This is a genomic window from Paenibacillus sp. J22R56 (genome assembly GCF_056269375.1).
The window spans coordinates 403,700-461,370 of sequence record NZ_JBWDNV010000003.1 but is presented as its reverse complement, the minus strand read 5'-3'; the positions used below and the strand labels follow the sequence as shown (position 1 = coordinate 461,370).

Sequence of the window (57,671 nt, the reverse complement as noted above, 5' to 3'; positions counted from 1 at the left end):
ATGAGACCTCCGAGCTTGCCTTATCTTTCGAGAAGGTTGTGAAGCTGGTACAGAATAAAGAATCGCTGTTTCATAAAGAATGGCTGCTCCGCGAACAATTGTGGCGGACGGCGGCGGAGACGTCCCCTGACTGGCTGCTTGCCGTGGATGCAGATGAATTTTACGAGGATTATACAAAGGCGGCCATGCGGGAGCTGATCAATCAGGATGAATACGACACCGTCTCCTTTCGGATGTACGATTTCTGGGATTCGGTCACCCATTATCGCGAGGATGAGTGGTGGAATCTTCATCAGCGGCAGACGATGACGCTTGTCCGGTACTTGCCCGGGTATCATTATGCATATCCGAAGCGGGCACATCATGCACCACGGCTTCCTTTTACGTACAGCGCACTTCCCGGGCTCGATACCGACCTTCGAATCAAGCATTATGGCTGGGCGGGCAGCAGCGAAGAACGTCAGGCGAAATATGATCGTTATATGAAGCTCGACCCGCTAGGCCAATGGGGAAGTCTCGCGCATTATGCCTCTATCCTTGATCCAAATCCTAAGCTGATCTGCTGGCAGGAAAGGGAGCGGCAGGATGAATAAGTCCAAAGCGCAGACTGTTACGATATTAACTCACAGTTATTTGAACTGGTACGGCCATGAGTACTCGCGTATATTCGGAGGTGGTCTGGAGCGATATGTACATTTGTTATGTCAGGCTGTTAAGGAGCTTGGCCTTATTCCCATTGTTCATCAATTAACGTATTACAGCCCTTTTGACACGGTGCATGAAGGCGTCCGGGTACGCGGCTGGTCATTCGAATCAAATCAAATTACGGAGGCATTCGAGCAGATGGCTGTTGCAGCCGACGGCCTTCTAATCTATGCCAGCTGCATCTGGCATCCGATTCGCTACCGTCCTGGCAGCATCGGTATTTGTCACGGCATCAATTGGGATACTCCCTTTCTTGCAGCGGAGTCAAAAGCCGCGATCGGACGGCATATTAATCAGGCACTGAGGCAATTGGACAAAGTTGTCTCGGTCGATTCGCATTTCCAGACCTTCTGCCGAGCAGTATGCGAGTATGATGATCCTGCCAAAATCACGCTGCTGCCCAATCCGGTAGATACCGTTTGGTTTAAACCTAGAGCTGCTTCCCATTCGAGTGAGATTAGGGTGCTTTATCCAAGAAGGCTGAGCTATGAGCGCGGCCTAGTTACGATGATGCTATCGGCAGATGAGTTACTCAGCCGTTATAAGCATGTAATTGTAGAATTCGCAGGAGAGCTTATTGACGGCACGATGATGGATACGATGTTTCATTTATGGTTTGAGGCACATCCGCACCGGGGCCGTATCCAGCATCAAACCTACACCTTTGAGACGATTCGGGATGCCTATCATAAGGCAGATATAGCCGTCATTCCCACCTTGTTCTCGGAAGGAACCTCCCTCTCCTGTCTCGAGGCTATGAGCTGCGGCCTTCCTGTCGTCGCCACCAATGTTGGCGGCTTGAATGACCTTATCATTGACGGCTTTAATGGTCGTCTGACCCCACCATCGGCTGCTGCCATTACTCCTGCTGTAAGCGAGCTGATCGAGCAGCCCCGGCTTCGCCGCAGGATAGGCACGGCCGCGCGGCGGGCTGCGCTCGCATCCGATCAGGAGCGGTGGATCGCCAAGTGGAAGGCGATCTTAACGGCGCAGCTGGCGAAGCGGGAAGGGCGTTGATCACTCGACTCGATGACCCCCTCTGCCCCGTACGTTGTATTTTGTGTAACATACGAGGGTGAATTGGCAGAGTAACTAGACTCAGACTGCACTTTTACTCTGGCATAACGTGGGGCCACGTTGGAGTTCATCCAACGTAAGTTAGTTTGGTCGCAGGCTGCTGCCAGCTTGGTTGGATTCGATACAGTAACTTTCGCCAAAACGAGGTCCTGCTGCCCATTTTGAGTTCATTCTGCTGGACAATTCCAATGTAGCTTCAGTTAATCGGTCTGGATGCACCATTATACTGTACGGAATCCAACGTAGGTGGGCGGTGCTGTTTCAAGTAACTAGGTTGGATTGGCAGCAGCTGGCCTCCATTTTAACGGATTATAGTGTATAGAGTGCAATCAGGATAGGCTGGTGAGTTGGTTGGTTTATAAGTATGAGCAGGTACGAGATAGGCTTTGCTAATCGAGGATAGCGCGAGCAGCGCTATAGGCTGTGCAGCGCGGATGTCACGCGCAGCATCAGCTCCTGCTCGCAGAGCAGCGGTTCTGCGAGCGTTGCCTGCGGCGCGGCGCGGCGAGCTCGCGCCGCAAAAGCAGCCGCGAGCCCCGAGGCGGCGGCTCGCATTGCCCATGGCTGCGCCGCCGCTTCGCGCGCAGCCGCAAAATGCTCCGCCGCGGCGGCCGGGTCGGCCGCGGCGATCGCGAGCGCGCCCGCGGCCAGCCGCGCGGGCGCCTCATGCTGCGCTGCCGAGCGCAGCAGCAGCTGTGCCGCGGCTAGCGCGGGCACAGGCTGCGCGGCGCCTAGCAGCGCGCACCACTGCAGCGGCGCGAGCACCGGCGCCGCCGCAGGCTCTGGCGTGGCGGCATAGAGCCGCAGCCACGCGGGCCAAGCGCGCACGCGAACAAGCGCGTGCGCAAGCCTTGCGGCGGGCGGAGGCGAAGCCCACCCGCCATCCACCCAGGCAAGGGCGGCGAGATACTCGCCCTTGCCTGGGTAGTCATCCGGCAGCTGCTCCCAGCGCTGCCGTCCAACGACCACTTCCCCCTGCTGCACCGCCAGCAGGCCGCTCCAAAAATTTCCGCCAATCGAGAGTCTCGCAATCAGCTGCCTGCTTAACGCCGGCTCAAGCTGCAGTCCGGCGTCTGCGAGCAGCTCCAGCACAGAGCGGCAGAGCGTATGTCTGCCATCCGTGACCACACGTTCAACAGCAGCCGGCCAACGCCCCCTTAAACTCGCGTCCAATGTACCGAGCATCAGCAGCCTCTCCCATGCCGGCCTATAATCAATCTTGATCGCCAGCGCAGCTGCATAATAGTCGGCCGCCCTCAGCCAATCATACCTTCGTTCGGAGACATAACCTTCCATAAACAATGTTCGGAAGCTGCCTGAGCCAAAAGCCGAGGAATAGTGCATGGGTGCACTTCCCACTGCTAATGCAAGATGCAATGCTTCTTCCGCCTCTGCTGCGCGGTCCATTTGGAGCAGCACAGCCGCATAAGCTTCATGCAGATCTGGAAAATCATCAAACTTTTCCAACCCGCTGACCGCCCAGTGCTCTGCCTCCTCCAGTCTGCCGAGCGCGCGCAAAGCATGGATCAGCTTAAGATATACATCAGAGATATACCCCTCATCCGAATCCTCATCCACTCCGCGTAATAATGGCTCAAACCACAACACCGCCCGCTCCCAGTTACCATAAGTAAAATATTCCGTTCCCATCGCATAACGCAGCACCATATTATCTGGATCATGGCTTAATGCCGCAAGTAATATGCGTTCATTCCGTTCTTTTTTCCTGCGCTGCATCATAACCGCATTCCGATACCCTTCATGGAGCAGTTGAACAGGAGCTTCCCGCAGCGCTTCTGCCCCGCAGGCGGCGACCGCCGATGCAGCTTCTTCATGCAAAGCGCCCGTAAATCGAATACGCGAATCATTCCGAAACAACCGGCATACCGCATCCGAGATCTCCTCATCCCCGCTCCGCCCGTCTACTCTGCTTCTTATTTGAACCAGATAGCCATAACAGCTTTCTTCAGAGAGCAGCTGCTCCCATGTGGTGAGTGGATGCGGGACAAGCCGTTCATCCGCATCAAGGACCAATATCCAGGGCTGGGATGCTTGTTCGAGTGCAGTATTACGTGCATCAGCAAAATGATCCTGCCAGCAGATGGACAGCACCTTGGCGCCGTACGCTTCTGCAATCGCAACTGTTTGATCTGTAGATCCAGTGTCTACGATAATGATCTCCGAGCAATAAGGAGCCGCCGATGCCAGGCATTGCGGCAGGAACAGTTCCTCATTCCGAACGATCATGCAGAGCGACACAGGCAGCGTACCGTAAGATGCTGCTTCCACTCCCGTCCCTCCTTACCAGCCCTCAAAGCCGGGTAGTAATAAACGGACGGCTTGAATCGACTGCTTCTCAATTGTCTTACCTTTCATACGCTGAACCTGCTCCAAATAATGCTCCGCGCGCACCCGCCAGTGGATCGAAGGCGACAATATATCTTCCGCCTCCTCCTTGCCACGGTAACCTGCAAACGGCAGTCCGCTGTAATCACCATCTCGCAGAGCATTTGCATGTGCAGTGAGGGAGCGGCTGAGGGCTGGTTCCTTATAAAGCTCGGCCTGCCATTCCAAATAGGCGATAGCACTGTCCGGACAACCGCTTGCGACCATAACGCCCGCCAGCTTTAGCATCGCAGCTTCATCCGGGCAGGATATCCGCCTTGCCATTAATGCTGCGAGCTGACCCTCACGCCCTGCCGTACGCATATATTTGCAAATCCGGAACAGCGGCGGGAGAAGACTAGGCTTATGCCGCAAAGTCGTAATATAGGATTGAATAAGACCTTGCTCATCATGCAGCGCCTCATAGATTCGCCCCTGCAAATAGGCCGTCCGGTAAGTCCCCATCCCGTCTTCCGTATGGTACCTTGCAGGCGCAGCCCCCATCTCCAGCGCCTTCTCTACTGCTTCCATCGCCGCTTTGTATTGCCCCGTACAAGCGGAGCAAAACGCCATATAATGCCGTAAATCCGTATAATCAGGAAAAATAGCGGCACCTTCCCGAGCTGCAGCGCCCGCTTCTCCCCATCTGCCTAACAGCTTCAGACTTAGCGATTCATATTTGAAAACAAGATGAGCATAGGACAGCTGTTCGAACCCCGCGGATCGCTTCGCTATTCGAAACGCTTCGAGTGCATCTGCCGCCCGATTGTTGCGCAAATACTCTACGCCGATATTGTAACGGTGAAATGTATTATCCGGCTCCTCCGCTAGTGCAAGCTCAAGCAGCTCCATATTGCGCTGCAGCTTGTTTTTCTCCACTACGACCTGCGTCCGGTATCCGTAATGATGGATGATGACATCCGTCAGATGAAAGCGGGCCGATGGATTTTTCCGCAAAATCGAGAACGAAATCTGTTCATGAATCCGCCCCTCAAAACGATGACCAGGGTCATTACGGAACATCCGCAGCACCGGGTGAATCGTTGAGCCCTGATCATTCTCCGGTCCAATCTGGTTGCGGATCTGAAGAAGCAAAGCAGACAGATCTTCATGGCGGACATATTCAAGTAATTGAGGCTTTGTTGCCTCATCAAGCTGCTCATCGGCATCGAGGAACAAGATCCACTCTCCGGAAGCACGCTCTACACCACGATTGCGGGCTTTTGCAAAATCATGCTCCCATTCGCTCCGGATCACAATGGCTCCGTACCGCTCAGCAATGGCGATCGTCTCATCCGTTGATCCGGTGTCGACAATAATGATTTCGTCGGCAATGCCCTGCACGCTGTCCAGACAGCCAGGCAAGTACTTTTCCTCGTTCTTAACGATCATGCATAAGGAAATCCGCTTCTGCTGCTCCGCCACTCACGCGCCTCCTTTGCCGTCCGTTCCAATCCGTTTGCCAACCCATCCATTCCACCCGCAGCAAAGCTTCTTGCAGTTTCATCTTGTCAGGCTCAGACCAGCTGCCATCCCAGTTACGGCTCCCGCTATATTCATCCGGCTGCAAAGCTTCAATCGCCAATTGCAAACAGGCCGCCGATGCGCCAAGCTTTGCTCTCTCCGTATATTCACTGGTATCATCGCCTTCCGCCGCACTTTCGAACAACGCCAGCGCCTCGCTGCGGAGCTTCTTCAGATAGAGCAATTCCCCTAGGCGAAAAGACTGCTCTCCCGTCAGCCGGCCGTCCTTCTCGAATCGGTCCAGCATCAGCTCTGCCGCTGCATCCACGTACCCATGATCATATAGCCTTGTTTCAAAATGCTTCCGCAGGCCGTATAATCCGCCTGCCAGTTTATGCGCCAGGCGCAGCATGCCGCGGCTGACAGCCGTGTCCAGCCAACGGATGGCAGAAGAAAGCTCCTGCTCCTTTGCGATTTTGTTCAACACCTCTTGGGTCATCGGAAGCCAACTATTTAGTTGCTCGGCCTCTCTGGCAAGCTGACTATCCTCTCCCAAAATACTGTCCAGCTCTTCCTTGCCGATACGCTGCCCTTCATTCCAGCGGCATAACGCCCAATCTATTCCTAGCTCTTCTGTTGACTCCGATTGAATGGCGCTCGTGTGCATCCAGCTTCGAATCTGCTCAGCCGCCTCCGCATACTGACCTGTGCCTATCAAACAGTCCGCAAACAATCGAATATCTGATAAAGACAACCGTGCTTTTTCCGCCTCATTTGTCGAAGACTGAATCGTTTCTCTCCATAGCGGTAATGCCGTGCTGTAAGCACCGATCCGGCTGAGCACTCGGGCCAACAGAGTATGCTGCTCGACTTCTACTTCCCCCGCATAGGCAGTCAGCTTTTGCCGGATTTCTTGATCGGATAATCCGATCTGATGAAGATAAGCTGCCAATGCGGATAAGGCCTCTTCCCATCCAGGCATTGCCCGCAGCATGGTCTCATACTGGTGCTGCACAGCTTCAACCTCACCCATACGCTGCAAAACATCCGCAAGACGGAGCTGCGCGTAATAGCTGACTGCCCCTTTTTCCGAGATATAAGAATGTGCCCGCGCTCCCGCTTCAATAGCAGTCTCATAGGCGGCTTTTGCTTCAATCAATAAACCTAATGCATTTAGACAATTACCCTGCAGGAAGAAAAGGTCGGGGTAATCTGGATAACGAAGCGTCTCGCCGCGCAGCAGTTCAGCAGCCTCAGCTTCCCGCGATAGTGCCAGTAAGGCCGTCGCATAATCTTTAACCAGCGTTGGCCGAAAAGGTGCGGATAAAGAAGTGTAATTAATGGCTTTTCCGAAGGCTTCTGCCGCCTCCTCAGGTTTTCCCTGCTGGCATAGCGTAACGCCGTAATTATAAAGACAAAAAGGGTCATTTGGCCGCTGGGACAGCTGCCTAGAAATGACCCGTAAATTCCGTTCTGCTTTGGACTTGCGCTTAAGGACTGCCGGCATATAACCGACATGAGCAATGTGAAGATTCCCGTTGTACAACGGTCCGTCGATATCCGCAATAACCTCATTGTCTCGGGAACGGACAAGCTGCTCATGGATTTCTCCATAATAACGATAACTACGATCGCCTCGGAAAAGCCTAACAGCTTCACTGCTGATCATGCTCTTCGTATTGGATTCATCCAGCAGATGCTCCATTCGAACCCGGTAAGCCGATGAAGCGGCCTTTCGCAGCTCACGCCGCAAAGACCGCACATCACCGGATAACCTTTCGTCTGCATCAAGTACAAGAACCCAAATCGTGCGCGCATGCTCTAATGCCAGATTGCGGGCGGAAGAGAAATCATCCTTCCACTCCGTCTTAATCACTCTTGCTCCATACCGCAATGCAATGTCCACCGTTCCGTCCGTCGACCCTGTATCGACAACGATGAGCTCATCGGCTATATCCCGAATGCTGTCCAAGCATTCCGAGAGCATATCCTCTTCATTGCGTACGATAATGTGAACACCGAGCAGCATTTTATAACCCTCCTAAAAAGAATTAGCGCGTTCTTTGCGGTAATTCTTACTTCGTAAGCATACGCCTAAGAATTAGCGCGTTCTTTGCGATAATTCTTATTTAGTAAGCAACGCTTACGTGCCTTGGCCATTGAAGTATACGTCAACGGTGGTTGGGTTGCCGGTCGTTGTCGACCGATACGCCAGCCTCGTATATTTCAGAAAACGCTGCGGCACAAGTACATCGACCGAGCCTACTGCGATTCCCGTTACACTTTCCACATCGGTATACCAGTTCGATCCATTGGCGCTGATCTCAACACGTGCAGTCGCTGCATTCGTTCCCGGACCTTTGTTATAGACGAAGTAAGAATAAGTCCCAAATACGCTGGTCGTGATGGTCGGTACAGCCGTATATGCATCTGCTGTTAGGTTATTCAAGTTAGCTGTTTCTTGGAAGCTCTTTTGCGAAATGGATGTAACGCTATTTAAAGTACCTGCCGTGATCGTTGCGCCGAGCAGCGCAGTAACCGTACCGGCGGTAATTGTTGTGCCGAGTACAGCATTAAGCGTTCCGCCAGTTATGGTAGCACCAGATACCGCAACTGTACCTGCTGTGATTGTTGTACCAAGTACTGCTGTAATCGTTCCAGCTGTGATCGTTGCTCCTAGTAACGCATTAAGCGTTCCACTCGTAATTGTTGCTCCGGACACTGCGACAGTACCTGCCGTAATCGTAGTACCCAGTACTGCTGTTAACGTTCCGGCTGTGATTGTTGCTCCTAGCAATGCATTGAGAGTTCCGGCTGTGATTGTTGCTCCTAGCAATGCATTGAGAGTTCCAGCTGTAATTGTCGCGCCTAATACCGCATCCAGGGTTCCCGCCGTTATCGTTGCCCCCGATACTGCCACCGTACCGCCAGATAGCGCCACTGTTCCTCCAGAAATAGCTACCGTACCGGCCGTAATTGTTGTACCTAGCACTGCGGTAATGGTTCCCGCTGTGATTGTTGCTCCGAGCAATGCATTGAGCGTTCCGGCTGTGATTGTCGCTCCCAGCAACGCATCAAGGGTTCCAGCAGTGATTGTTGCTCCAGACACCGCCACTGTACCACCAGATAGAGCTACGGTTCCTCCGGAAATCGCTACCGTACCGGCTGTAATCGTCGTACCCAGTACTGCTGTAATTGTTCCCGCTGTGATTGTCGCACCAAGCACCGCATCCAGGGTTCCTGCTGTGATTGTTGCTCCGGACACCGCCACCGTACCACCAGAGAGATCTACTGTTCCTCCGGAAATCGCTACCGTACCGGCTGTAATCGTCGTACCAAGCACTGCGGTAATGGTCCCCGCGGTGATCGTTGCTCCGAGCAATGCATCCAGGGTTCCAGCAGTGATCGTGGCTCCAGACACCGCCACTGTACCACCAGATAGAGCTACGGTTCCTCCGGAAATCGCTACCGTACCGGCTGTAATCGTCGTACCAAGCACTGCGGTAATGGTTCCGGCTGTGATTGTTGCTCCAAGAACTGCATCAAGGGTTCCTGCCGTAATCGTTGCTCCAAGCACAGCATCCAGCGTTCCTGCCGTTATCGTTGCTCCCAGCACCGCATCCAACGTTCCGCCTGTGACTGTCGCTCCGGATACCGCTACCGTTCCACCGGAGATTTCAAAAGTACCGCCCGATACCGCTACCGTACCGCCCGAGATCGCCACCGTACCTGCTGTGATTGTCGTACCAAGCACCGCCGTAATTGTTCCGGCTGTGATCGTTGCTCCTAATACAGCATCCAGCGTTCCGCTTGTTACCGTTGCACCAGATACCGCCACTGTTCCTCCAGATAGAGCAACCGTACCGCCCGACACTGCGACCGTACCTTCCGAAATCGCCACTGTACCTGCTGTGATCGTTGTACCTAGTACAGCGCTAATTGTTCCGCCTGTAATAGTAGCGCCAAGTACTGCACTTAGTGTTCCACCTGTTAGAACAGCATCTATCGTTCCACCGGACACAGCTACTGTCCCCGTAACCCCAACTGTTCCGCCTGAAATGGCTACCGTTCCGCTTGAGATTGCAACCGTACCAGCCGTAATCGTTACCCCTAAAATGCTGCTAATCGTCCCGTCGAGTAATACGGTAACCAGATTCCCGGAGGAGTCCGTTGCCAGCGGCCTTGCTGTATCTGTACTGTCTTTACCAAAGATCAGAGTACGTAAGTTATCAGGATTCGGATTAAAAGTCGAAAAGTTTGGCATTTATTCCCATCACCTATTTTCTCTTAGAAAATGAAATTCATGAACAGAAGTCATCTTGGCTTGCTGTGCTTGGAAATACACTTGAATCACGGTTGTTCTATCAGGCTGCTGCGAGCGCACCGAGACTCTTGTAAAGTGCATAAATTTAGAAGGAGTCATGATGTTCATACCACCCGGTTCTACAACAACCTCATAGTCATGAGCGAAATCGAACCCATTAGGTCCAACCTCCAAACGCACAACAGCAGCATATTTCCCCCGATTAATAACTGCATATGAAAATACCAAATCCGAAGCTGTATCCTGCGTTGGCATTGGAACGAATTCTTCCGAGGTTATAGCCTGTTCATACTCGATTGATCGAAAAATCTGACAGGAGCAGCCGTCCTTGGATCTACAGCAGCCACGTCCACGTCTTCTGGGAATACGGCGTTTTTTGCGCTTACACGGCTTTCTGCGACAACGAAGCGGTCTTCTATGTTTGCATCGTGCTGCTTTTCCCATTGCTCCTCTTCTCCTCAATGTCCATGCTTCCAATACTTTATGTGTAAATGAATTTATACGAGGCGGCGATTGACAGCGGTAGAATGACCTATCTTCCACAGCATCCGTATATCCCCATACGAATTCTGCTTTTTCGCCATATAATGAGGCAAGCATTTCGAGATAAGAGGTGATAGAATTGACCAACTCCTCAGTCTTTAATAGTGAAAACAGTCCGTTATATATTCTGCTGAACAACCGTTACAGCAGTCCTGCCATCGTGGCTCCGCCTGAGGAAGACGCGGCTGCCAGCGGACGGTTTTTTATGGTCACTTCGGCGAGTACAGCCGTAGGCGGGGGTTCCAACTTATTGATTCAAATCACCAATCCTAACGGCAGTGGAAGAACGCTGTATATTTCAAAAGTAAGCGGGGGGATTAGCGCAGCTGCCACGCTTAACCTTTATTCTGCAGGGACGGTATCTGGGGGGACGACGCCTACGCCTTTTAACATGCAGCTAGGCAATGCAACAACAAGCATTGCTACGGCACGTGTAGCAACCGGCAGTGTAACGGGCAGCCCTACATTGTTTTACACCGCTCTACTAGCGGCAGGAATGTTCGAGGTCGTCTTTACCGGCGGACTAATTGTTCCGCCTAACCGCTCCGTTGCTATTTCCGTAGGTACCGGTGCAATTACAGCGGCTGCTAATATTTCATGGTGGGAGGTCTAATGCCGAATAACTCGATTTTCGACCCTTCGAACCGGCCCCTCTATGGCAATTCCGCCAATTCATACAGCCAGCCCGGATCGGAGATTCCCGTTCAGTCCGGTACCTCCAAGCAGGCATCCGGTTCCTTCACCATAAGCGCATCCAACAGCTTGTCCTTAGGGCTTTTAGGCGGCGATGTGAATAGCTCCATTCGGATTGTCAATCCATCTGGCAGCGGCAAAACGATTTATCTGGGACAAATCGTAGGCTACACCAACATATCCCTCAGCCTGTTGTCCAGTTTTTCTGCACAAGTTACGGTCTACAGCGGGGGTACCGTTGCTTCTCCAACTACGGTAACACCCGTTAACCTCAATCTCGGAAGCGGGACAGCTAGTGCTGCCACCGTCACCTCTTCAACAAACGCAGTTACGGGAGGCACTTCCTTTATCCTGTATCCGCTTCAGCCAGGCCCTTTTGCTTTCTCGGTGGGCGGTGGTGTCGCAGTTCCGGCAGGGCAGACTTTAACGGTGAACATAGTAGGTTCTTTGAGTGTACTTGGCTTGTTAGGGGTAGGAATCGAGGTCATATGGTGGGAGATTTAGTTTGGAAGCCATACAACAAAAAGACAGCTCACGCTGCCTGATGAAGGCTTACGTGAGCTGTCTATTTACGCTGCGATTACAGCAGTTTCTCGATATCTTCTTTCATATTAAGCGGTTCGTCCGTGGATTCAAAACGTTTAACAACATTGCCTTCACGGTCGATAAGGAATTTAGTGAAATTCCATTTCACATCATTCCCCTCCAAGTAATGAGGCAGTTTCTCCGACAGGAAGGAGTGCAGCATTTTACCACTTGGCTCAGAGGTATTAAAACCATGGAATGGTGCCTGCTCGCTCAAATAACCAAACAGCGGATGTGCCGTTTCTTCACGAACATCAGTCTTAGCAAAGAGCGGGAAAGTTACACCGTAATTGATCTGGCAAAACTCCTGTACATCCGAGTTCGAACCAGGCTCTTGCTCAGCAAATTGATTACTTGGGAAGCCCAAAATTTCAAGCCCTTGATCCTTATACTGCTCATATACCTTCTGCAGGTCAGAGTATTGTGGCGTAAAACCACATTTGCTTGCTGTATTTACAATAACAAGAACCTTACCTTTATAATCCTCTAGGCTCTTTTGTTCTCCTCTGATTGTTTCTGCTTCAAATGAATATACCGACATGTTGACGTCCTCCTCGAAAATGATTGATTTGATTAAATTAAATTGTACACAATTTATATCATATTTCGCTGCCTCGTGTCAAACGAGTTACATAACTGTACTGCTAGGCAAGGGGATGATCACAGTTCCGTTAGTCGCGATTAAGTCGGTTTTTCCGTACTATAGCGCGTCGAGTGTTTTCCAGCAGCAACCGGTGGCGCATCCGACACGCCACCACAAACAAAAAAGAAGCTTGCCGCTGGCAAGCCTCTTTTCACTCTTACATTTCTACCTTTTGCAAACGCATGTAGTCGCTGACCATGGCGAGGCGCCATGGGAGAATCATCCCAAATGCCAGCAGATAAAATAACGCGCCGGTCTGTGGAATCGACATGTATTGCTCAACCACGCTATGCATGGCAAGCCGAATGGCCAGCAGCGTAAGCATAATAAAGATAAAAGCCTTCGATCGGCGGACGAAAATATCTGATTCGACCCTTTCAAGACGAGTCGTGACGATCAGCGGGAACGAGAAGATTAACATCCCCGTGCCGAAAGCAGATACTCCCCATAACCAGTGGATATGCATAATTGGAAAAGCAAACATCACAAAGCCGGTGGACATGCCAAGCGGCGGTATGATGATTTTGCGCAGATTCGTCGGCTGCTTACCGGCCCGCATGCGGAGCACAATAAGCGCCAGCCCGGCGCAAAGCGTAAAGACGATGGACGCAGTCTGAATGAGATGTGTATGTGCAGATAGCATTATGATCTATCCTCATTTCAACAATTGTTGGCTACTCCCATCGTACTGCAAAATAAAAAACTGTGCAAACCGACACTAGCAATCGCTCTGTCAACAAATAACGGTACTAGTACGACCCGCGAATAAATGGATGAACTTGCTCCTGATAAAATGCATGAAGACGCTCGCGTTCCGCCTCCGTGAACGATGGCACTTCAAGTGCAGCAAGGTTGTCCTCCACCTGGCGTACGTTGCGGAAGCCCGGAATCACACAAGTTACCGCCTCATGATCCAGCAGCCAGCGAAGCGAGGCACGAGTCATATTGCCGCGGCCTTCCGCGATCCAACGAAGCTGGTCAGCCAGCTCAACCCCTTTGGCAAAGCCAAGTCCGGCGAAGGTTTCACCTACGTTAAAAGATTCGCCATTTTCATTAAAGCGGCGATGATCGTCAGCCTCGAAAGTGGAAGCAGCCGTGAATTTACCTGTAAGCAGACCGCTGGCAAGCGGCAGACGAACAAGAATCCCTACGCCTCGGCGATGAGCCTCGTTCAACAGCTCAAGTGGTTTTTGACGGAAAATATTATAAATAACCTGCAGCGCACGGACATTAGACTGCTCCAGACAGAACATGCCCTCCTCCACCGACTCTACGCTTACTCCGTAATGACGGATCTTGCCTTCCTGCTGCAGCTTGTCCAATACGCTAAACACACTGCCGTCCTTCAGAATCGACATCGGCGGACAATGAATCTGGTACAGATCAATACGCTCACGATCAAGACGCTTCAAGCTTGCTTCACAATAAGCGCGAACCGAAGCTTCCGAATAAGTAGCGGGATCATGAATATCTCCTGCCCGGCAGAACTTGGTCGCGATATGGATTTCATCCTCACGTCCTTTGGTCGCTTGTGCTAGCAGACGTTCGCTATGACCGTCGCCGTACACGTCAGCCGTATCAAAGAAGTTGACGCCTTTATCCATGGCCGCTTCAAGTGCCAGCAGCGATTCCTTATCATTCACATTACCCCAAGCGCCTCCGATTGCCCAAGTACCAAAGCTAATCTCACTTACCTTCAGCTCAGATGAACCTAATCCACGATATTGCATCCTTCTCACCTCGTTATGTAATCGGTTACGAAACTGAATACAGTATAACAAAAATTTAAACTTTCTTATATTTCAAAAATGGCCGAAGCCCAATCGCCAACGCGATCGGCTCCAGCCGTTGGTACCAAGGTTGAACTACTCCATCATTTCTTGCTGCTGCATATATGCGCTAATATCTACGCCAAGCCCTTTCGAGAGGCGGATACCAAACTCCACGTTAGCACGGAAGAAGTTGCAAACAGCTCGCATTTGAATATCTTGGTTGGTGTGCTTCAGGTCATTCACGAGATTGCTGACGAGATTATTCCGCTGCTCTGGTGACAGCGATAAGTAGCGTTCACCTGCTTGCGTAAAGTCATCCGTCTTCTCAATTCTCTGGCGTCCAGCCGAGCCATTTAGATGTACATAGCTGTCCTTATACCCCGGAGCTTCCTGTGAACTTTCCGATGAGCTGTTCGGCTCAAAGTTGACCGCACTAGGATCCGCCTTCATCGTCATCGCACCGTCGCGCTGATGATTACGGACCGGCGCATATGGGCAGTTAACCGGAATGTTCAAGTAGTTAGCGCCAAGACGGTAACGCTGTGTGTCTGGATACGAGAACAGACGTCCCTGCAGCAGCTTATCTTCCGAAGGCTCAATCCCAGGCACAAGAGCGCTAGGCGAAAAAGCAGACTGCTCCACCTCTGCAAAATAATTGTCCGGATTTCGGTTCAGCTCCATCGTGCCAACAAGCTGCAGCGGATACATATCTTCTGGCCATACCTTCGTTGGATCCAGCGGATCAAACGAAAAACGGTCCAAATGCCCAGCCGGCATCAGCTGTACATGCAGATCCCACTTCGGATAGCTGCCAAGTTCGATTGCATCGTATAAGTCGCGAGTCGCGTGATTGAAATCCTGACCTTGCATCGCAGAAGCTTCTTCAGCTGTGAAATTACGAACACCTTGCTTCGACTTCCAATGATACTTCACATAAGTAACCTTACCCTGCTCATTTACCCATTTAAACGAATGAACACCAAAGCCGTCCATCTCGCGATAAGAAGCAGGTGTTCCATCATCCGAGAATAGCCATGTGAGCATATGCGTCGATTCCGGAGACAACGTCATGAAGTCCCAATAACGGCCCGGCTCCTGAATATTCGTGCGTGGTGATGGCTTAAGGGAATGAACCATATCCGGGAATTTGATGGCGTCACGGATGAAGAAGACCGGCAGATGGTTACCGACAATATCCAGGTTGCCTTCTTCGGTATAAAATTTCACCGCAAAGCCGCGTGGATCCCGTGCCGTTTCCGGTGATCCTGTACCATGAATCACGGTGGAGAAACGAACAAATACATCCGTCTCTTTGCCGGCCTCTTGTATGAAAGCAGCTTTCGTATGTGCCTTCATGCTGTTAGCGACGCGGAATACGCCGTAAGCACCTGCTCCACGTGCATGTACGACACGCTCAGGGATACGCTCCCGGTCGAAATGAGCTATTTTCTCGAGCAGATGATAGTCTTCAAGCAAAGTCGGACCGCGCTGACCCGCGGTTCTGGAATTTTGATTATCGCCAACTGGCGTGCCTTGATTCGTTGTTAAATGATTGACCATATAGAGTACCTCCGGATTATTTATATTTAGACTTAATCTAAATCTTATAATCCTATATTAAGGTTATGGCTCAATCCTGTCATGAACGTTAGATGAAATCATGATGAAGAGTAAATGAAATGAAGTTACCGTTCAGTTACTCCGTTCCTCCACAAGCCGGTATCCAGCTCCACGTACAGTCGCAATGTAACTCGGTGTAACCGCGCTGTCCTTCAGTTTGCGGCGGAGTGTTTTGATATGCACATCAACGACATTACTGCCGCCAAAATACTGGCTTCCCCATACGGCATCAAACATCGCCTCGCGTGTTAATACAGCTCCATCGGATGTAAGGAACATAAGCAGAAGATCATATTCCGTCTTCGTCAGTTCGATGCGTTCATTGCCGCGGTAAACGGCCATTTTCTTCAGATCAACGGATAAATCCTTGAAGTGGTAGGCGGATTGATCTGGTGCCTTCCATTCACCGAGCATCCGGTTCACCTGATGCAGTGCATCCTGTGGACTTGAAGGCCATACAAGCAATTCCGCATGACGCGGAATAGATGATGCCATAACCCGAGCGTCCTCATGGACAAGGAACAACAGGGAAGCACCGTTAATATGCGATGTTTGCGTCATCGCGGCATGCAGCGCATCAACAGCATCCGGAGTAAGTGGATTTGGCGTTGCATCATAAATGATAAGCTCCGGCTGCAGACTGCTGACGAACGCTTTGTTCAGATCATGAAGAGAGAACAAGTCGAAGCATTCGGCTGTAAGTAGATGCAGCAGACTGTTCATTCGTTCTGGGAATGGACTGACGGTCATAATTCGTTTCGTTAAAGAACAAGCTTTACCCTCCATTATTACCTCCCCTGCTGGCATGCCGCCTTGCTCGATAACAGCACCAGCTTCCATTCGATTCTCTTCTACCGGCTGGCGCATAACTCGCATACCCCCTCTAATACAACATGAGCATCCTCAACAGCAAATTTTGTTTCCGCTGCAATTTTCTTAAGCCATTCCTCTGGCAGTTCGGTCAGCACTTCCTCTACCCGCCCGCACTTCTTGCACATAATATGGTGATGATCGTCCATTCGCGCATCATAACGGCTGACTGCCTCGCCAAGCTTCAGTTCCCGAATAAGGCCTGCGTCACTCAAATACCGAAGAGAGTTATATACCGTTCCATAAGCAAAGCTAACGCCTTTGTCGCGCAGCCGTTCAATAATATCTGCCGCTGTTGGGTGGTCATGAGACTCTTGGATCGCCTCAAGAATCGTTTTTCGCTGTATCGTTAAATTGATCTTTGTCATGGCTAGTTCAGTCCTTCAATCGAATTAATTTAGACTAAGTATAAATCTAAATGAAGAGGAGATCAACCCAAATTCTGTTCCTTTATGATGCCTCATTACACTTTAGAAGAGCGGGCAAACTATGCGAAAAAATAATTATCAGAATATTTACAAAATTGAAATAATAGTTTATGATAGACCTACACCAAACGAGAGGGGATAGACCATTGAAGTAGGTTAGCGAAGCATGTCTCTACTATTTCCGGGAAGGAGATCCTCTAAGGTTAACCAGACATGCGGGAATCCAAACGACACTCGTCACTTAAGCCGACATAAATACTTACCTGATATTAAAGCAACGCAAGTTGTAGAATGGAGCGTTACGAAATTGAATAATAGTGATTCAGAAAGGTAAAGGGATTCCGGTTATCATTGATAAGCGGAATCCCTTTTTGCGTGCGTATTTTATAAGATTGGCGACAGTAAACGTGCGATTGATTCTTTGAATTTGTCCATTAGCGGCCGTTTGAGATACTTGTCATAGGTAAGCTCTGTGCACTCCTCCAGATCGATTCCAAACAATCGTTCCAGTTCGCTGGCTGTTGCACTGTCATAAATAAAGGCATTCATCTCGAAATTAAGTTTAAAACTGCGGTTATCGATGTTAGCTGTCCCCACAGAAGCAACCTGGCCATCAATAACAAGCGTCTTCGCATGAAGGAAACCACGTTCATAAATGTAACATTTGCCGCCAGCGGCGAGAAGCTCATTAAGATAAGAATGGGTTGCCCAATAAACGAAGAAGTGATCCGGCTTGCTTGGCAGCATGACCTTCACCTCAACACCCGACATAGCAGCAATCTTGAGAGCGGTCATGAGACTTTCATCCGGCACAAAATACGGCGTTTGCAGGCAGATACTCCTTTTGGCGGAGTAGATCATCTTGATATATGCATCTTTAATTTGCTGATAATCCGAATCCGGTCCACTCGCCACAACCTGCATGCCAATCGTGCCAACTGCCTGGAAGTGCCGCGGAAAATAATGATAATCCAGCGCGACCATCCCCGAGGAAGCAAGATTCCAGTCCATTAGAAACTGTGCTTGAATCTGCAGAACAGCCCTTCCCTCCAGCCGCAGATGGGTATCCCGCCATTCGCCGAAATATTTGTCTCGGCCCAAATACTCATCACCGATATTGAAGCCCCCGATGTAGCCAATACGGCCATCCACAATGACAAGCTTCCGATGATTCCGGAAATTGATCTTCAGGTTCAGATAAGGAATCCGTGATGGGAAAAATGCCGCAGCCTGCCCGCCTGCCTCCCTCAGCTCCTTGAAGAACTTTCTTGGAAGTCCTTTGCTGCCAATATGATCATACAGGAATCGGACCTGCACCCCTTGTTTCGCCTTTTCGACCAGAGCCTGAATAAGACGATTACCAAGCTTATCATTACGCACAATGTAATAGACAAGGTGAATATGATGTTGTGCAGACTCAATATCTTGCAGCAGGGTATCAAACTTACTTTTTCCGGTTGTGAAGATCTGTACAGCATTGTTCTGCGTATACAGGGAATAGCTGCCCACCAGATTCATATGGATCATGGTCTGATAGTTGATGGTAGCGGGATCATTAAATGCGATGTGCCGCTCCTCTAATTGAAGCTTCTGCGCTTCAATGGAATCTTCAATAATACGCTGGCTTTCCACTAGCATCTTATTCAGCTTCCGCTTGCGAAGCCGCTGTCCGATGATGAGATATAAGACGAACCCAACACCCGGCAGAAAATAAAGCACCATCAGCCAAGCCCAAGTCGCTCTTGCATCCTTTCTTTCCAGAAAGATGACCGCAAGGGCCAGCAATATATTCAAGATAATAAAGATCGAAGAAATATCCTGTAAGACATTCATACTACAGCTGCACCTCAATATATGGATAAAAACGTTAATGCAAGCATACCTCATGCACGAAAGATGTTCAAACCTTACACAAACATTCTTATTGCCGATGAAATATGCTACAATTTTCAGAAAATATAAAGTGCGAGCGGCATAGGAGGCAGGACCATGGACTTACGAAAATACCGATTAGACGAACCCGCGCTCAGCACATTCAGCGAGGAACGCGACGAATATGAACGGGATTATGCACGGCTGATTCAATCCCCGGCTTTCCGGCGGCTGCAAGGCAAATCACAAGTATTTGGTGCCGGATCAGGCGATTATTACCGGACAAGGTTAACCCATTCCCTCGAAGTATCGCAAATCTCCCGCGAAGTGGCGAAGCGCTTAGGGAAACAATACGCTTTTCTTTCCAAAAAAGAACATCCGGGTCTTATTCTGGATCCGTCTGTTGTTGAAATTGCGGCACTTGCCCATGATTTGGGACATCCGCCATTTGGCCACAAAGGCGAAGAAGTACTGAACCGCCTATTAATGGAGGAACACGGTCTCGCTTATGAGGGCAACGCCCAAAACTTCCGTATCCTCATGTTCCTTGAGAAGCGTGCCGGCAGCGGCAGCGGCCTTGATCTGACAGCAGCTGTTCTGCTCGCAACCAATAAATACCCCTACTCGATTGATGAACCGGGAAGGCTGAAAGGGCTGTACAGCTCAGAGTGGCATGCCATTGATCATATCCGCCAATCTTGGGCGATGCCAACGGGCTGCTCCACGCTTGAAGCACAGCTGATGGACCTATGCGATGATATCGCTTATTCCACCCATGACATAGAAGACGGTATCCGTGCCGGCAAAATTCAAATGAACCGGACTTTCTTTGAGGATCAACGACTGATCGATAACCTCGTACAAGAAATTGTAGAGGATCAAGGCAATATGGATGTGGGTTGGGATCAAGTAGACATACCAGCGATGGTGAAGCGAGTGCTGGCGGCTTATTTGCAGCAGTGGGAGGAGCTTTACGCTCTGTATGATCATGAATCATCCCGTACTCGCAGAGAGATGAAAGCACGCTGGGTCAGCGTATTTGCTGGCCGGGTTGGCATTATTGACGATCAGACAAAGGGCTGGAAGAAGGTAACCTTCGTGCTGGATGGACAGCAGGATATCGACCTGCTGCGCACGATGGAAATTTTGAAGAAATTAGCTTGGGTAACGCTGATTAAGGATTTCCGCGTACAGCGGCTGCAGATGCGCAGCGAAATTATGATCCGCCGCCTGTGGGACAGCTTCAAGGTACCTGAGCAAGGACGTCTGATTCTGCCGACAGACTGGGTAGCAAGCTTCGAGCAGCACAAACATAATTGGAGCTGGGCCCGCTTCATTGCGGATTATATTTCCGGCATGACCGATGCTTATGCAGAGAAGGTCTACGCCGAACTGTACGCGAGCAAATCCGGTTCAATCTATGAAATGGACTGACCCTTAAGCAGGGTTCAGTTCCGCGTTCTGCGACAGCATAGTAATATAGTCGAAGAATTTTTCTGGTTCTACATCGTAGACAAGGCTTATTGGACGGCCGCCATCCGTCTCAACCGTACGCCCTTGGCTTGGGCCGTGAGGAATAACCGTGCCATATACCGTCTTCATTTGAACGAGACTTGGATCTCCGACTACTGCTGTCGTAAGAACATCCCATAAATAATACGTCGAGTTTGTCTCCATAAAGACAAGCGGCGGACAAGCCGCGTAGCATTGACCTACAAAATCAAGCCCTGCATGTCTGCGAAGCGATGCCCAGCGGTTCCTGATGGGAACGGTAAGCGGTACTTTATTTGTACTCTCCAGCGCAACAAGCTCGATCTTGATACCGCTGTTCCACACCGTCTCCACTGCTTCCGGATCCCAGAAGGCATTCCATTCCGCTGTGCCGTCATGCTCCGGCTCCTGAACGTTGCCTTTCTCATTAAAGGTACCGCCCATCCAGACAAGCTTCTCGATCTTCTCCTCGATACTCGGTGCTTCTTCCAGTGCCCTCGCCAAATCAGTAAGTGGACCTGTGAAGAGTAACGTCACCGGTTCATTGGCATTTTGCAGCTGCTGAATCATATGCTGGTGAGCAGGCAAATCAGCCTCACGTGTATGTATAGTTCCCGGTTCATTCAAGATTGGCAGCGCATCTACAAAAAACGTGTGCATCCGCCATTCCGCTGGAAATGGATTTTGCCCTCTGGAATTTGAACGTGCCACCTCCACCTTGTCACTCATGCCCGGCGCTCCGAAGCGGTCAATAATTTTACGGCTTGCAGCCATCCCCGGCTCCAAATATCCATCGGCCGGAATAACAGATACCCCGATCAATTCAACATCCTTCATTTGCAAAACAAGGAACAACGATACAAGATCGTCTACTCCCGCATCGTGATTGAAATATAGCTTATTTCCCATTTCCGCTTCCATCCCTTCATAAGTATAAAATATGATCGCGTTTGCCCATCCTATAGCTATAGCCCAAGCTTACGAAGTATAAATTTTCATGTATGGCCTGAGAATGGCCACTTGGGTGAATATTCATTAAGCATAGGCTTACGATGCAAGAATCACCACGAACAGCCTAATTTATGCTGTTTGTGTGATCATTCTTTTCAGGAGGTGAAAACACCATGGCTAAAGATGTACTTTGTGAAGTAAACTCGTGTAAGTATTGGGCAGCAGGCAATCACTGCGCCGCGTCTTCCATTTATGTTGTAAACAACCGTTCGAAACAAGCAAGCAACTCCGATGAAACGGATTGCAAAACGTTTGAGCCAAAGATCTAAAGGAATGGGCAACGGCGCGCATCCCCTCTGCATGTATTGCACACGCATCGGAAGCTGAGCGCCGTCCCATTCGACTTCATTATTTTGTTACTGGAACCGCGTTATAATACTCCTCTAGGGTCAATCCTTTATCTTCAAGCTCCTGCGATAACTCTTTACCTACATAACGGATATGCCAAGGCTCATATTTGTAGCCTGTAATGGCGTCCTTGCCATCAGGATAACGGATTATGAACCCGTACTCTGGTGCATGAGCTGCCAGCCATTCCGCTTCAGGTGTTCCACCGAAGCAATCTTCTGCTGCACATTTGCCGTCACTGCCTGATACGTCGATAGAGAGGCCGGTTTGATGCTCGCTTGTGCCAGGGAATGCACTGTAAGTCAACGCTTTTTCCATTCCGTCTTTCTCCACATAACGGTTAAACAGCGCTTTTTGCGTTGCTTGCGAACGGTAAGCCGATACACCAGCTAAGTAAATCCCGTCTTTTTCAGCTCCAGCGAACAGATCTTCCAGCGCGCCCGCTGCTTCTTTGCGCATTTTACGTTTGTCGATTTTGTCATTAAACGTAAATCGGACATCTGGATATACCAGATCCGTAGGTTCATAACCATCCGGCAGCTTGTATTGCTTATCTACCAGTACGGTTACACTCTCAGGCTGGGCAACAACCGGAATTCCGTCCTCTTCGCCAGCTGTTGCAACTGCTGCCTTTGAAGGCTCCTCCGTCTTTGATGGCTCATCAGAAGGCTTGTCCGATGGTTCATTAGATGGCTCATTAGATGGTTCCTCTGAAGGAGCATCCGATGGCGAGTTGGTTGGCTCGTCCGATGTTATAGGTTCATCCGTTCCGGCAGGATCTGTAGGTTGCGAAGTCTGGCTATTAGCCGTCGTCTCTTCTGGAGCTTGGGCTGTTAAATTTTCATAGCGAATAAAAAGAATGACTGCAATAGCAACCACACATACCGCTACAAATGCTAATCCACGTCTTCTGCGTTTCCTTATATTTCTTCTCATGTTGTCTCCTTACTGCTGCTTTATTGTAGATCCTTCTGTCCTCTCTACTATAAACGAATAGACGAGATAATGTCTTAAAAAGTTGTAACAATTGTTTGAGCCATTTTGCCATGATTGGCATACTTGTATTGCCTTTGACATTCCTCTTCCAGCCAAGCATAATGAAGACAATAACATCATAAATGTAAGGACAAGACATGACAGGCAGCTTAAGGGAGGCCTGTTTTTATTGTGAGAGGCAGGCGAAAATCGTGTCAAATCTAGCACCAAAACGGTTGTTCAGCAAACGACCCATTCTCGCATTCTCGCTAATTGTACTTCTAAAGAGCTTCCTTACCTGGATGGTCGTCTTTGGTGGCCCGAACTGGACAACCCTGCTCAAGGAATTACCTTTTGCGTTAATTGTGTTCTGCTTTATTGAATGGTTTGCAACAAAACGAAAGCTGGTCTATTATTTGAGCGCCAATCTGCTCATGACCGCTATCCTATTTGCCGTACTCATGTATTACAAATATTATGGCGTTATTGTCACGTATGTAGCCCTTCATCAAGTGAATCAGGTTACGGCAGTCAGCAACAGCGTCTTCTCCCTGATGGACCCTTATTACTTGCTAGTGTTTATTGATATTGTCGTCATGAGCTATTATTTAATGCGCCGTAAAAAGGGACAATATTGGAAGATAGCTAGTCAGAAGCAGGTCAGCCGGCGTGTTCTAGCCACCTTGTTTGGTATTTCACTTGCGCTTTGCTTATTTAATATTGTACCAAACCGCGCCAGTATGAACGAGATTGTCAAAGCTGAACAAATGGGGATACTCAACTACGAAGCCTATACGATCTTTTCTAATAAGGATCAGCAGCTTGTTAAGCCTTCCGAAATTACGCAGGCGAAGATTGATGAACTGAAGCAGATTAACAAGCCGGCATCACCACAGCAGTGGAATGCAGCTTCCGGTAAAAATCTGATCATCATCCAAATGGAGTCGTTCCAGAACTTCCTCATGAATCTGACAATCGACGGCAAAGAAATTACACCTAATATGAACAAACTAGCGAAAGAAAGCTATTATTTCAATAACTTCTATCAAGGCGTTGGCCAAGGTAATACTTCCGATGCCGAGTTTATCGTCAATACGTCTTTCTATATTCCGCCAAATGGAGCGGCAACGCAGGTCTATCCGAAGAAAGAACTGCCAAGCCTGCCCAAACTGATGCAAGAGCACGGCTACGACACCGCAACGTTCCATACGAATGTCGTGGATTTCTGGAACCGCGGCGAGCTGTATAAGGCGCTTGGGTTCAATCGTTACTATGATAAGAAGTTTTTTGGTGAAGAGGATTCCGTCTTCTTTGCAGCTTCCGATGAAGTGCTCTATGCCAAGACAGCAGCCGAGCTGGAACAGATGGATCAAGGCGATAAACCGTTTTATGCACATGTGATTTCAATGACTGCCCATCATCCATTTACCATTCCGGAGCGCAAATATAAGATGGAGCTCCCAGCGCGATATGAGGACACCTTCGTTGGTGATTATATCCGAGCCCAGAATTATGCTGACTACGCACTTGGACTATTTATAGACGATTTGAAGCAGCGCGGCATATGGGACAACAGCGTTATTATGCTGTACGGCGACCATCTTGGCCTGCCGATCTATTCCCTCGATCGCGATGACAAAGATCTAATGAAAGAAATATACGGTCATGAGTACGGCTCAGCCGATATGATCAACATCCCGCTTATTATTACAGCACCTGGTATTACGAAGCCAGCCGTATTCAACCAGCTTGGCGGTCAGGTAGATATCTTGCCTACTGTAGCGAATCTGTTCGGCTTCCCGCTGGACAATCATATTCACTTCGGACAGGATATTCTAAATAACACATCGGTTAACTTGCTGCCGCAGCGTTACTACTTGCCAACCGGCTCGTTCCTCAGCAGTGAAGAGCTGTTCCTGTCCGGCAGTGGTTATGCGGACGGCACGCATCTCCCGCTCTCGGGTGCCAGCACAACATCGCTTGATTCAGAAGATGAATTTAACCGCGCGCTGGAGCTGCTGCGACTATCCGACAGCTACGTCAGCCAGCTTCCAGAATGGAAATAACGAATGTTCGCCCGCCTAAAATTTAGGCGGGCGTTTTTTTTATAGGATGCCTCGATTAAATTCACCACATTCGCCTTCTCCTAAAGATTGGATTCCATATAGTTCCAAAGATTTATTTTGCTAATCTTGGCACTAAATCTACTAATTCTCTATAGTACTAAAACCTCTCATCTGCTAGTATCAGAAAGGGTCTAAACCATATTTCAACAAAAGAGAGGTATAATAAATGAAAACTTTTTACCGTAACAGTCTTATTCTCTTCCTAGCAGCACTCTTTATCGTATTCCCCTTCCAAGCTTCTAAAGTAAGTGCGGCGTCCGCGGAAGATGCAGTGAATGCTTACTATCCGGGCGATATCGATGAGCATTGGGCTTTTAACGAACTTGATAACTTCGTAAGCGCAGATTTGCTCAAAGGCTATGTTGACCAAGACGGCGAAGTTACGCTGAAACCTGACTTGTCCATCAGCCGTGCTGAGTTCGTATCCATTCTGGTACGCGCAATTGGACTGACAAGCACAGAAGCAGGCAAAACCTTTGCTGACGTTCCAGCAGGCAAATGGTACTCCGAACCGATTCAAATCGCCAGCTCCCTTGGCATCGTGAATGGTCTTACTGAAACAACATTTGGTCCTAATGAACTGATTAAACGCGGTGAGATTGCAACAATGGTCGTTCGTGCGTTCACAGCTTCCGTCACTTTCGAAGGTGAAGCGAAAGCATTCACGGACGTACCGGAATATTTCGCAACACCGTTTATCAAGCAAGCTAGCCAAGCAGGAATTGTTCGTGGTGCTACTGCGACAACGTTCAAACCTTATGCGAACGCGACCCGCGCAGAAGCTGTAGTTATGATTCAACGTGCACTTGATCTGCAAAGCAATGACTTGCCGGAGGACGCTGCTCTTACAGCTGTGATTGAGGCATACGAGACGGAAGAAGTAGCGGCTATCAATGCCCTGGACTTCGCAAAGCTTGGCGAAGTTCAAGCCAAGTATATGTCCGGTTATTACCTGGCCTTTAACCAATATATCTACGAAGATATTGAATCCTATCTGGATGAAGGCTATTCGATTAAGATGGAGAAACTGACACCACAAAAACTTGAAATTGTTTCGAAATCGAACCGTTTTGCTGTGGTTCAATCCACAGGCAGCACCTACAATGTGACAGAAGTAGTAGACGGTGAACCGTCTACCAATCCATCGTCTTACGATGGTATTTACTATCTGAAGAAAATGCCGGATAACAGCTGGAAAATCTACTCGTTCTACGACGATGAAGATCTCTCTGGTGAAGCAGAATAATACGAAGAGGCTTGCGGATAACCGCAAGCCTCTTTTTTATAACTAAATCACATAGGAGGAATCTGGCTCGAACAAACGGCTGATCTGCTCGAAATCTTCACGGCTAAGCTTCCAGCGGGAAGCAGCGGCATTCTCCTGCACCTGCGCAGCTGATTTGGCACCTGGTATAACCGTTGTGACTGCCTTATTGTATAAGAGCCAGTTGATTGCTACTTGGCCAAGCGGCTTGCCGATATTTCTCGCAATTCCTTCAAGCAGCTCGACCTTCAGGACATTGCCTTCAAATTTATCACGTTTGTACAGGGGATTACCATAAGAGCGTATATCATCATCAGAAAATTTACTGAGCGGGTTAAACTTACCCGTTAATAGTCCCTGCGCCAGCGGACTGTAGGGAATGAATCCAAGCTGCAGCTTCTCCGAGTAAGGCAGTTCCGCATACTCTACCTGTCTTTGAAAAAGATTATATGGCGATTGGAGCGATACAATTGGTGCAACCGACTGTGCCGCTACAAGCTGCTGTACAGAAAAGTTTGACACCCCGATGCTTCGTATTTTCCCCGCTTGAACGAGCTCATTTAAGATCGAGAAAGTCTCTTCTACTGGCACCGTTCCTTTCGGATCCGGCCAATGCACCTGGTAAAGATCGATATAGTCGGTATCCAGACGACGGAGACTAGCATCGACTTCTTCAATAATACTTTCCCGCGACAGATCGATATCTACCTGGAAACGGTCATCCCATACGAGCCCAACCTTCGTTGCAATGAGCACTTTATCCCGTATTGCTTTTAGTGATTGTCCAAGCACTCTCTCCGATTCTCCAAATCCATATACCGGAGCCGTATCAAAAAAGGTAATACCCAAATCTACAGCTTTGTCGATCGCAAACCTAATGTCCCGCTCCTCTACTTGGCCCCACCCGTTCCGTCCGGCAGCCCATGCCCCGTAACCAATAACCGATGGATACAGCTCACTGTTGCCAAGTCTTCTTGTCTCCATTCCTTCTACCTCCTTTTACCTCACAATACCCATTACTTTACTTGGAATAATTTTCATTATACTCTTCCCTATCTCGCTTGACAACGAAAGATTGAATGCCTATGATGGGGTCAATCTAGAGGAGAAGGAGTCATACATATGGGACGTAAACGAGTCGATCATGTTGGAATTATGGTACGAGATATGGAAGCAACAATCCGTTTCTACGAGGAGTTCGTAGGGCTTGAGCTGAAAGGCCGCCTGACGCATACGAACGGTGTTATTGAGCTGGCTTTCCTTGGATTTGGCGGTTCTGATGAAACAGAGATTGAACTTGTTCAACATTATAACGGCGAACTGCCAGCAGAAGGCCGTGTTCATCACTTCGCGATTTATGTAGATGATGTAGAAGAGGAATTTGCACGTTTGAAGCAGACAACCGTTACGTTTATCGACGAAGAAATCATTACCCTGCCTAATGGATACCGTTATTTCTTCATCAGCGGGCCGGAAGGCGAGCGGATCGAGTTCTTCCAGCGCTAATACACAAAAGCCTCCAAATCCACCTAGCGTGGAGTTGGAGGCTTTTAAATGACTTGTTTATTTTGCAGCTTCGAGTACTTCTTGTACGTGGCCGTCTACCGATACGCTGCGCCATTCGCGGACAAGCACACCGTTCTCGTCGATCAGGAATGTCGAACGCTCGATGCCCATGAATGTCTTGCCGTCCCAGGTACGTTCTTTCCACACACCAAACAGCTCCGATACCGTATGATCTGTATCTGCCAGCAATGGGAAAGGAAGGCTGAATTCCGAGATAAACGTATCATGCGAAGCAAGATCGTCAGGGCTGATACCGATTACCTCTGTGTTTTGCTCCTTGAACTGACCGTTATAATCACGGAAATCGCAGGATTCCACTGTACAGCCCGGCGTATTATCCTTTGGGTAGAAGTAGATAACGAGCTTCTTGCCTTTATAGTCTTGAAGCGAAATGCTGCCGCCTGTTGAAGCAGGCAGTGTGAAATCCGGCACAGCTTGGCCAATTTGTACTTGTCCTTGCGTCATAAATGGACACCTCTCCTCTTATCGATCGTTACACGCCAAGTTTACCACGATTAGCCACAAATTCGTAGAAAAGCGGCTGCTCCATAACAAAAGCTTGAATTTCCTCTTTGCTCAGCGGCAGCGAATAGGCTAGTGTCAACTTCATTAATGCTGCCTCTACGGACATATTTTCGATAAAGACAGCTCCTGCCTCCAGCAAACGAATAGAAGAAGCATACATCGCCTCGGTGCTGTCTTTTAATGGACATAGATACAGATCTACGCCCTGCTCTGCGCAATATTCCGCAAATTGCAGGAGCGAGTGGGAATCCACTACGCTTGCATTTGCTGTTCCGGAATGGAACAGGTCATGCAGAACCGCCTTCGGCTTATGCGTAGAGAAATCATAATACGAATAGTTCAGCCCAGGAAATGGCCGGATATAGAGCATTCCGGATTGAATGCCTTCCCCATCCTCCAGCCATGAGCTGCTCGCCGGCTGACGCAGGCGAAGCTCCTCATGGGCAGGATTGTACGGATGATCAATCCTTTGGAATCTACCACCGCGCATGATGCCATAAGGCACGCTGTAGGGACTGTCGAACTGATCAGTAAACGACTCGCATTGGGTAATACGGCTGCCCAGATAAACAATAGACTCCCCTTTGTCATTCCGATAAATGACGAATACACCTGGTGCAGCATCCTCCGAAATAAAATCGACCGCAGCCGCAAAATTACTCAGCCCATTTGCTCTCTCATCACCAAGCGGATAATTGCTGGCCACAAGGACAAGTGGTATTGTCAGATCGCATAAAACAAAGCTAAGCAAGGCCGCCGAATAGGCGAGCGTATCCGAGCCATGGGTCACAATAATACCGTCGTACTTGGATTGATCAACAGCTCGAATCGCCGCAATCAATGTATTCCAGTCCGACGGCACAATATTTTCACTCAATATATTCATCGGTTGAACCGTTTCAAGGTCTACTTCCCGCTTCAGCGGGCTCGCTTGATAAGCATCAATTAAATGATAAGAGCCTGCTTCATTCACCGAAATCGCACCATTATTATTCTTACTGCCGATTGTTCCCCCGGTAAACATGACAAGTATTTGGCTCATGCGTACATCCCTCTCCGTTTAGCAATTCGCATAGGTTATTCTCCAGTCGTCTCCATATGCACAATAAATCATACTAAACCGGGCTTGAAGCATGCAAGCCAATACGCTAACGCACGTTACTCCGAAGCGGGGATAATCCATTCACACGGCACTCTACGACATCATCATTACGAATAACGACCGACCCCGGTGTTCCAGTTAGAATCACATCTCCTGGCAGCAGCGTCATCACCTGCGAGTGGAAAGCAATTAGATAGGCTGGCGGAAAAATCATATGCGTAAGCTTGCTGGCATGTGCTTTCTCTCCGTTATGCCAGGTTTCCACCTGCAGCTGTGACAGATCTCCAGCCTCGTCCATCGTGATGAGCTCGGAACCAAAGGTGAAGAAGGTATCGAAGCTCTTCGCTCTTGTCAGATACCGCATATGACGGGCATGAATATCCGAGGCTGTTGTATCAATCGCTGCAGCAATACCAGCAGCCGCATCAAGTGCTTCTTCCTCTGTGACATTCCTGCAAGTTCGGCCAATGATGATAGCCAGCTCCGCTTCAGCAGTTACCCGCTCTGACTGGGCAGGCAGCACAATAGCTTCGCCATCGCCGATGATCGACGTATCCGGCTTCATAAAGCTGACCGGTTCCTCCTCCCGAAGGACGGCTAGATCATTGGCATCAGCCGTGTAATTCATGCCGATTCCCCAAATTTTGCGAGGGTGGCGGTAGAGCGGCGCTGGAATCGCATCAGAAGCCGGAATGATCGGCATCTCCGTTAACTTCTCTCGGCCGCCCTCGTTATACCAATCCGTTAAAGCTTGAAGCTGACCGGATGTTATCAAGCTGAACACCTCAACTGGCCAGCTTGCCTGTTCGGACCGATTCAGTTCCGCAAGTGTGACGTAACCGCCCGGCACAGCGATACAGCCCTGTTCCACTCTACTTTGAATAATTGTTGCCAGCTTCATCCCTCAGCCGCCTCCTTCTTAAATTGCTCTACCCAGCGCAGCAGCTTCAAATCCTGTTTCGCTCCTGCAATAAGCGACAGCCCAATAGGTGCGCCGTCAACCTCTCCGGCAGGTATAGTTATCTGCGGCAGGCCGGACAAGCCAGCGATGCAGGATAGCTGCATCGTCCAAAATCTGCGTTCTTCATTGGCTGAACCGGTAAGCGTACGACTTGGTGCCGTCCCCGGTATAGTTGGGATGACCAGCAGCCCGTCCTCGCCAAGCAGCTCATGCAGACGTTCACGGATGATGCGCCGCAAAGCTATATCCTTTTCTGCCTCTGTATCGGTAATGGTACTTGCTGAAGCAAACCTTGCACCGATACTATCGCCAAACACAGGCTTCTCCTTCTCGATCCATTCGCTATGTGTAAGCCAGATTTCCCGGCCTTGCGTCGTCCGAAAGGCATGACTCCAGGCTTCGAGACCTTCTGGCGCAATGGAGCGCCATTCCTGTCTCATCCCCTTCAACCGTACAAGCTGCAGACAGGAATCTTCCAGACCTTTACGGCAGGAGGCTTCCGTCTTATCCCACGCTTCCTCAGCAAATATAAATCTGCGGAAGCTTGGTGGTGATGTCTCCAATTTCTCCTCCGAGGAAGTCCCGGCAAGCAGGACCTCGCCAATTTTCCGAAGCAGCTCAATATCCCTCGCCATCCAACCAACCGTATCATAAGCTGGCGCAAGCGGAATAACGCCATCAATCGGTACAAGGTTATGGGTTGGCCGAAACCCGTAAATGCCGCAATAAGCAGATGGGACACGAACCGAGCCGCCCGTATCCGTACCAAGCGCGAAGTCGACCGCACCGGCTGCAACGGCAACGGCCGAGCCGCTGGAAGAACCGCCTGGAATGCGATCCGGCGCCTTCGGGTTAATTGGTGTACCGTAATGATCATTTTGGCCGTTAATGCTGTACATCAGCTCATCCGTATGGGTTGTACCAGTCAGGCGTGCACCTGACGCCAATAGCCTTGTAATGGAGGAGGCCGTCTTGTTCCAAGGCGAATGCGTACGCAGCCAATCCGGATTACCGGCTCCGCTTGTGTACCCTTTTATCGCGAATACATCCTTTACAGCAAATGCCAAGCCGCTTAGCATTCCCTCTCCAATCGGCGGCAGCTCCAGCTCCGTCTGCACAAACGCATTGTACGTATCAATCATGGACAATCCCTCCTAAAATGAATTATCAATCAAATAGCCATGTTCAGGGCCAGTTGTGATCATTCATTGCTTACTACCCTATTATTAGTAATCTACCAGCCGATCACCGAGCCATCACAACGTGGATCCACTCCGCCGCTTAATAGACCATCTTTATTTATAGCAATGGCATGCGCATGCCCCATAACACCTTCATAGTCCTTAAGCCGCCTTACAAGATGTCCCGCTGCCGTAAGCTTATCAGCCGTATCCTCTGCAATCCGTCCTTCCAGCTTAAGCTCCTGCGTAGGCGTTCCCCAAGTGCGGCCCCATACGAAACGCGGCTCACTTACGGCCTGCTGCGGGTTCATTCCAAAATCAATCATCCGTGTCAGCATAAGCGTCTGCGTCTGCGGCTGACCTTCTCCTCCCTGCGTGCCGTACAAATAGCTTGGCTTGCCGTTCAGGCAGGCCATTGCCGGCATAAGCGTATGGAAGGTACGCTTACCAGGTTCCAAACGGTTAATATGATTCGGATCAAGCGAGAAGAAGGAGCCGCGATTCTGCAGCAGAACCCCCGTATCACCTGCCACAACACCTGAACCAAACTCGAAATACAAGCTTTGGATAAAAGAAACCGCATTGCCGTCCTCATCCACAACTGCCGCATAAGCGGTATCGCTGCCCACCGGCTGGCTGTTAATGTCTACTGCTTCGTTCTGATTAATAGATGCCGCAAGCTCTGCTGCATACTCTTTGCTGAGAAGCCGATCGAGCGGAACAGCCGAGAAAGTCGGATCCGTTAGATAACGGTTACGGTCGCGGAAGCTTAACTTCAGCGCCTCTACCAGCGCATGATAATACGCATAAGAGCCATGTCCCATTGCTGCAAGATCAAATTGTTCAAGGATTTGCAGAGCCATAATACCGGTGAAGCCTTGCGAATTCGGCGGTACCTGATAGATATCATACCCCCGGTAAGAGCCACGAATCGGCGACACCCACTCTCCGCTGTGTGCAGCAAAATCATCCTCTGTCAGAAGACCACCCTCCGCTTGCAAATAGCGGACAATCTCTTCTGCCACTGTTCCTTTATAGAAGGCATCCCTTCCATGCTTAGCAACCTTGCTTAGCGTTGCCGCCAGTTGCTGCTGAACAAACCGCTCCCCTGCCGGCACGATTCTGCCTTCTGGCATATAAATGCCAGCGGTAACCGGCTGCTCCGCGAGCATCGCAGCATGCTGCTTTGTATGTTCATATTGATCAGGGGACATAGGGAAACCTTCCGCAGCATAAGCAATTGCAGGCTCCAGCACCTCCGCAAACGTAAGACGGCCATATCGATTCTGCACCGCATACCAGCCGTCCACCATACCAGGCACCGTAACAGCACTGCGTGGACCTCTTGTCGGAATAGCTTCCACATCGGCATAGGCATCTATGGTTGCCTCACTGCCGGACCGGCCGCTGGCATTATAAGCTCGTACTTCTCCATCACCAGCATGGTAGGAGAGGAAAAAGGCATCGCCTCCCACACCTGTCATATGCGGATAAACAACCGCAAGGCAAGCGCTGACGGCAATTGCCGCGTCAAAGGCATTGCCTCCCCGCTCCAATACACGTGCCCCGGCTGCCGTTGCCAAATGATGTGGACTTACAACCATCGCTTTTGTTCCTGTTACCGGCTTCTTCATCCCCATGCCACCTTATAAGTCAGGTTAACTAACATCTAATTCTATGTTTTAAAAATAACACGGCTCCCAGCACCCGGCAACGAAAAAGAAAGCCGGTTCCGCAATTTTTGTTGATGATGAACAAAAATCGATATATATTTATGCATATAGTAATGAAAATAGTTCATTCGCATACCATTTGCATAGAAGTCTGCTATATTGAAAGGAGTCTCACCTATGAATCAACGAATAACCAGCCCTATTGATAATGGACAAATTGATGATATCGATCGTAAAATCATATCCGCCCTGCATGCAAATGGCAGAATCTCTTACACGGATTTAGCCAAAGATATCGGTCTATCACGTGTTGCCGTACAGGCACGTATTAACACTCTTATGGAAGAAGGCGTCATCGAGCGGTTCACAGCTGTTATTAATCCGGAGAAAATCGGTATAACGGTCAGCGCTTTTTTCAACGTTGAAGTAGAGCCGAAATACCTCCACGAAGCAGCCGACCGATTAGCCGACGAGCCCGTCGTGACGAGTCTCTATCATATGACCGGACCAAGTAAGCTACATATGCATGGCTTGTTCACCAGCAATCAAGAGATGGAGACCTTTATGCGGGAGAAGCTGTATCCGCTGCCCGGCATTATGGGTGTCGATTGTCAGGTGCTTATTAACCGATACAAAAGTCGGATGGGAATGAGGCTGTAAACGATGGAAACAACAACGACATTAGATCCGGGTGCCCAGCCGCCGCAGATCGGCAGACCAACAGGAACAAACGATTACGGCCAGATCGCATGGGCGATGCTCAAAACCGGTGTATTAGGCTATGGCGGCGGACCATCTGTTATTCCGCTAATCCGCTATGAAGCTGTTACCCGTTACCACTGGATTGAAGATGATGAGTTTGCCGAAATTCTCGCCCTTGCGAATGCTCTGCCTGGACCAATCGCAACCAAAATGGCCGCCTACCTCGGTTACCGCCGTAAAGGCTGGCTTGGTGCGGTAGTATCGGTCTTATCGCATATTCTGCCTTCAGCTATCGCCATGATTGCCCTGCTGTCTGTCGTGCAATATTTGAGCGACTCGACTGTCATTCAAGGCATGATTGCTGCCGTTATTCCGGTCATTGCCGTTATGCTTGGCGTTATGGCCTATGAATTTGCCAATCGTGCCGTCAAAGGATTGGGCAAATGGATGGGCTTTGGGATGTTCGCAGTCGCCTTTCTCCTCCTGCAAATTATTAATATTCAGGATGCGATCGTCATTGTCGCCTTTTTAGCTTATGGAGCGGTGCATTTCAAAGCGAAGGGCTTAGTTACCAAGTGGAAAAATAAACGACGTGTGCGGTCTGAGGGAGGCGGGGAGTAATGGATTGGATTGACCTGATTATCGGCTTTTTTGTCGCCAATGTCCTTGGTTATGGCGGCGGACCAGCCTCTATCCCGCTCATGTACAACCAGATCGTAACCCATTATGGCTGGACCAATGATACGGAGTTCTCGAATATATTGGCGCTTGGCAATGCCTTGCCTGGTCCCATCGCGACCAAAATCGCTGCTTTTGTTGGTTATGACGTAGCAGGCTGGCCCGGTATAATTCTTGCGCTGGCTGCAACAATTATCCCTTCGGCAGTTGCGCTTATCTTCCTGCTCAAGCTGCTGCAGAAGCATCGCCAATCGCCAATCGTAAAAGGAATGACGCTGCTCGTACAGCCGGTCGTTGCCATCATGATGGTGCTGCTCACCTGGCAGATGATCGATACATCCATCGGATCCACCAACCTGTGGCAGACGATTGGCATCGCCGCCGTCGCTTACTGGCTCATGGAGCGCAAGAAGATTCATCCTGCCATCGTCATCTGCATCGCCTTTGTGTATGGCGGCACAGTGCTGGCCAATATATAAGCCAAAAAAAACCTCCCGTTCCACGGTTGCCGTGGTTCGAGAGGTTTTTTTGCTGCCTATAAATCAGTCGAATGGGTATGAACTTCATGCCCCGTAGATATCGGTGCACGACGCCCTCCGTCTTCTTTCATGAAAGGCCAGTAGTTCGCTTTGCCGAACATCCGGACCATAACCGGAATGAACAGCGGCAGCATGACGAGTGCATATAAGAACAAACCGCATAATACGATTGTAGCGATCTGCAGAAGCGACATGACGCCCGAAGGCAGCATTGCCGCGAATGTACCACCAAGAATCAAGGCCGCCGACATAATGACGGTCCCCATATTTTTCATTGCAGCCAGAATCGCTTCGGTAGGAGACATCTGATCACGGTATTCCTTGAACCGATCCATCAGGAAGATACTGTAGTCGATCCCCAGCGCCACCAGCATGACAAAGCCAAAGAACGGAACGGCCCAGCTGATACCGCTCTGCCCGAGTATACGGACGAAGATCACTTCCGTAATCGCCATCGACGTATAGAACGTCACAAGAAGTGAAGCGATCATGTAGAGCGGCATGACTATTGAGCGGAATAAGATAATTAAAATAATCGCTATACCAATAATCATGAGCATCACTGTACGGGAATAGTCCGCGTTCGAAATATTGCTCAAGTCATTGTTCATACTGGATACGCCGCCAACCGCATACGTAACATGCCCGTCAAAAGCCGTGCCTTGTACGCCGCGCTCTACCGCTGCCTCCAAATCATCAATCTGCGACATTGTCTCTTCTTCATACGGATTGCCGCTGAACACCACATCAAATTTCGCAGATTTCCGATCCTCGGACATATACACATTTAATGCCTGCTGGAAGTCCGCGCTAGCAATCGCTTCCTCCGGAATAAACCAGCCTGTCATCTGTTTATTGGAGGAAGACGACAGCTCATTCAAGTAACCTTGTGCCGAGGATAAGCCGTCGGTCACTTGAGTCAAGCCACTTACACTCTGATCAAGGCCGCCAGTTAATTGCCCAAGCTGACTGTAGAGCTCCGTGAAACCAGATTGAAGCTCCTTCTGTCCGCTTGCCAGCTGATCAAGTCCATCGGTTACGCCAGGCAGCTTCGATACGATCTGCCCTTGGCCATCCGCTGCCTGCTCAATACCGGTCTGAAGCTTCGTAATGCCATCTGCCAGCTTACCAAGACCTGCGGCTAACGCAGCTTGCCCGTCCGCCGCTTGCTCATAACCGGTATTGGCCTTCGCAAGCCCGCCATTCACGGCGGTCAGCTGCGTATTCAACTGGTCCATCTGGCCGCTGATTCCCGCTGCATCCTGACCAAGCTGCTTCACGGAATTAAGCGCCTCTTGATAAGCAGTGTCATCCGCAAGCTCAGGATGTGTGGCCTGCAAGCCGGAGATTCCCTGCTCCAGACTCGACAAACCATCCGCCAGCTTCTCCTGTTCAGCAGCGACCGATTGATACGCCTGCGATAACTGGCCTACACCGGCTCCCGCTTGCTGATAGCCTTTCAACAGTTCCTTGCTTGCTGCAGCCAGCTGATCGGCGCTTGCTTTCGCCTGCTTAAGCCCTCTCGTAAGCTCTTCAGCCCCGGCAGAACCATTCTGAAGACCACGCTGAATTTGCTTAAGCCCATCACCTAGCTGCACTATGCCGGTCTTCAGCTCGTTAGTACCATCAACCAGCTTGCCTGCACCAGCCGCTGCTTCATTCAGCTTCGGCTCATTCTTGCTCAATTCAGCGCTTGCATCAGAGAGACCGGAGCCAATCTTACCAAGACCGTCTCCACTTTGGCCAATACCATCCTCCAGCGTGCCAACCTGATCGGAAACCATGAAATCATTCATCGCCTCGCCTGTTGGACGAGTTGCGCTGCGTACCGTTTTGACATCCTGCACGCCGCTCAGTTCACGGCTGATCTGCTCCAGAGCCGCCAGCCCTTCAGATGTATCAAGTGGTTCATCAGATTTCACAATGACAGAAGAAGGCAGTGATTCACCTGGCCCGAAGCCATCGGCAATGATGTTAAAAGCTTTTACCGAATTGTATTTATTACCAAGCTCGTCAAGCGAATTGAACGACAACGATCCCTTATAGGCGCTCAGGAATGGAACGATCAGTACCGCCAGGATGAGAAGCGCCCAGACAGGACGTTTCAGCGAGAACTTGCCAACCGCTCCCCACAATCCACTTGGCTTATGCTCGAGCGAGCCTTTGGACGGCCAGAACAGCTTTTTACCCAGCACCGCCATGAAGAACGGAACGATCGTGAAGAGCGCCAGCAGCAGCACCGCGATCCCAACAGCAACCGCTACCGCCGAACGGTACAGCACGAAGGTCGAGAATCCAATAGAAGCAAATCCGACTAATACAGCGAGACCGGAGAAGAGAACGGTTTTCCCCGCGGTGCGGTAAGTGGCTACAATAGACTCCCGAATGTCGCCGCCCCGGTGCGTCAGCTCTTCCTTAAATCGGCTGATCAGAAGAATACAATAGTCGGTCCCGATCCCGAATAGTACAGCAACAAGGAATATTTGCGTGAAGTTCGATAGCGGGAAATCGAGATATTTGACCAAGAACGCTACAACCGACTGTGTCACCATATAAGTGAAGCCCACTGTCAGAAGTGGAACGATTGGCGCAACAACCGAACGGAACACGAGGAACAGGATGACCAGAATAAAGCCGACTGTAAAGAGCTCCGTCTTCTTCAGCCCTTCTTGGGAGCTTGTGACAACATCCTCGGAGATCAGCCAGTTACCTGTGTAATGATGCTCTACTTTTACATCCTTAAGCGCATCATATAGGTTATCACGGACTTCCTTCTGCTCTGCGCCATCCAGATTCACATTTGCCAGTACCAGCATGGTTGAACCATCTTCCGCCACCATCTGCTTTGCCAGCTCAGGGGTGTCAAAATGAGTCGTCAGAGATGCAATACGAAGCTCTTCTTTATGAGCTTTCAGATTATCGATTCCGGCTTTAATACCGGTTAAGTCAGCATCAGATAAGCCGCCGTCCTTATGGAAGACAAGTACCGTAGAGGCACCACCGCCTCCGCCATCCTTCGTACCAATCTCCTTTGCCATCTGCGAAGCGATGGTTGATGAGTAACCATCAGGCACGTTCATTTGCCCTTTTTCCCGCACAAGATTCTGCATATTAGGTGCACTGAGCATAAGCCCAACCATAAGCACAAGCCAAGCGAGCAGGATAATCCATCTTGCTTTTATAACCGTCTTCATTGTTAACCTACCTCTCCTCTCCATCTCCAGACGACTGTGACATCACCCGCGCCAGCTTCTCAAAGGTCTCCATAAAGGCCAGCGCCTCTTTCTCTTCAAAATGCTGCAAAAATGTTGCAATAATTTGCTGCATCTTGCCTTCCACAACATCGGTTACCCGCTTGCCTTCTTCCGTAAGCTTCAGTAGAGTAACCCTGCGGTCCTTCTCATCTGGCAGCCGCTCAATTAACTGCTTATCAAATAACCTTGTAATGATTGCGGTAATCGAGCTTTTGCCTACGCAGAAAATATCCGCCAGCTCCGTTGATGTACACACTTCAGATGTCCGCAAATGCCGGAGCGTTGAGTATTGCTCAATCGTCAGTTCCTCCGGCACTAGATCCCGGAACATGCCCGTAAGCCTGCGGTGCACGCTGAAATGCGCCTCTTCATACCGCCTTATGATCGACTCCAGCAGTTTATTATCAATTGCCATTACGAAATATCCTCTCGCTTGTCATTTTAGTTTCACTATAGAACTATTCAATAGTAGAACTATACCAAAGGCCAAGAATTGGCGTCAACTAACTGGGTGGGAAAAAATGTGAATGTTTAATGAACCCCCAGTCTGAGACTGCTGCACTTGCCGTTTGCTTGTCCGGTTATTTTCGATTTATAATATTGGTTGAACTTACCATTTTCTTCTCGGGAGGCTTGGATGATGTACGATATCATTATCATTGGTGCAGGACCAGCCGGCGCAAGCGCCGCGATTTTCACAGCGAAAGCAGGAAAGAGCACCCTTCTGTTCGAGAACAACAAAGGCATGACAAAACGAGCATGGTTTGAAAATTATTACGGCATTACCGAGATCGGCGGCCCCGATCTTGTCGATACAGGGAAGAAGCAGGCCGTTAGACTAGGCGCAGAATTGAAGGAAGAGACCGTTACCGGCGTAACCGTCATTGAAGACGGCTTGTCTGTCGTAACAGACCAAGGTACATATGAGGCGAAGCATGTTCTGCTCGCAACAGGCGCTTTGGTAGATTTGGCAGAACATATTGGTGTTACAACTAAACCAGGTACCGAGCCGCGGATCAAGACAGTGGTTGCCGTAGATGCAGCAGGCCATACAAATATTTCCGGCATCTGGGCAGCAGGCACAGTGGCTGGTGTCAGCGTGCATGCCGTCATTACAGCAGGCGATGGGGCTAAAGCAGCCATCAACATTATCAGCGAGCTGAACGGCGAGCGTTACGTCGACCACGACGTGATGAAAGCATAAATAGTCACAACAAAAGGACGGAGCAGCTGGCTGCTCCGTCCTTTTGTTGTGACTTCATATGGTCGCGTAATAGCAACGCGCCAAGCCGGTACCGCACTGCCTCTGCAGTACGGTTTTATCCTTTTAATCGCTCACCAATTAAGCTGTTGTGCTGCCTGCCGAGCTTGATTCTGAAGGCGTCTCTGCACCAGCACCTTTGCCTTTGCCGAAGTGACCGCCGCCGCCCATATGGCCGCCGCGCGCTTCTTTCGTAAACTCAAACGTTCCGTTCACCTGCTTCGTCACCATTTCAGTTACACTCGTAAGTCTCGTATCATACTGCTCCTGCGTCAGTTTGCCGCTGGCAAGTGCTTCATCCAGCTTCGCTTTCGCCTCATTCACCTGGAGGTCGATTACCTTTTGTACGTCTACCCCTTGCTTCTCAGCAATTGCAGCTAAAGACTGGCGATCCTTCAGATCAGCCTTCAACTCTTCGGCTGTCAGACCAAGCAGCTCCAGCAACGCTGTGTTATCAACGCGTCCAATTGGTCCAAACTCTTCTTTACCGCCACCCATGCCGCGACCACCAATAGCTCCGCCTTTTGCATCAAGCAGCTTATCTGCAATTGCCGAACTGTCCAGCTTGTCCGCCTTGTCGCTTGGCAGCTCCGCAGCCTGAGCATCCAGCCATTCCACCAGCTTCGCCTTCAAATCATCACGGCTAACTCCTTGCTCGGCAGCAGCTTCTGCTAATGTTGCCGTCTTCAGCTTCTCCTTCAATTCATCTGAAGAAAGCTTCAAATATTCCGCAAGCTGGCCCTCGAATTTACTTAACCCAAATCCAAAACCTCGCTTGCCCTGCTTGCCAGTGTGCTCTGCCTTATCCGTTGACGTTGAATCCAATGCCGCATTTGCTTTCGAGGCCGATGTAGACGATGCCGCATTAACCGATGGGTCTGACCATAAGCTTCCCCCAATCGCAAGTGATAGCGCCAAAGTTGTCGTAGCAACCCATATGCTTTTCTTCTTCATCATTTCTCCGCCTTTCCAATCTGGAATCGCCAAGCTTTTCCATTGTATGCCTTTTATATGAACGCAACTTGAACATCGTCAATCTTTGTCAATATTTAGAAGATTAGAATAGTCTCATAATTCTAATCTAATTCCTCTTTTCTACCGAATAAAACTCCAAATACTTTTCTAACAGAGGTTTGCGCATTTATCTAATATTTTGCTGGTATAGTGGCAATCAGAGAATACAACGATGCTATCGCAGCCTACTACCACTAAGAACGAGGGATTATTGATGTCATTTTTAAGCAAAAGAAAAAGCCTGGCTCTCGTGAGCTCAGTTGTACTCGCCATTTTGTTCATTATTATCGTTTCTGTTATGGTCGCCTACTCGTATATCTCCCAAAAGAATTCCTACATGGAAGATATGACGGGAACCGCTCGCACATTAGGCCTCGTCACCAATGCAAGGGCTGACCTTATTCATACCACCACAGAACAGCTCAAAGACGATAAAGTAGAAGGCTCACAGGAGTTTTCCGATCTGGAAATTCACTTGATGTCCATGGATGCTAATGCCAGCATCAAAAATACATATCTCATGCTCCCTGATAAGATTGATCAAAACGGAAAAACCTATCTCACCATGCTGCAAGGCAGCTATTCCATTACAGAAGCTGGTTTTACGCCGGGCACGCCATATGAATTAACCAAAGAGTTTAGCAGAGGCTATGACATGGCTCAAAAAGAAGGCTTCGCTCAGCTGCACCCTTACACCGATGGCATGGGATCATGGCAGACCTATCTCGTGCCTATCAAAGACAGCAGCAACAATACGGTAGCCCTGTTTGGCATTGACTTTGATTATGGTATGGTTCAGGACGATCTTAACCGCTTGCTCTGGACAAGTATTGGTATTGGACTGTTGTGCACCGCAGTTGCAATCGGACTTATCGTCTTCCTGATCAGAATGGTAACAAGACCAATTAAACGCCTAAGTGAAGTAGCTGCACTCGCAGCTAAAGGCGACTTAACAGTGACACTCCCCGTTACGAACAATAATGAGATCGGACGTGCTTCCGCCGCCTTTAATGAAATGATTCTGAGCCTTAAACAGCTCGCCTTCCAAATTCGCACAACCGCAAGTGAAGTAGCTGGTTCTTCTATTACCATGCAGGAGAGCGCCGAGCAAACCTCCCGCGCGACAGAAGAAGTATCCGAAGCAATTCAAGACGTAGCCGAAGGCGCAGACACACAGCTGCAAAGCTTCCAGGAATGTCAGCGGGCGATGAACGAAATGACCGTTGGCATCCAACGTATAGCGGAGTCCTCCTCGAATGTATCAGAGCTTGCTGTTGATGCATCCGAGCTTGCTAACGCTGGGGATACGGTTATCAGTCGTACGGTATCGCAAATGCAAATGATTGAAACGAATGTGACCGAGACATCGACCGTTATGCAAGAGCTGGAGCAAATGAACAGCCAGATTGGTGCAATCCTTGATATGATCGGAGATGTTGCGAATCAGACCAATCTGCTTGCCCTTAATGCTTCTATTGAAGCAGCACGTGCCGGCGAGCATGGCAAAGGCTTTGCCGTTGTTGCTCATGAGATTCGCAAGCTTGCAGAACGTTCAAAGGAATCATCCGAGCAGATCTCTACGATTCTAAGTGGAATTAAAGGACGTACAGATGAAGCAGCCGCTTCCTTGGAAAAAGCAGCCCAAGGCGCTCGCGAAGGCTCTACCGTATCACGCCAAGCCGGCGAATCCTTCCGTTCCATTATGGAAGCGATCCGTCAAGTATCCAGCCAAGTGCAGGAAGTATCCGCTGCATCCGAGCAGATGTCGGCAGGCAGCCAGCAAATCGCAGCTTCGCTTGACCAGCTGGAGCATATTGCGGAAGCCTCTTCCGTGCAATCGCAACGTGTAGCAGCTGCATCCGAGGAACAGCTCGCTTCCATGCAGGAGGTTGCAAGCTCCTCCGCACAGCTCCGTAGTCTAGCGGATAACTTAAACAAAGCAGCAGGCACGTTCAAAACGGACTAATCCGTTTTTACAAGCGTAAACAGCTGCGCCGATAAAGAGGGGCAGCATATGTTTCGCGAATGAAATATAAGCATAGTAAAATAAAAATTTATACTTTCTTATATTTAATAAAAGCACGGCCCGGACTAGAGAGAACCCTTCTCCCGTCCGGGCCGTGCTTATTTGTTAGGAAGCTGTTACGGTGCTGCCCTGCTGCAGCTGGTACATCGCATAATATTTGCCTCGATGCTCCATCAATTGATCATGGTCGCCACGTTCCACAATACGGCCGCGGTCCAGCACCAGAATCTGATCCGCCTGGCGGATCGTTGATAAGCGATGCGCAATAACAAACGTCGTACGGCCTTTTTTCAGCACATCAAGTGCTTCTTGTATAATGGCCTCTGTTTCTGTATCGATGCTTGCTGTTGCTTCATCTAGTATCAAGATCGCAGGATCATACGCAAGTGCCCTTGCAAATGAGATCAACTGACGTTGTCCCGCAGACAGCGTACTGCCCTTCTCAATTACTTCCGCATCAATGCCACCCGGCAGCTGCGAGAACATCTCATAAGCACCTACATCACGAAGTGCCTGTTCCACCCGCTCCCGGCTGATCGCCGGATTATCCAGGCTGATGTTTGATGCAATTGTACCCGTGAATAAGAACGGATCCTGCAGTACGATCCCCATATGCTGGCGCAAATGCTGCTTCGGAATATCCAGCACATTGTTGCCATCAATAATGATGCTGCCCTCATTCGAGTCATAGAACCGGAACAACAGGTTCATAATGGAGCTTTTACCGGAACCCGTATGACCAACAAGCGCTACCGTCTCCCCTTGGCGGGCAGAGAAAGTAATGTTCTTCAGCACATACTCATCCTTCTTGTACGCAAACGAGACATCCTCGAATTTCACTTCGCCTTTGTAACGCTCCATTGTGCCAGGCTCCACCTCAACACCCGGCTGATCCATCAGTATAAATACCCGCTCCGCGGATACCCTCGCAGTCTCGAGGTTCGACAGCTGGTTAACAACACCTACAATCGGCTGGAACATCCGGTTCATCAGATCCACGAATGCATACAGCACGCCAACCCCGATTGCAGCGCCAAACCAATCTCCCCAGAAGAACCAGATGACAATGAGGAAGATAATGTTCCGGACAACGTTCACAAGGTTATGAGAAGTAATCGAGTTCAAGCTAAGCAGCTTGTTCTGATACGTAAAATAATGCTCGTTCAGCTCGTCGAATTCTTTAAACGTTTCTTTCTGACGACGGAACGCTTGAATAATTGCCATCCCTTGGATGGACTCATTGATCATCGCGTTGATCTCGCTCAGCTTCGTCCGGATAATACGGTTGTAACGGGCTGCAAAGCGCCGATACAAACTAATCCAGACAAGCAGAATGGGTACCAGCGGCAGAGCGAACAGCGCAAGACGTGGATCTAGCAGGAAGAGTGCCCCGTAGATCGCTGTCATGTAGACAATCGCGGAGAAGAAGTTCGCAAGCACCGCGACATACAGCTCGCGGATTGCTTCCGTATCATTCGTAATCCGCGAGACGACCTGCCCTGCAGCAAGCGTATCGAAGTAATTCACCGGAAGCCGCTGTGTATGAGCAAATACATCATTACGCATCCGCCGAACGATCCGGTTCGCGGATGTCTGAAGCAGCAGACGCTGTCCGTAAGTAAACACCGCACCAAGCAGAAGCAGTCCGACATACAAACCTGCCAGCTTCAATAAGCTTGGGATTTCTGGCTTATAGAACTGATACAGCTCTTTCGCCGTAATTAACGACACCGGGAATGCTGCCGTTTCTTTGGTTGTTTTATCTGTAACGGTCATTTGGCCGTCCGCTACTTTACGAGCGCCTCCCTCCATAGGAAGAGCACCTTCATACCAATAAAATTTTCTGCCGGCTTGAAGCAGATGCACTTCCGCACCTTTCGCTTCACCCGGAGCAAAGTGATCTTCACGTTTGTACCATTTGTCTTTATAAGAGACCGCATAGCGTTCATCCGACGCTACCTCATACCAGCTCTTCTCAATGCCGAGAATATTCTGATCAATCATTCGCTTCGCAATAAACGGTCCCGCCAGCTCCGCGCAAACGGCGAGCAGGAGGAGAATCAAAGCTCCAATGATCGGTTTTTTATAAAGCATGGCGTATTGAAACAATCGTTTACCTGTTTGACCCATTGTTCGTAAACGCCTCTCTTTCCTATGATTCAATAAGCGACTCAAGCTGCTGCCGCTCATGTTGTTCCTTATACCAGCCATCCTGCTTCACCAGATGATCATGCGTGCCCTGCTGAACAATTCGTCCTTCATCAAGCACTACGATATGATCGGCATGTTGTACAGCAGACAGCCGGTGCGTCGTAATAAGTGTTGTTTTGCCGGTGCGTTCAGTCCGAATGCCCTCGATAATCTCGGCCTCCGTCCGTCCATCAACAGCAGAAAGCGCATCGTCCAGCATCAATATTTCAGGATCGGCAATAAGTGCACGCGCAATGCTGACCCGCTGCTTCTGACCGCCGGAGAGCGCAACACCCTTCTCGCCAACCATCGTCTCGAGGCCATCCGGCAGGAATTGAATATCCTTCGCAAAGGATGCCCGTGCGAGTGCACGCTGCAGATCATCCTCTGTTGACTCGCCTTTTTTCCCGAACATTATATTTTCGCGTATCGTCTTTGAGAACAGAATTGGCTGCTGTGGTACATATCCGATCCAGCCAAGCAAGCGCTCCATCGACAGCTTCTCAAGAGGCTGGCCGGTAATCGCAATCTCGCCTTTACCAACCGGATACTCTCTTAACAGCTGTTTCAAGAGTGTGGTCTTGCCGCTACCCGTACGGCCGACAATACCAAGTGTCTGGCCTTGCCGCAGACGAATCGTAACATCGCTGAGGTTATCGACGACAGAAGATGGATAACGGAACGTGACATCTTCAAACACAATTGTCGCCGGTGCCGTCACATCGATCGTATTCTCCGCATCTTCTACATCCGGCTTATAGCCAAGCGTTTCTTCTACTCGGTCAAGCGAAGCATTACCCCGCTGCATAATGTTGATCAGCTCACCAATCGCGAACATTGGCCAAATCAGCATCCCGAGATACACGTTAAAAGATACAAGCTCCCCTAGTGTAATCTCACTGTGGAACACCAGATAACCACCATAACAAAGACCAATCAGATAGCTGAGACCAACCAAAATTTTGATTGTTGGCTCGAAGAGTGCATCAATCTTGGCCACAGCGATATTTTTCTCAAACACTTCATCCGTCTTTTTCTTAAACTGCCCCTGGTTTGCTTCCTCCTGTACAAAAGCACGGATAACACGCACACCAGATACCGACTCCAGCACTTGGTCGTTTAATTCACCAAACGCATCTTGCGACTGCATAAAGCGCTCGTGGATTTTCCCGCCAAAATGCTTCATCGCAAGCGCAATGAACGGCAATGGCAGAAGCGCAGCAAGCGTCAGCTTAATGCTGATCATCGCTGCCATCACACCAAGAATCGTCAGCATAAAGAACGTCGAATCAATAAGCGTCAGAATACCAAACCCTGCTGTTGTTGCTACGGCATTCAGGTCATTCGTCGAACGAGCCATCAAATCGCCCGTCCGGTTCCGTTCGTAGAACGTTGGCGTCATCTTCAGAAAGTGACGCATAAGGCGTGACCGGAGCAGCCGCTCCAGCACAAAGGCACCGCCGAATAATTTATAATGCCACACGTAAGTTATCGCGTAGCCGATCACCGTAACGCCCACCCAGCCGATGACAACCTGCACAAAGCCGGTCTCATCCAGCCTGCCTTGATGAATGCCGTCAATCGTATGGCCAATCAGCCAAGGCGGGATGACATCCAGAAAGCCTGTAATAATAAGCAGCACACAGGCAAGCGTATATCTTTTCCAATTCATTGCGAAAAACCATTGAAGTTTCTTAAGTACGATAAACATAATTTTGTCCTGACACCTCCCGTATCCATCCAAGCATCATCAGCCCCAAAAAAGCAAAAAAAGAAGCGCACCGTAAATGTACGATACGCTTCTTCACAAAGCAGTAGGCACAATAAGGCCCGCTGCAATTAAAAAGGCGCACGGTTACGGTTACGTAACCATGCGCCTTTGATTTAATGGGATACCCCTAATCATCAAAGAGATTCGACGCGCGGATGGATTACGTTCATAAATTTAGTATGCACATTGTTAAATCCTACATGTTGATGAATGAATACAATTGGATTCATGTCGTAATCCTCCTTTCGATTTGTGAAATATATTTGTCACTTTACCATCGTATGAAATAACTGTCAATCCATAAATTTGTTAATCATCGCCTATTTTCACTATTTATCACATAACCCAGGCTTCTGCCTGCTGTTCCGCAAGCAGCAGCTGCTCGCGCACCTTAACTACTTCACCAACAATAATAAGCGCCGGATTGACCACTTTCATCGATAACGCCAGCTTATGAATATCGGCCAGTGTACCTGTAATCACGCGCTGCTTACTTGTCGTGCCCTGCTCAATAATAGCAACTGGCGTTGACGATGCTTTGCCATGTTTCAGTAGTTCCTCACGGATCACGCCAAGCTGGCTGACGCCCATATAGATTGCTAATGTATCTACACTATGAGCGAGCAAATCCCAACGTACCGGTTCTTGATCCCCGTGGCAGCGATTGCCGGTAACGCAGGCAAACGATGCTGCCTTCCCGCGATGCGTCAGCGGAATCGCAGCTGATGCCGCAGCACCAATTGCCGATGTTACGCCGGGCACAATCTCCCATTCAATCCCATTCTCAGCCAGTTCCAACGCCTCCTCACCGCCGCGCCCGAAGACGAAGGGGTCGCCCCCTTTTAGGCGGACGACCGTTTTCCCTTCCTTCGCATAGGCAACAAGCGTCTTATTAATCTGTTCCTGCGGCATTGCATGCGCGTTAGGTGCCTTACCGCAGTAGACCAGCTCCGTACCTGGACGGGCATAAGAGAGCAATTCTTCATTCACAAGGCGGTCGTAAAGAATCACATCAGCTAGACCAATTCGCCGAATGGCTTTTACCGTGATCAGCTCCGGATCTCCTGGTCCCGCACCAACAATGTATACCTTACCTGCCGGCGCCCGCATTACAGGCCGCTTTTCTCGGCAGCAAGTGCCGGTGTAGTTGGTAAGCCTGCTTGCAAAGCCTGGCTCTCGGAATCTTTTTTCTTATTATGCGACCAGTAGAACATAAAGCCTGTAAACAACGCACCGCCTACAAAGTTGCCAAGCAGTACAGGGATTTGATTCCACACCCACCAGTCTGTGATCGTTACATCCGCACCAAGCATCATACCTGCAGGAATGACGAACATATTCACAACCGCATGCTCGAAACCTTGCTCGAAGAACATCAGGATTGGCAGCCACATCGCTACGATTTTGCCTAACGTGGATTTCGAGGTCATCGCCATCACAACGCCGAGCGTAACCATCCAGTTACACAGGATTGCCTTGATGAAGACCAGAATGATACCATCAAAGCCCATTTTTTGATAACCAAGTGTCTTCGTTTCGCTTACTTGAATAAGCATTTGGGCGAGCGGATTAGCCATATCCGTCCCCATCTTTGTAACCGCCATACCGTATAAAGCCGCATACACGGCACAACCGATCAAGTGGCCGATGATGACAAGCCCGTAGTTGGCCATCATGCGGGAAAGGGTTGTTTTCCGTTTAAACACCGATAGAGGAATGAGTGCAAAGCTGCCGGTCACAAGCTCAAGTCCAAGAAGGACGATGATGACGAAGCCTATCGGAAAAATAATGGCCCCGGTTAGAGCAAGTGAGGTTTGTGTCGTTGCCGTATAGGCTAGTGTTGTAGCAAAGGCCAGTATGCCGCCGCCAAGAAAACCTCTCATTAGCATTTGCGATGCACTCATCTCCGCCTTCGCCGTGCCCGCCTCTACCATCGATTCTAGTACTTCAGCTGGTTTCACATAGTCCATCTGCAATCCCTCCTTCTTGTCTCGGTCTCTACTCTATAGGGTGATATAGATCTCGCCGCTGCCTGGGTCGATCTCCGTCTCAAATGTTTTGATGCAGCCGTCATCCGGTTCTTGCACCTGTCCGTTCCTCAGATCGATCTTCCAATCATGCAGCGGGCAGTGAATATTAGTGCCGCATACCATGCCTTCCGAAAGCCTGCCGCCTTTATGCGGGCATTTATTCTCGACTGCCTTCACACTGCCGTCCGTCAGGCGGAAGATCGCAATGTCGGTATTGTCGATCTGCACTGTACGAGAGCCTAATACGTCGATATCCGTTAGTTTTGCTACAAGCACCTTTGTCACCATATAGAAGCTCCCCCTATCCTTGCACCGGCTGAGCACCGGATAATTGCTCAAAGTTTTTGCGCAGCTCTTTGTTCTCTACGATTTCTTTCCATGGATCTTTTGTGTAGCTGAGTGTCTTCTCAAGACGTTCTACCAGAGCCAGACGGTCTTCACGATTCTCGAGAGCTTTCTTGATATGATCAAGTCCTACACGTTCAATCCACTGTGCGGTACGTTCATTCCATGTCGCATTCTCACGGTAATATTGCAGGTAGGCCGAAGACCATTCCATTACCTCATCTTCCGTCTTCACAACACAGAGCAGCTCAGTGGCACGCACATGTATACCGCCGTTACCGCCTACATGAAGCTCCCAGGCTCCGTCAATTGCCACAACGCCAAGGTCCTTAATCGTTGCTTCTGCGCAGTTACGCGGACATCCCGATACAGCAAGCTTCACTTTCGCCGGAGCTGTCATACGCTCGTATGCTTTCTCCATCCGAATCCCCATCCCAATAGAGTCCTGCGTGCCAAATCGGCAGAAGGTGTTGCCTACACAGGTTTTGACCGTACGGAGCGTCTTGCCATAAGCATGGCCGGAAGGCATATCAAGCTCTTCCCAAATCTTCGGCAGATCTTCTTTCTTCACGCCCAAGAGGTCAAGCCGTTGACCGCCGGTGAATTTCACCATTGGAACATCAAATTTCTCTGCAACGGTAGCAATCTTAATCAAATCAGCTGGTGTAGTTACGCCACCGTAGACACGAGGAACAACCGAATACGTGCCATCCTTCTGGATGTTGGCATGGTAGCGCTCGTTCGTGAAGCGTGATTCCTTCTGATCCTCGTACTCCGCCGGCCACAACATGCCGAGGTAGTAGTTCAGAGAAGGACGGCATTTCGTGCAGCCTTCTTCGTTCTTCCACTGCATTACGTTCATGACTTCCTTAACCGTCATGAGGCGCATTTCTTTAATGGCTGCAACAATCTCATCACGAGAATGCTCGGTGCAGCCGCAAATGCCTTCTTTCACCGGCACACCTGCTGCATCACCGGCATACAGCTTCAGCAGCCCTTCTACTTGAGGCTTACAGCCGCCGCAGGATGCGGAAGCTTTCGTGCAGCCTTTAATGCTGGCCAATGTGTTGCAGCCTTTATTCAATACCGCATCCGCGATATCACCTTTCGATACACCGTTACAGCCGCAGACAATTTCATCATCCGCCATCGCTTCCAGACGGCTTGCCGGGGACGACGCCCCTCCTGCAGCAGGCGAGAAGCCAAGCAGCAGCTCCTTCTCCTTGCCTTCGACCGACTCGCCTTTTTTCATTATGGCGAACAGCTCGGATCCGTCAGATGTATCACCGAATAGCACAGCCCCAACCAATTTACCGTTCTTGATCACAATTTTCTTATACGTACCAGCCAGATCATCCTGAATACGCAAAGCTCTTGTGCCTGGCCCTTCACCAAACTGACCTGCCGAGAATACATCTACACCGGATACTTTCAGCTTAGTAGAAGTAACCGAACCCTCATAACCTGTCGTCTCAACACCAGCCAGCAGCTTAGCCAGCACCGCGCCTTGCTCATACAGTGGAGCAACCAGACCATAAGCGATACCCCGGTGCTCGGCACATTCGCCTACCGCGTATACATCTGGGATATTCGTCCGCATGAAGTCATCTACGACGATTCCTCTATTAACTTCGATGCCTGTCAGCTTCGCTAATTCAACATTCGGGCGGATACCAACCGCCATAACAATCAGATCAGCCTCTACCTCACTGCCGTCCCCGAACTGCAAAGCTTTCGCGCGGCGTCTGCCGGTAATCGCTACGGATTGCTTACTGAGGAGGAACTTCATCCCTTGCGCTTCAAGCTCACGTTGCAGCATCCGTGCAGCCGGCTCATCCAGCTCGCGATTCATCAGAATTCCATTAATATGAACAACGGATACGTCCATTCCCAAATTAAGCAGGCCTCGTGCTGCCTCGAGTCCAAGCAGACCACCGCCGATTACAGCTGCCTTCTTATACTTCTGGGAAGTTTCCTGCATGATCTCCGTGTCACGGATATCACGGAAGCCGATAACTCCCTCTTTGTTCGCGCCCGGCAGAGGCAGCATGAATGGATTCGAGCCTGTCGCCATAATCAATACATCGTAATCCGCTTCAATCCCTTGCTGGGAGTATACCTTTTTCCGCTTTGTATCAATCTTCGTTACCGTATGTCCAGCATGCAGCTGAATATGATTGTCCGCGTACCAGTCCCAGTCGTTGATAACGATATCCTTCATGTCCGTTCCGCCAGCAAGCACCGAGGACAACATAATTCGGTTATAGTTCGGGTGTGGCTCTGCGCCAAATATTGTAATGCTATAAGCATCCGGAGCAAGCTTGATCAGATGTTCAATTGCCCGTACCCCCGCCATTCCGTTACCAACCAGCACCAATTTTTTCCGATTCCCCATTGTCATTCTCCTCTCCATCTCTCTAACTCTCCGCCTATTTATAAATAGAAAAAGCCTGGCCTCGAATTTCGCAGGTGGACGCAAAAGTGCGTTCTTGCAAAAGACGAAGTCAGGCTTCATTGCCGCTTCAGATGAATACGCCATTGTATTCATGAAAGTTTATTTGTTTTAACGTTATAGGTATCGTAAAGCTTAGAGTTCAACTCACTCTTATCTTTGCCTTGTAAGAGGTAAGTCGTACCGTTACTATACAACGGCATATTCACTCATGTCAACATACTTAACATATAAAATGAACAAATGTGCGTATCGACAGTTTTACGTTTTCTATGTTATATATAATGACAAAAGATAAATTGTGCGTAGGGGAAGAGGAGGGTTACATGCGTTCTCTGTTAGTAATCGACAATCCCGGGGAAAATGTGCTGTCTATAGAACAAACACTTGAGGAATACGGTTATTCGGTTCTGTTTGCAAGCAACGATGAGATGGCCAAAACTCATCTACCAAAAGCAGATGCCGTTATTCTGCACCTAGCTCTAGGGGAAGTGAAGGTTTGGGGAAACCGGCTTCTTCAGCGCAAAAGAGTACCTATGCTCTGGTGGTGCAGTGCGGATACAGCAGCCTCGTCAGCAGCCTTTTGCGAGGATGACCTGCCTATTGATGGTGTTCTGACGCCATCGATGAGTGAACAGGAGATGCATTGGGCGCTTCATTTCGGCTCGAAAACCTGCTTCGAGAGACAGCAATGGCTGAATGAACGCAAGCAGCTGGAGGCGCGTCTGGAAGAGCGTAAGTGGATTGACATGGCGAAAGGTATCTTATGTAAAATAAAACAGGTGTCTGAAGCTGAAGCCTACGACCTGCTGCGCAAGCAGGCAATGAATGAGCGCAAACGGATCGTTGACGTAGCCACATCAATCGTAAAAGTCTACCAACTGCTGCAGGAGCAAAAATAGAGGGGTGCTGCTATGTTTACAAAACTATTAAAGGAAGTCGCACGCGGAAAAAGAGGTGCACGAGATCTTACTTATGAAGAAGCGCTGGAAGCGGCCGACTGGATCATGAACCGGAAAGCGACCCCTGCCCAGATGGGTGCCTTCTTTATAGCTGAACGTATTAAGATGGAAAGTGTCGAGGAGCTGGAGGCTTTCGTGAATGTTTGCCGTGATGCTGCATACCGTGCTCCAATTCAGGAAGGACTGGACTGTGCAGGGCCATATGACGGACGGACCAAAACCTTCTTCGCTTCGTTCGCAACAGCTTTCCTTCTTGCTTCAGCGGGCCTGCCTGTTACGCTGCATGGCGCGAAATCGCTGCCTCCGAAATGGGGCGTAACGCTGCTCGATATGCTGGCTGAGCTTGGGATTGGCAAGGAGCAGCTAAAGCGTGACCGCGTTGTACCAACTGCTGCGGCTACTGGCGTGCTGTTTGTTGATACCGAGGAATGGTGCCCGCCGCTGAAGGAGCTGCGAGACATCCGCGAGGAGCTTGGCATGCGTACGGTACTTAATACAGCAGAAAAGCTGATTGATTTTTCCCATTCGCCGTATCTGGTCTTTGGCGTTTACCACAATACCGTATTTGATCGCATGAGCAAGCTGCTCACCGATCTGCAATACCGCAGAGCCCTGATCATACAGGGAGCAGAAGGCTCTGAAGATCTGTTCATTGAGCGCCCAACCCGCACTTATATCGTCGAGAACGGCGAAGCAAGGCTGCATGTTATCGATCCGGAGACCTATGGTCTGGAAACGACACTTCCTGAGCATGTAGAATGGACCGCTGCGGAGCAGATTGAGACCGTCGAGGCTGTTCTGCAAGGGAAAGCCCATATCGGTTACGTAAACCAAGTTCTGCTGAATGCGGCCGTCCGGCTGCGTCTTGCAGATCGCGCTGATTCAGTTGAGGAAGCGATATACCAATGCAAAGATTTGCTCGACAGCGGAGCAGCTTGGGAGCGTTACACACAGTGGCGCAGCAGCCTGCTTAGCGAAGAAACGCCTGCTCCTATCGGCGGCGTCAAGTAAAGTAACATGAGGCACGATTACTTCGTGCCTGATTCACCAATTTGAGACGCATCCCCCTCCACTACTACACCTACGATGAACTTTATGCAAGCAAAAGAGCTTCTGACGGCCGATCAAGCCGGTCAGAAGCTCTTTTTTCTGTATCGTTACGTCCCTCTAGCGTCCCCGCCGCACGAGAACAATGTAGCTGAGCACAGCCGCCGCTTCAGCTGCAGCAATAACAATTCCCATGGGCTGTGCGGCTTCGCTGCCGCCAAGCCCAACAAGCGGCGCCATACAGGCGCCGAACACAAAGGACAACAGACCAAGCAGCGCCGAAGCGCTGCCGGCGGACTGCTGCTGGTTCTGCATCGCGAGCGAGAAACTGGCCGTCTGCACAATCCCAACACTCGAGACTACGAAGAATAAAGGCACCAGCACCGCAAACAAGCCCCAGCCGGCGATCACCGAAATCAGCAGTACAAGACCACCTGCAAACGCGAGGCCAAGACCTGTCTTCAGTAATGTCGTCGCACTTACCTTGCCGGCAAGTCTCCCTGCAATTTGGCTTGCCGCGATAATACCCAGACCATTGATCGCAAAGCATAAGCTGTATCCCTGCGGCGATACGCCAAACAGATTCTGAATAACGAAAGGTGAACCGGAGATATAAGCGAACATCGCCGCTACAACAAAGCCTTGCGTGAGTGCATATCCCATAAAGATGCGGTCCGTCAGCAGCCCTCGGAACTTCAGCAGCATATTGCCGATTCCGCCTTCCGAGCGGTTCTTCTCCTGCAAGGACTCCTTCATTCCGAACCATACGGCAACAAACATAACCACGCCAATCACCGTCAGCACGATAAATACACCGCGCCATTCCGTCCACTTCAGGATTTGTCCTCCGGCAATTGGAGCAGCTATTGGCGCGACCCCATTCACCAGCATAAGCATGGAGAAAAACTTCGTCATCCCTGCTCCTTCGAACAAATCCCGCACGACCGCACGCGAGATAACAATCCCGGCCGCGCCGCCAAACCCTTGTACAAAGCGCAGCAGCACAAAGGTCTCAATTGACGGAGCTGTTACACAAAGAATAGAAGCTGCAATATATACAACAAGTCCAATAAGCAAAGGCTTCCGTCGTCCCCGAACATCACTGATTGGTCCAATAAACAGCTGACCAAGGGAAATACCGAGCAGACAGGCCGTTAAGCTGAGCTGGGACATCGACGTCCCTGCATGGAAATCACCTGCCAGCTCCGGCAGCGCCGGCAAATACATATCAATGGAGAGTGGAGCAAATGCAGACAGCGATCCAAGCAATAGCGCCATCCACAGTACCGCTTTTGGTGCTGCAGCGCGTGTAGAATCCGTACCTTTTATCAAAATTAACACTCCAAACTAACTACCTTTTTGTCGCCACAATTCTAATGACGATCGAGTCACCTGTCAAGACAACAAAAAGAGGACGCCTCCTTAGGAGGCATCCCCTATTGCCCACTTTACTCCGCCGTTGCCGTCGTTACAGCAGCGCTTAGCTTCCATTGATCCGTCATATTAACGATCAGTGGAAGCATCTTTTCCCCACTTATCATTGGTGAATGGCACAATAAACAGGTTGGGGTCTGGTCAAATGAGAAGTTGTCGCGCATCCAGCCATTGCAGTCATCACTTGTGCATGACCAAATTTTGGTGACAGCCTCTGGGATTTCTTCTTGGATTTTTTTCCGATTGTACATGTGGGTACGCCTCCTTCATATGTGAAATATGGTACGGTCTTCATAAACCCCGTCACTTTATCGTGTCTTATACCGCGGATTTCATACATGCGATATCAAACTAATGACGAAAAAAGCCCCTACACTTCATGTATGAAGCGAAGGAGCTTTTTATGTACAAGAATTAGAAGGTTGGCTTAAACACCATAAGCAAGATCAGCATAAATGCAAGAAAATGTGTGACAAACTCCCACTGCAGACTCTTCTTACCGATAGCACGATAAGCCGCCGGAATATCTTCCGTCTGATGATTCGCAAGGATGGCCATCTGCTCCTTAGCGTATCTCGGCAGCATACCGATGACAACGACCTGAGCGAGAAGATACAGCACGATTGAAGCGATATACCAACCTGTGGCAAAAAGATCCGGCTCCTTAATACCCAATATGATGCCGGTCAGGAGAAGAGTAATGCTGCCGACCTTAGGCATAACTTCCATGTTCTTCACAATTTGAAGCGTAAACATCGCTTGTGAGACATTTTTTGCACTTCTAACGAGAAGCGGAAATCCAAAGGCGGTGCCAAGGCCCATTACAGCGGCAAGAATATGAATAAATAGCACAAGACTGTACCAACTAAACATTTACTATTCCTCCTCCCTAGTAACTCAACCATGTATATTGTACTAGGGACTAAAGTAGTAGTAAATCAGTATTTTTCATTTTCAGGGCTTTTTTTCCAAATAATATTCGTTACAATTTGTATCCGAACTCATTTGGTATATATTCAATGCAGGAAACGGCCGAAAACATCAGTTTTTGCCCTGCTGCATCATATCTAACCGTATCTGCCGCGACCGAGTACCAAATCTTTAACGTTGGGCGGCCGTCATCATATGTTCGGAAAATAAACACGTTCAGCTCTTGTTTCCACTTTAGGAGCTCTTCGATCACAGGATGCTTCGGTGTGTGTACGGTAAACTGCCATTGATCATCCGCATGCTCTACCTCATAAGAGACAGATTGCTTCACCGAATCCACAAAAGTTCTGCCTCCAACGGCGTGTTTAATCAGTAGTGTTTCGTTCATTTTGGGTTCCTCCTAAAAAGAATTGCTACCCTAATGGCTAATCCCTAGCCATGTGTAGCGATTCTTACTTCGTAAGCATTACCTAAAGAATTGCCACACAGTATGGCCTATCCTGGGCCACGTGTGGTAATTCTTACTTCGTAAAAAGAATTGCCACATAATATGGCTTACCCCCAGCCATACGTGGCGATTCTTACTACGTAAGCATCAAAAAATCTCTTGCTTCGTTAGCATCAAAAAATCTTTTACTTCATCCTCTTATGGCAGATCAATCAGCATAACAAAAGCGGACTCTTCCGCTGACAGTACAAAATCCGGTTCAAACTCTGCGCGGATCGAATCCTTAGGCCCCATCGCAATATTATTCAGATTGAGCTTTCCTTCCAGCACCATCACAAATGCACGACGACCCGTCTTCTGGTGGAAAAAGATCCTTCTTCCCCGCTGCAGACGTCCCAAATAAATCGTCATATCCTGATTAATGCTTGCTGTCCCTGCAGCTCCATCCGGTGTCACAACCGGCACCAGAGCATTCTGAAGCTTCTCTTCATCATAGCTGGCCATCTCGTATGAAGGCGCAATCCCCCGCTCCTTCGGCATAAACCAAAGCTGCAGAAAACTGCCTTCCTCCGTATCGGAATCGTTATATTCAGCATGGATAATCCCAGTACCGGCAGACATACGCTGTACTTCCCCAGCAGATGTCACTTCGATATTGCCAAGATTATCTTCATGTTTCAGTTTTCCTGTCAAAGGAATGGTTACGATCTCCATCTCGCTGTGCGGGTGAGCGCCAAAACCACGCCCCGGCGCAATCTGGTCATCATTCAGTACACGCATAACACCAAAGCTCGAGTTATCAGGATCAAAATATTCCCCAAACGAGAAGCTTTGCGCGCTGCGCAGCCACCCCAAATCAACGGCATGGCGAGCGCTGGCCGGAAAAAGTTTCATCATCGAAAAAGTTCCTCCTTTTATTCGATTGTGCCGATCTAAATCCCTTATTCTATTGTAACCGTTGATGGACAGGCATACTATGCCAAGGCTTGCTTATGTATTCGAAAGAAAAGGTAAAGGGCAACCTAACGACAGGACTTGGAAGGAGTGTGAATGGACGATGGACAACAAGGATGATCTCGTAACGGAGAGAGATATCGATCCGAAATTCGGCTTGTTTACAGAGGAAATGCCACAAATGATCTTGCCGGACGCAACAAGCAAGCTGATCGATAGATACCCCAAAAAGGGCAAAGCAGCTCCACCTCCCAGCGGACCAGCTGACGGCTCGCGGTAAGGAGCTAACTCAAGTATAGCATCTACAATGTGCGGGAAACAGCCCCCCAAGAACGAATATCGCCATAGACGTGGATTTTTGAACAAAAAAAAGGACGCATCCCCTGTACGTAACAAGGAATGCGTCCTCCTATTATTTCGCTTGAGCGAT

At 49.6% G+C, this 57,671-nt stretch carries 52 protein-coding genes (2 of these 52 running past the window's edge); 17 read left to right on the top strand and 35 right to left on the bottom strand.

What is annotated here, in order from left to right:
* Positions 1–593, top strand: the 3' portion of a protein-coding gene (locus AC0YNT_RS10025) for a glycosyltransferase (protein WP_475804443.1). Its footprint begins 160 nt before the window's first position; 593 of the gene's 753 nt are visible here — the last part of the coding sequence; the start codon falls outside the window, past its left edge; its stop codon occupies positions 591–593.
* Positions 586–1,722: a glycosyltransferase family 4 protein gene (locus tag AC0YNT_RS10020; RefSeq protein WP_475804442.1), complete on the top strand. Its 1,137-nt coding sequence runs from the start codon at positions 586–588 to the stop codon at positions 1,720–1,722. The genes AC0YNT_RS10025 and AC0YNT_RS10020 overlap by 8 nt, the downstream gene beginning before the upstream one ends.
* 474 nt (positions 1,723–2,196) lie before the next feature.
* Here the strand turns inward: AC0YNT_RS10020 and AC0YNT_RS10015 are convergent, their stop codons facing one another.
* From AC0YNT_RS10015 to AC0YNT_RS09995, 5 genes are all read right to left on the bottom strand, one after another.
* The gene (locus AC0YNT_RS10015) at positions 2,197–4,071 is read right to left on the bottom strand and encodes a glycosyltransferase (protein WP_475804441.1); all 1,875 of its coding nucleotides are present in this window, start codon (positions 4,069–4,071) and stop codon (positions 2,197–2,199) included.
* Positions 4,072–4,083: 12 nt separating this feature from the next.
* Positions 4,084–5,592 (bottom strand): tetratricopeptide repeat-containing glycosyltransferase family 2 protein, encoded by a 1,509-nt coding sequence (locus tag AC0YNT_RS10010; protein ID WP_475804440.1) that lies wholly within the window; start codon positions 5,590–5,592, stop codon positions 4,084–4,086.
* Positions 5,549–7,660 (bottom strand): glycosyltransferase, encoded by a 2,112-nt coding sequence (locus AC0YNT_RS10005; protein ID WP_475804439.1) that lies wholly within the window; start codon positions 7,658–7,660, stop codon positions 5,549–5,551. The genes AC0YNT_RS10010 and AC0YNT_RS10005 overlap by 44 nt, the downstream gene beginning before the upstream one ends.
* A gap of 114 nt (positions 7,661–7,774) precedes the next feature.
* Positions 7,775–9,895: a DUF6385 domain-containing protein gene (locus AC0YNT_RS10000; protein ID WP_475804438.1), complete on the bottom strand. Its 2,121-nt coding sequence runs from the start codon at positions 9,893–9,895 to the stop codon at positions 7,775–7,777.
* 9 nt (positions 9,896–9,904) lie between these two features.
* Positions 9,905–10,210: a DUF6385 domain-containing protein gene (locus AC0YNT_RS09995; protein ID WP_475804437.1), complete on the bottom strand. Its 306-nt coding sequence runs from the start codon at positions 10,208–10,210 to the stop codon at positions 9,905–9,907.
* Between the two features lie 367 nt (positions 10,211–10,577).
* Between AC0YNT_RS09995 and AC0YNT_RS09990 the strand changes: the two genes are divergently transcribed.
* Both AC0YNT_RS09990 and AC0YNT_RS09985 read left to right on the top strand, forming a co-directional pair.
* On the top strand, positions 10,578–11,111 hold the full coding sequence (locus tag AC0YNT_RS09990; protein WP_475804436.1) for a hypothetical protein: 534 nt from the start codon (positions 10,578–10,580) through the stop codon (positions 11,109–11,111).
* Positions 11,111–11,695, top strand: a complete 585-nt coding sequence (locus AC0YNT_RS09985; protein ID WP_475804435.1) for a hypothetical protein — start codon at positions 11,111–11,113, stop codon at positions 11,693–11,695. Before AC0YNT_RS09990 ends, AC0YNT_RS09985 begins: the two co-directional genes overlap by 1 nt.
* 76 nt (positions 11,696–11,771) lie before the next feature.
* On the opposite strand, the gene AC0YNT_RS09980 is transcribed toward AC0YNT_RS09985, so the two are convergent.
* From AC0YNT_RS09980 to cls, 7 genes are all read right to left on the bottom strand, one after another.
* Positions 11,772–12,317 (bottom strand): glutathione peroxidase, encoded by a 546-nt coding sequence (locus AC0YNT_RS09980; protein ID WP_475804434.1) that lies wholly within the window; start codon positions 12,315–12,317, stop codon positions 11,772–11,774.
* Between the two features lie 259 nt (positions 12,318–12,576).
* Positions 12,577–13,062, bottom strand: a complete 486-nt coding sequence (locus AC0YNT_RS09975; RefSeq protein WP_167281048.1) for a CcdC family protein — start codon at positions 13,060–13,062, stop codon at positions 12,577–12,579.
* A gap of 106 nt (positions 13,063–13,168) precedes the next feature.
* Positions 13,169–14,149 carry an aldo/keto reductase gene (locus AC0YNT_RS09970; protein ID WP_475804433.1) on the bottom strand — a complete coding sequence of 327 codons (981 nt, stop codon included), beginning with the start codon at positions 14,147–14,149 and terminating at the stop codon, positions 13,169–13,171.
* Between the two features lie 135 nt (positions 14,150–14,284).
* Complete coding sequence (locus AC0YNT_RS09965) at positions 14,285–15,751, bottom strand: catalase (protein WP_475804432.1); 1,467 nt, start codon at positions 15,749–15,751, stop codon at positions 14,285–14,287.
* Positions 15,752–15,883: 132 nt separating this feature from the next.
* On the bottom strand, positions 15,884–16,678 hold the full coding sequence (locus AC0YNT_RS09960) for a winged helix-turn-helix domain-containing protein (RefSeq protein WP_475804431.1): 795 nt from the start codon (positions 16,676–16,678) through the stop codon (positions 15,884–15,886).
* A complete protein-coding gene (locus AC0YNT_RS09955; RefSeq protein WP_475804430.1) occupies positions 16,663–17,049 on the bottom strand; it encodes a Fur family transcriptional regulator in 387 nt (128 codons plus the stop codon). Before AC0YNT_RS09955 ends, AC0YNT_RS09960 begins: the two co-directional genes overlap by 16 nt.
* A 444-nt stretch (positions 17,050–17,493) precedes the next feature.
* Entirely contained in the window at positions 17,494–18,942 is a 1,449-nt protein-coding gene (gene cls, locus AC0YNT_RS09950; RefSeq protein WP_475804429.1) for a cardiolipin synthase, read from the bottom strand.
* Positions 18,943–19,098: 156 nt separating this feature from the next.
* Here cls and AC0YNT_RS09945 point away from each other — a divergent pair, with 156 nt between their 5' ends.
* Complete coding sequence (locus tag AC0YNT_RS09945; protein WP_475804428.1) at positions 19,099–20,415, top strand: deoxyguanosinetriphosphate triphosphohydrolase family protein; 1,317 nt, start codon at positions 19,099–19,101, stop codon at positions 20,413–20,415.
* A gap of 3 nt (positions 20,416–20,418) precedes the next feature.
* Here the strand turns inward: AC0YNT_RS09945 and AC0YNT_RS09940 are convergent, their stop codons facing one another.
* On the bottom strand, positions 20,419–21,381 hold the full coding sequence (locus AC0YNT_RS09940; protein ID WP_475804427.1) for a nucleoside hydrolase: 963 nt from the start codon (positions 21,379–21,381) through the stop codon (positions 20,419–20,421).
* 215 nt (positions 21,382–21,596) lie between these two features.
* Here AC0YNT_RS09940 and AC0YNT_RS09935 point away from each other — a divergent pair, with 215 nt between their 5' ends.
* Positions 21,597–21,752, top strand: coding sequence for a DUF1540 domain-containing protein (locus AC0YNT_RS09935; protein ID WP_167281054.1), 156 nt, complete (start codon positions 21,597–21,599; stop codon positions 21,750–21,752).
* A gap of 79 nt (positions 21,753–21,831) precedes the next feature.
* Here the strand turns inward: AC0YNT_RS09935 and AC0YNT_RS09930 are convergent, their stop codons facing one another.
* Positions 21,832–22,767 carry a D-alanyl-D-alanine carboxypeptidase family protein gene (locus AC0YNT_RS09930; RefSeq protein ID WP_475804426.1) on the bottom strand — a complete coding sequence of 312 codons (936 nt, stop codon included), beginning with the start codon at positions 22,765–22,767 and terminating at the stop codon, positions 21,832–21,834.
* A gap of 251 nt (positions 22,768–23,018) precedes the next feature.
* On the opposite strand from AC0YNT_RS09930, the gene AC0YNT_RS09925 reads away from it, so the two are divergent.
* Both AC0YNT_RS09925 and AC0YNT_RS09920 read left to right on the top strand, forming a co-directional pair.
* A complete protein-coding gene (locus AC0YNT_RS09925) occupies positions 23,019–24,872 on the top strand; it encodes an LTA synthase family protein (protein WP_475804425.1) in 1,854 nt (617 codons plus the stop codon).
* Between the two features lie 226 nt (positions 24,873–25,098).
* Complete coding sequence (locus AC0YNT_RS09920) at positions 25,099–26,178, top strand: S-layer homology domain-containing protein (protein ID WP_475804424.1); 1,080 nt, start codon at positions 25,099–25,101, stop codon at positions 26,176–26,178.
* Positions 26,179–26,220: 42 nt separating this feature from the next.
* Here the strand turns inward: AC0YNT_RS09920 and AC0YNT_RS09915 are convergent, their stop codons facing one another.
* Positions 26,221–27,180: an aldo/keto reductase gene (locus tag AC0YNT_RS09915; RefSeq protein WP_475804423.1), complete on the bottom strand. Its 960-nt coding sequence runs from the start codon at positions 27,178–27,180 to the stop codon at positions 26,221–26,223.
* Positions 27,181–27,318: 138 nt separating this feature from the next.
* On the opposite strand from AC0YNT_RS09915, the gene AC0YNT_RS09910 reads away from it, so the two are divergent.
* Positions 27,319–27,702 (top strand): VOC family protein, encoded by a 384-nt coding sequence (locus AC0YNT_RS09910; protein WP_167281058.1) that lies wholly within the window; start codon positions 27,319–27,321, stop codon positions 27,700–27,702.
* A gap of 57 nt (positions 27,703–27,759) precedes the next feature.
* Here the strand turns inward: AC0YNT_RS09910 and bcp are convergent, their stop codons facing one another.
* From bcp to ggt, 5 genes are all read right to left on the bottom strand, one after another.
* Positions 27,760–28,227 carry a thioredoxin-dependent thiol peroxidase gene (bcp, locus tag AC0YNT_RS09905; RefSeq protein ID WP_475804422.1) on the bottom strand — a complete coding sequence of 156 codons (468 nt, stop codon included), beginning with the start codon at positions 28,225–28,227 and terminating at the stop codon, positions 27,760–27,762.
* 28 nt (positions 28,228–28,255) lie between these two features.
* A complete protein-coding gene (locus AC0YNT_RS09900; protein WP_475804421.1) occupies positions 28,256–29,329 on the bottom strand; it encodes an asparaginase in 1,074 nt (357 codons plus the stop codon).
* Between the two features lie 106 nt (positions 29,330–29,435).
* Complete coding sequence (locus AC0YNT_RS09895) at positions 29,436–30,290, bottom strand: fumarylacetoacetate hydrolase family protein (protein ID WP_475804420.1); 855 nt, start codon at positions 30,288–30,290, stop codon at positions 29,436–29,438.
* The gene (locus AC0YNT_RS09890) at positions 30,287–31,492 is read right to left on the bottom strand and encodes an amidase (RefSeq protein ID WP_475804419.1); all 1,206 of its coding nucleotides are present in this window, start codon (positions 31,490–31,492) and stop codon (positions 30,287–30,289) included. Before AC0YNT_RS09890 ends, AC0YNT_RS09895 begins: the two co-directional genes overlap by 4 nt.
* A gap of 92 nt (positions 31,493–31,584) precedes the next feature.
* Positions 31,585–33,165 (bottom strand): gamma-glutamyltransferase, encoded by a 1,581-nt coding sequence (gene ggt, locus AC0YNT_RS09885; RefSeq protein ID WP_475804418.1) that lies wholly within the window; start codon positions 33,163–33,165, stop codon positions 31,585–31,587.
* A 216-nt stretch (positions 33,166–33,381) separates the two neighbouring features.
* Between ggt and AC0YNT_RS09880 the strand changes: the two genes are divergently transcribed.
* The 3 genes from AC0YNT_RS09880 to AC0YNT_RS09870 all read left to right on the top strand — a co-directional run bounded on the left by AC0YNT_RS09880 (position 33,382) and on the right by AC0YNT_RS09870 (position 35,063).
* Entirely contained in the window at positions 33,382–33,864 is a 483-nt protein-coding gene (locus tag AC0YNT_RS09880; protein ID WP_475804417.1) for an Lrp/AsnC family transcriptional regulator, read from the top strand.
* Positions 33,865–33,960: 96 nt separating this feature from the next.
* Positions 33,961–34,527: a chromate transporter gene (locus AC0YNT_RS09875; RefSeq protein ID WP_475804558.1), complete on the top strand. Its 567-nt coding sequence runs from the start codon at positions 33,961–33,963 to the stop codon at positions 34,525–34,527.
* Positions 34,527–35,063, top strand: a complete 537-nt coding sequence (locus AC0YNT_RS09870) for a chromate transporter (RefSeq protein ID WP_475804416.1) — start codon at positions 34,527–34,529, stop codon at positions 35,061–35,063. Before AC0YNT_RS09875 ends, AC0YNT_RS09870 begins: the two co-directional genes overlap by 1 nt.
* 56 nt (positions 35,064–35,119) lie before the next feature.
* Here the strand turns inward: AC0YNT_RS09870 and AC0YNT_RS09865 are convergent, their stop codons facing one another.
* Both AC0YNT_RS09865 and AC0YNT_RS09860 read right to left on the bottom strand, forming a co-directional pair.
* The gene (locus tag AC0YNT_RS09865; protein ID WP_475804415.1) at positions 35,120–38,317 is read right to left on the bottom strand and encodes an MMPL family transporter; all 3,198 of its coding nucleotides are present in this window, start codon (positions 38,315–38,317) and stop codon (positions 35,120–35,122) included.
* A gap of 7 nt (positions 38,318–38,324) precedes the next feature.
* Complete coding sequence (locus AC0YNT_RS09860) at positions 38,325–38,792, bottom strand: MarR family winged helix-turn-helix transcriptional regulator (RefSeq protein ID WP_475804414.1); 468 nt, start codon at positions 38,790–38,792, stop codon at positions 38,325–38,327.
* A 225-nt stretch (positions 38,793–39,017) separates the two neighbouring features.
* Between AC0YNT_RS09860 and AC0YNT_RS09855 the strand changes: the two genes are divergently transcribed.
* Entirely contained in the window at positions 39,018–39,581 is a 564-nt protein-coding gene (locus AC0YNT_RS09855) for an FAD-dependent oxidoreductase (RefSeq protein WP_475804557.1), read from the top strand.
* 138 nt (positions 39,582–39,719) lie between these two features.
* Here the strand turns inward: AC0YNT_RS09855 and AC0YNT_RS09850 are convergent, their stop codons facing one another.
* A complete protein-coding gene (locus AC0YNT_RS09850) occupies positions 39,720–40,595 on the bottom strand; it encodes a hypothetical protein (protein WP_475804413.1) in 876 nt (291 codons plus the stop codon).
* A gap of 271 nt (positions 40,596–40,866) precedes the next feature.
* Here AC0YNT_RS09850 and AC0YNT_RS09845 point away from each other — a divergent pair, with 271 nt between their 5' ends.
* A complete protein-coding gene (locus tag AC0YNT_RS09845; RefSeq protein ID WP_475804412.1) occupies positions 40,867–42,618 on the top strand; it encodes a methyl-accepting chemotaxis protein in 1,752 nt (583 codons plus the stop codon).
* Between the two features lie 165 nt (positions 42,619–42,783).
* Here AC0YNT_RS09845 and AC0YNT_RS09840 read toward each other — a convergent pair whose 3' ends face one another.
* The 6 genes from AC0YNT_RS09840 to nirB all read right to left on the bottom strand — a co-directional run bounded on the left by AC0YNT_RS09840 (position 42,784) and on the right by nirB (position 51,409).
* A complete protein-coding gene (locus tag AC0YNT_RS09840; RefSeq protein WP_475804411.1) occupies positions 42,784–44,808 on the bottom strand; it encodes an ABC transporter ATP-binding protein in 2,025 nt (674 codons plus the stop codon).
* A 22-nt stretch (positions 44,809–44,830) separates the two neighbouring features.
* Positions 44,831–46,579 carry an ABC transporter ATP-binding protein gene (locus tag AC0YNT_RS09835; RefSeq protein WP_475804410.1) on the bottom strand — a complete coding sequence of 583 codons (1,749 nt, stop codon included), beginning with the start codon at positions 46,577–46,579 and terminating at the stop codon, positions 44,831–44,833.
* Between the two features lie 396 nt (positions 46,580–46,975).
* Positions 46,976–47,749, bottom strand: coding sequence for a uroporphyrinogen-III C-methyltransferase (gene cobA, locus AC0YNT_RS09830; protein ID WP_167281072.1), 774 nt, complete (start codon positions 47,747–47,749; stop codon positions 46,976–46,978).
* Positions 47,749–48,609, bottom strand: coding sequence for a formate/nitrite transporter family protein (locus AC0YNT_RS09825; RefSeq protein WP_475804409.1), 861 nt, complete (start codon positions 48,607–48,609; stop codon positions 47,749–47,751). Before AC0YNT_RS09825 ends, cobA begins: the two co-directional genes overlap by 1 nt.
* A 33-nt stretch (positions 48,610–48,642) precedes the next feature.
* The gene (gene nirD, locus AC0YNT_RS09820; protein WP_475804408.1) at positions 48,643–48,957 is read right to left on the bottom strand and encodes a nitrite reductase small subunit NirD; all 315 of its coding nucleotides are present in this window, start codon (positions 48,955–48,957) and stop codon (positions 48,643–48,645) included.
* A 13-nt stretch (positions 48,958–48,970) separates the two neighbouring features.
* Complete coding sequence (gene nirB, locus AC0YNT_RS09815) at positions 48,971–51,409, bottom strand: nitrite reductase large subunit NirB (protein ID WP_475804407.1); 2,439 nt, start codon at positions 51,407–51,409, stop codon at positions 48,971–48,973.
* A 383-nt stretch (positions 51,410–51,792) separates the two neighbouring features.
* On the opposite strand from nirB, the gene AC0YNT_RS09810 reads away from it, so the two are divergent.
* Positions 51,793–52,368 carry an ANTAR domain-containing response regulator gene (locus tag AC0YNT_RS09810; RefSeq protein WP_167281075.1) on the top strand — a complete coding sequence of 192 codons (576 nt, stop codon included), beginning with the start codon at positions 51,793–51,795 and terminating at the stop codon, positions 52,366–52,368.
* Positions 52,369–52,380: 12 nt separating this feature from the next.
* The gene (locus tag AC0YNT_RS09805; RefSeq protein WP_475804406.1) at positions 52,381–53,439 is read left to right on the top strand and encodes an anthranilate phosphoribosyltransferase; all 1,059 of its coding nucleotides are present in this window, start codon (positions 52,381–52,383) and stop codon (positions 53,437–53,439) included.
* A gap of 156 nt (positions 53,440–53,595) precedes the next feature.
* Here AC0YNT_RS09805 and AC0YNT_RS09800 read toward each other — a convergent pair whose 3' ends face one another.
* The 5 genes from AC0YNT_RS09800 to AC0YNT_RS09780 all read right to left on the bottom strand — a co-directional run bounded on the left by AC0YNT_RS09800 (position 53,596) and on the right by AC0YNT_RS09780 (position 57,184).
* Complete coding sequence (locus AC0YNT_RS09800) at positions 53,596–54,753, bottom strand: multidrug effflux MFS transporter (RefSeq protein WP_475804556.1); 1,158 nt, start codon at positions 54,751–54,753, stop codon at positions 53,596–53,598.
* 170 nt (positions 54,754–54,923) lie between these two features.
* The gene (locus AC0YNT_RS09795) at positions 54,924–55,160 is read right to left on the bottom strand and encodes a cold-shock protein (RefSeq protein ID WP_167281077.1); all 237 of its coding nucleotides are present in this window, start codon (positions 55,158–55,160) and stop codon (positions 54,924–54,926) included.
* 163 nt (positions 55,161–55,323) lie between these two features.
* Positions 55,324–55,782 carry a DUF2269 family protein gene (locus AC0YNT_RS09790; RefSeq protein ID WP_475804405.1) on the bottom strand — a complete coding sequence of 153 codons (459 nt, stop codon included), beginning with the start codon at positions 55,780–55,782 and terminating at the stop codon, positions 55,324–55,326.
* A 109-nt stretch (positions 55,783–55,891) separates the two neighbouring features.
* A complete protein-coding gene (locus tag AC0YNT_RS09785) occupies positions 55,892–56,227 on the bottom strand; it encodes a hypothetical protein (RefSeq protein ID WP_475804404.1) in 336 nt (111 codons plus the stop codon).
* Between the two features lie 258 nt (positions 56,228–56,485).
* On the bottom strand, positions 56,486–57,184 hold the full coding sequence (locus tag AC0YNT_RS09780) for a pirin family protein (RefSeq protein ID WP_475804403.1): 699 nt from the start codon (positions 57,182–57,184) through the stop codon (positions 56,486–56,488).
* Between the two features lie 160 nt (positions 57,185–57,344).
* Between AC0YNT_RS09780 and AC0YNT_RS09775 the strand changes: the two genes are divergently transcribed.
* The gene (locus AC0YNT_RS09775) at positions 57,345–57,521 is read left to right on the top strand and encodes a hypothetical protein (RefSeq protein WP_475804402.1); all 177 of its coding nucleotides are present in this window, start codon (positions 57,345–57,347) and stop codon (positions 57,519–57,521) included.
* Between the two features lie 132 nt (positions 57,522–57,653).
* On the opposite strand, the gene yidC is transcribed toward AC0YNT_RS09775, so the two are convergent.
* On the bottom strand, positions 57,654–57,671 hold the 3' end of the coding sequence (gene yidC / locus AC0YNT_RS09770) for a membrane protein insertase YidC (RefSeq protein WP_475804401.1). 798 nt of this gene lie beyond the right edge of the window; only the last 18 of its 816 coding nucleotides appear in the window; the start codon falls outside the window, past its right edge; the stop codon is at positions 57,654–57,656.

Excerpts from the sequence above, each read along its gene's own strand:
- AC0YNT_RS10020 (WP_475804442.1), top strand. The coding sequence starts at position 586 with ATGAATAAGTCCAAAGCGCAGACTGTTACGATATTAACTCACAGTTAT.
- AC0YNT_RS10005 (WP_475804439.1), bottom strand. The coding sequence starts at position 7,660 with ATGCTGCTCGGTGTTCACATTATCGTACGCAATGAAGAGGATATGCTC.
- AC0YNT_RS10000 (WP_475804438.1), bottom strand. The coding sequence starts at position 9,895 with ATGCCAAACTTTTCGACTTTTAATCCGAATCCTGATAACTTACGTACT.
- AC0YNT_RS09995 (WP_475804437.1), bottom strand. The coding sequence starts at position 10,210 with ATGCCAACGCAGGATACAGCTTCGGATTTGGTATTTTCATATGCAGTT.
- AC0YNT_RS09985 (WP_475804435.1), top strand. The coding sequence starts at position 11,111 with ATGCCGAATAACTCGATTTTCGACCCTTCGAACCGGCCCCTCTATGGC.
- AC0YNT_RS09980 (WP_475804434.1), bottom strand. The coding sequence starts at position 12,317 with ATGTCGGTATATTCATTTGAAGCAGAAACAATCAGAGGAGAACAAAAG.
- AC0YNT_RS09975 (WP_167281048.1), bottom strand. The coding sequence starts at position 13,062 with ATGCTATCTGCACATACACATCTCATTCAGACTGCGTCCATCGTCTTT.
- AC0YNT_RS09970 (WP_475804433.1), bottom strand. The coding sequence starts at position 14,149 with ATGCAATATCGTGGATTAGGTTCATCTGAGCTGAAGGTAAGTGAGATT.
- AC0YNT_RS09965 (WP_475804432.1), bottom strand. The coding sequence starts at position 15,751 with ATGGTCAATCATTTAACAACGAATCAAGGCACGCCAGTTGGCGATAAT.
- AC0YNT_RS09960 (WP_475804431.1), bottom strand. The coding sequence starts at position 16,678 with ATGCGCCAGCCGGTAGAAGAGAATCGAATGGAAGCTGGTGCTGTTATC.
- AC0YNT_RS09955 (WP_475804430.1), bottom strand. The coding sequence starts at position 17,049 with ATGACAAAGATCAATTTAACGATACAGCGAAAAACGATTCTTGAGGCG.
- cls (WP_475804429.1), bottom strand. The coding sequence starts at position 18,942 with ATGAATGTCTTACAGGATATTTCTTCGATCTTTATTATCTTGAATATA.
- AC0YNT_RS09945 (WP_475804428.1), top strand. The coding sequence starts at position 19,099 with ATGGACTTACGAAAATACCGATTAGACGAACCCGCGCTCAGCACATTC.
- AC0YNT_RS09940 (WP_475804427.1), bottom strand. The coding sequence starts at position 21,381 with ATGGGAAATAAGCTATATTTCAATCACGATGCGGGAGTAGACGATCTT.
- AC0YNT_RS09935 (WP_167281054.1), top strand. The coding sequence starts at position 21,597 with ATGGCTAAAGATGTACTTTGTGAAGTAAACTCGTGTAAGTATTGGGCA.
- AC0YNT_RS09930 (WP_475804426.1), bottom strand. The coding sequence starts at position 22,767 with ATGAGAAGAAATATAAGGAAACGCAGAAGACGTGGATTAGCATTTGTA.
- AC0YNT_RS09920 (WP_475804424.1), top strand. The coding sequence starts at position 25,099 with ATGAAAACTTTTTACCGTAACAGTCTTATTCTCTTCCTAGCAGCACTC.
- AC0YNT_RS09915 (WP_475804423.1), bottom strand. The coding sequence starts at position 27,180 with ATGGAGACAAGAAGACTTGGCAACAGTGAGCTGTATCCATCGGTTATT.
- AC0YNT_RS09910 (WP_167281058.1), top strand. The coding sequence starts at position 27,319 with ATGGGACGTAAACGAGTCGATCATGTTGGAATTATGGTACGAGATATG.
- bcp (WP_475804422.1), bottom strand. The coding sequence starts at position 28,227 with ATGACGCAAGGACAAGTACAAATTGGCCAAGCTGTGCCGGATTTCACA.
- AC0YNT_RS09900 (WP_475804421.1), bottom strand. The coding sequence starts at position 29,329 with ATGAGCCAAATACTTGTCATGTTTACCGGGGGAACAATCGGCAGTAAG.
- AC0YNT_RS09895 (WP_475804420.1), bottom strand. The coding sequence starts at position 30,290 with ATGAAGCTGGCAACAATTATTCAAAGTAGAGTGGAACAGGGCTGTATC.
- AC0YNT_RS09890 (WP_475804419.1), bottom strand. The coding sequence starts at position 31,492 with ATGATTGATACGTACAATGCGTTTGTGCAGACGGAGCTGGAGCTGCCG.
- ggt (WP_475804418.1), bottom strand. The coding sequence starts at position 33,165 with ATGAAGAAGCCGGTAACAGGAACAAAAGCGATGGTTGTAAGTCCACAT.
- AC0YNT_RS09880 (WP_475804417.1), top strand. The coding sequence starts at position 33,382 with ATGAATCAACGAATAACCAGCCCTATTGATAATGGACAAATTGATGAT.
- AC0YNT_RS09875 (WP_475804558.1), top strand. The coding sequence starts at position 33,961 with ATGCTCAAAACCGGTGTATTAGGCTATGGCGGCGGACCATCTGTTATT.
- AC0YNT_RS09870 (WP_475804416.1), top strand. The coding sequence starts at position 34,527 with ATGGATTGGATTGACCTGATTATCGGCTTTTTTGTCGCCAATGTCCTT.
- AC0YNT_RS09865 (WP_475804415.1), bottom strand. The coding sequence starts at position 38,317 with ATGAAGACGGTTATAAAAGCAAGATGGATTATCCTGCTCGCTTGGCTT.
- AC0YNT_RS09860 (WP_475804414.1), bottom strand. The coding sequence starts at position 38,792 with ATGGCAATTGATAATAAACTGCTGGAGTCGATCATAAGGCGGTATGAA.
- AC0YNT_RS09855 (WP_475804557.1), top strand. The coding sequence starts at position 39,018 with ATGTACGATATCATTATCATTGGTGCAGGACCAGCCGGCGCAAGCGCC.
- AC0YNT_RS09850 (WP_475804413.1), bottom strand. The coding sequence starts at position 40,595 with ATGATGAAGAAGAAAAGCATATGGGTTGCTACGACAACTTTGGCGCTA.
- AC0YNT_RS09845 (WP_475804412.1), top strand. The coding sequence starts at position 40,867 with ATGTCATTTTTAAGCAAAAGAAAAAGCCTGGCTCTCGTGAGCTCAGTT.
- AC0YNT_RS09840 (WP_475804411.1), bottom strand. The coding sequence starts at position 44,808 with ATGGGTCAAACAGGTAAACGATTGTTTCAATACGCCATGCTTTATAAA.
- AC0YNT_RS09835 (WP_475804410.1), bottom strand. The coding sequence starts at position 46,579 with ATGTTTATCGTACTTAAGAAACTTCAATGGTTTTTCGCAATGAATTGG.
- cobA (WP_167281072.1), bottom strand. The coding sequence starts at position 47,749 with ATGCGGGCGCCGGCAGGTAAGGTATACATTGTTGGTGCGGGACCAGGA.
- AC0YNT_RS09825 (WP_475804409.1), bottom strand. The coding sequence starts at position 48,609 with ATGGACTATGTGAAACCAGCTGAAGTACTAGAATCGATGGTAGAGGCG.
- nirD (WP_475804408.1), bottom strand. The coding sequence starts at position 48,957 with ATGGTGACAAAGGTGCTTGTAGCAAAACTAACGGATATCGACGTATTA.
- nirB (WP_475804407.1), bottom strand. The coding sequence starts at position 51,409 with ATGGGGAATCGGAAAAAATTGGTGCTGGTTGGTAACGGAATGGCGGGG.
- AC0YNT_RS09810 (WP_167281075.1), top strand. The coding sequence starts at position 51,793 with ATGCGTTCTCTGTTAGTAATCGACAATCCCGGGGAAAATGTGCTGTCT.
- AC0YNT_RS09805 (WP_475804406.1), top strand. The coding sequence starts at position 52,381 with ATGTTTACAAAACTATTAAAGGAAGTCGCACGCGGAAAAAGAGGTGCA.
- AC0YNT_RS09800 (WP_475804556.1), bottom strand. The coding sequence starts at position 54,753 with ATGGCGCTATTGCTTGGATCGCTGTCTGCATTTGCTCCACTCTCCATT.
- AC0YNT_RS09795 (WP_167281077.1), bottom strand. The coding sequence starts at position 55,160 with ATGTACAATCGGAAAAAAATCCAAGAAGAAATCCCAGAGGCTGTCACC.
- AC0YNT_RS09790 (WP_475804405.1), bottom strand. The coding sequence starts at position 55,782 with ATGTTTAGTTGGTACAGTCTTGTGCTATTTATTCATATTCTTGCCGCT.
- AC0YNT_RS09785 (WP_475804404.1), bottom strand. The coding sequence starts at position 56,227 with ATGAACGAAACACTACTGATTAAACACGCCGTTGGAGGCAGAACTTTT.
- AC0YNT_RS09780 (WP_475804403.1), bottom strand. The coding sequence starts at position 57,184 with ATGATGAAACTTTTTCCGGCCAGCGCTCGCCATGCCGTTGATTTGGGG.
- AC0YNT_RS09775 (WP_475804402.1), top strand. The coding sequence starts at position 57,345 with ATGGACAACAAGGATGATCTCGTAACGGAGAGAGATATCGATCCGAAA.